Genomic DNA, 54,953 nt, shown 5'->3' with positions numbered 1-54,953 from the left:
TCAGCACAGCCTCGCGCGCGCCGGAGAGGAGGACCGGGGCACGGAAGAAGCCGTGTTCACCGGCGGGGAAATGCTGAAGGGTCAGGGGGGTCGATGCAGCCATGGCGTTGTTCACTCCGAAGATGGCCGTCGCGACACCCGCGGCGGCGAAAGTTTGAATCAGTTCTCTGCGTGTTGTCATCGTGTTGTCCTTTGGGAAAGTCAAAAGAGGTTTTCAGCTGCGTTGCAGCTGGCTGATCAGTGCGCGTGGATCGGCGTAGGCGGCACGGGCATCCACCTGCCAGCGCTTCGCGCCGGACTCGGCGATCAAGGTCGGCACGCCGCGCGCGCCGAACTCCCGCATCAGCGCCTGGCCCCGGCCCACGCGGGCCCGGTCGGCGGCGACCAGCGCCGCGTCTGGTTGCGCAAGCCGCGCGGCCGGCTGCGCGAGCCCCAGCCCTGCCAACAGCTCGGCCAGCGTCGTGAGCGCGGTCACGTCCTTCCCGTCGACGTAGCGCGCGTGCTGAATGGCTTGAAGGGTTTCGAGTTCGCGCGCCGGGTCGGTCAAGGACACCGCGGTCAGCGCCAACATGGCGGGACCGCTGTCGAGGGGCCGCTGGCGATCACCGAGCACCTGCTGGCGATAGCGTTCGGTGAAGCGCTGCCCGGTCAGCTGTCCGATACGCTGGTCGTTGGTCCACGCGAAGGCCGCGAAGCCGTCGTCCATCGACCGCGCACCTCCCCCGGCGAACAGGCCGGTGGGCTGCAGTTCGACGGCGATGCCAGGCTCGCCGGCCAATGCCGACAGCGCGGGCGCGGCGCCGTAGCACCAGCCACACAGCGGGTCGAACAGGTAGTGCAAGGTGATGTCCATGGGCTTGTCTTTCGTAGAGAGTCCATCGTAGGCAGCCCACATTGATTCTTAAATACATACGTGATAAACACACTGTGTGCTTAAAACAAACAGTCAAGGCGAAAGTGGCCCGGACGGCCTGGGCAACCTCCGGCGGCTGGCTTACTTCGTGGCCGTGGTGGAAACCGGGTCGTTCACCGCTGCCGCGGAGCGCCTGGGCATCACCAAGGCAGTGGTGAGCCAACAGGTGGCCCGACTCGAGCGCGAGTTCCGCACCTCGCTGCTGGTGCGCACCACGCGCAAGGTGCAGGCCACGGACGTGGGCCGGGCCTTCTACGAACGGTGCGCGGTGGTCCTGCGCGAGGCGGCGCATGCCTTCGACGGTCTGGCCGAGCGGTCGGCGGAGCCCTCCGGCACGCTGCGGCTCACCGCGCCCATCGACTACGGCGTCGGTGTGGTGGTGCCGGCCATTGCCGCGTTCACGAAGCGCTATCCCGCGTGCAAGGTCGACGCCGTGCTCAGCGACCAGACGCTGGACCTGATGTCCGGCAACATCGAGATGGCCATCCGTGTCGGATGGCTGACCGAGACGAGCGAGCAGGCGCGAAAGATCGGCGCCTTCCGCCAGTTGCTCGTCGCGTCATCGTCCATGGCCGGGCAGCTTGCACGACTCGACACTCCGGCAGACATCGCCGCGCTGCCCTTCGTCGCCAACACCGCCTTGCGCGAGCACTTGCGGTGGACCTTCTCGTCGGACGAGGTCGAGGCCCAGATGGTGCACGTGCAGGCCTCCATCTTTCTGGACGCCACGCTGGCCGTTCGCGAGGCCGTGTGCCAGGGCGCGGGGCTGTCGGTGCTGCCGGACTATGCGGTCGCAGCGGACCTCGCCGCCGGGCGGCTCATCGAGGTGCTGCCGCGCTGGCGCCTGCCTTCCGGCGGCATCCATGCCGTGTTTCCGGCGGCGCGCTTTCGCCCGGCGAAGGTCCGGGCGTTCGTCGATCTGCTGGCGGAGCGGGAAGCGTCGCGACGATCGACGCCCCTCTGAACGCGCGTCTCGGCGGGCGCGGCGTTTACTCGCGTTTCAACCGCTGACTTCCCTGCGCATTGAAAATCCCACTTCGGTGACGCCCGTCTCCGATGTCGCAAGGGTCTGGCCACCGTGCATGCGTGCAATCGCCGCGACGATGGCCAGGCCAAGTCCGTGGTGCTCCGACGAATCCGTACGAGACCGTTCTGCCCGGAAAAATCGTTCGAAGAGATGGGGAAGCATCTCGGCGGGGACCGGGTCGCCGCGATTGGAAACGCTGACCCAGACCTCGTCGGGTCGTGTGTCGATCGTGACCGCGATGGTCGAGCCCGGTGCTGCATACCGGCTCGCATTGCTCAGAAGGTTCGACAGCGCCCGTCGCACCAGCCCGGTGTCGATGCCCAGGCGCGCATCCCCGCGCACGGTCACTTCGAGCCCCGCTTCTTCCAGCTTGGCTTCATGGAAATCCAGCACGCTGCGCACCTGGTCGGCCAGGGCTACAGGGGCCGACCGGCGCGCGGTGGCCCCGCGGTCGGCCTGGGAGAGGAAGAGCATGTCGATCACGATGACGGACACCCGTCTGGCTTCCTCCAGCGCGGAGAACAGGACATTCCTCAACTCGTCGGCGGACCTTGGCCGCGCCAGCTCGACCTCCACCATGCCGATCAGGTTGGCCAGCGGCGTGCGCAGTTCGTGCGCAACGTCTGCGTTGAACGACTCCAGTTGGCGGTAGGCCTGTTCGGCACGATCGAGCACCGCGTTGAACTGCACGACCCAGGGCGTGATCTCGGCGGCATAGGGCGCCGGGTCGATGCGCTGGCCCACGTGTTCGGGGCCCGTGGCTGCCGTCTGTGCTGTCAGCCTTTTCAGGGGACGCAAGCCCCTGCGCACCAGGAGCGCGCCGGTCAGCGAGATCATCGCAGCGCCCAGCGCCACGGCGCCCACCAGGGTCCATGCGAGTCGCGTCAAGAGCCGGGCGTCCTCCTGGACGTCGATCCCGAGTTGGAGATGCATCGCTGCGCCTTCTGGTTGCCTCTTTCCGTCGCTGGGCATCCACAACCAGCGCGCCGAGGCCCGGTGGGGCGTGCTGGCGTAGACGATCTCGTCGTTGCGACGCAGCACCAGACTGATGTCGGGGTGGGTCGAGAAGAAGTCGTCGAGCTTGTGGCGGAGTTCGTTGCGCAGGGGGTCATCCGCGGACTCCTGGATCAGATGCCTGATCAGCTCGGCCTGGCGCTCGAACTCGCTGCTTTGCTTGACCTGAAAACTCCAGGACGTGACGGCATAGATGGCGACGCAGACAAGGCTCAGGCCGATCAGCGCCTGCACCGCGAACCAGCGTGTCAGCGCCCCCTGAATCGAACCGGTGCCTGGCGGCGGATGCTGGGTCGTCCCTGCGGCCGATGCCGTGATCGCAGCCGCGGCATTCCCGTTGCCTCGGGGGTGACTGGCCGCCTCGGTGGCGGTCACGATGGGTCATCCCGACGGCTCTCGAGCACGTACCCCATGCCGCGTACCGTGTGAAGCAGCTTCTCCTTGAAGGGGTCGTCGATCTTGCTGCGCAGCCGTCGGATCGCCACCTCGACCAGGTTGGTGTCGCTGGCGAAGTTCATGTCCCAGACCTGCTCAGCCAACTGGGTGCGCGAAAGTACATTGCCCTGGCGTCGCATGAGCAGCGACAGCAGGGCGAACTCCTTGGCGGTGAGCTCCAGGCGCTGGCCGTCGCGCATGGCCTTGCGCGCGATCATGTCAAGGCTCAGGTCCTTCAACGCGTAGCGCGACACCTCGTGCAGCGTACCGCGGCGAAGAAGGGCCTGGATGCGTGCGAGCAGCTCGGAAAAAGCGAAGGGCTTGGCCAGGTAATCGTCCGCGCCGCTCTGCAGCCCTCGCACCCGATCCTCGACCTCGTCGCGTGCGGTGAGCATCAGCACGGGCATCGCCTTGGATCGGCGCACCGCCTCCAGGACAGCGAAGCCATCGATGCCCGGGAGCATCACGTCCAGCACCAGGAGGTCGTAGTCCCCCTCGATTGCAAGCGTTCGCCCCTGGAGGCCCGTGCGTGCAAGGTCGACCAGAAAGCCGCTCTCACTGAGCCCCTTCACAAGATAGTCACCAAGCTTCTGTTCGTCTTCGATCACCAGGAGTCGCATCGCCCGATGGTAGGGGCGCAGACGCACGCGTTCCATTACTTCTTTGTAATCCTGAAGTCGCCCGAATGAAGGGCTCGCTTTCTAAAGTTCTTTCATGCCGGTCGGCAGGCCAGCATCTCCGGGTCGATGTCGACCCTGGTGAACCAGGCGTTGAACAAAGCAAAGGCACTTCATGAAGAACTTTCAAGTCCTCTCACTCACGCTCACGTTGAGCGTTGTTGCGGCCGTTGCGGCGCCGATGGCGGCGTTCGCAGGGCCCGAGCATTCCGCACCGACCGAAGCTGGCGTCGTGTATCACCCGGATGAGGCCGGGCCGGGCAGGACGCGAGCCGAGGTGGCTGGCGAACTCGCCAGTGCACAGGCGACGCCCGAGTGGGCGAGCATGCTGCGCTGGGGTGTGATGGGGACGCCGGTGGCGGGGACCGGCAAGTCGCGTGAACAAGTGTCGGCCGAGCTGCAAGCCGCACAGAAGCAGCCGGACTGGGATGCGGCATCGCGCCTCGGCACCTCGCTGTCGACGCCCGCCGGCAAGCTGAACACGGTTCAGGCCGACGCTCGGCCCTGAGCGCACCGACTTGAACTTGCGAGGATCCATGTCCCATTCATCGTCGGTCCGTTGGTTGGCTGTCTTTCCTGTGGCCGTGGCGTTTGCCACGGCGGCAACCCTCGGCACCACGGCTGTCGCTCAACCTGTACCCATGCCCGCGCACGATGGTTCAGGCTCGGCCGAGCAACCCACGGCGTCCTCCGTGGCCTTGCGCTACCACTCAGCGCTCGAGGGCTACCGCCCCTTGGCCGACGAGAAGGCCATCCCCTGGAAGGAGGCCAACGATACCGTTTACCGACGCGGCGGATGGCAGGCCTATGCCAAGGAGAGCGCCGGACCCCGCACGGTGGCGCCGGCATCGTCCGCGGGCGGTCACGCGCCAACCGATGCGCAGCCGGGCCACGGGATGCCCATGTCGGCCATGCCCGGCATGGCGGGTGCGCCTGCGACGAAGGACACGCCATGAAGCGGGCGCTGCGTTCGACGGCGGTCGCCGCTGCGGCAGTTTTCCTGGCTGGCTGCGCCTCGGTCGGCATCGACGAGGCCCTGAAGGACACGAACACCCACGCACAGCGCTTTACCGGTGGGAACCTGGCGCTGAGCCGGACGCCGGAACAGCGCGACCGGCGCGCCGAATTGGCCCAGCAACTGCTCGCGACACCGCTGTCCCAGGACGACGCGGTGCAGCTCGCCCTGACCAACAGTCCGGCCGTCCAGGCCTTGATGGCCCAGAGTTGGGTCGACATCGCCGCAGCGAACCAGACCAGCCGCTTGCCCAATCCGATCTTCACGTTCGAGCGCATGCGCCTGAACAGCGAGCTCGAGCTGGGACGCCTGCTGTCCTTCGGGCTGGTGGATCTGATCCTGTTGCCGCAACGGTTGTCGATCTCCAGGAGCCAGGCCCATCAGGCGAAGCTGCAGTTGACGGGCGCTGTGGTCGACCACGTCACGCAGGTCCGGCAGGCCTGGGTCCGCGCGGTCGCCGCCCAGCAGTCGCTGCACTATGCCGAGCAGGTGAACACGTCGGCGCAGGCCAGCGCCGAGCTGGCTCGCCGCATGCAGCGCATCGGCAATTTCAGCAAGCTGCAGCGTGCGCGCCAACAGGTGTTCTACGCCGATGCCACCACGCAACTCGCGTCCGCGCGGCATGCCACCACGGCTGCGCGCGAGGAACTGATCCGTGCGCTGGGTCTGGACGACGCCCAGGCGGCGAAACTTGCCTTGCCCGCACGCCTGCCTGATCTCCCCAAGATTCCCCGCGAGGCCAAGGAGGTCGCGGCCACGGCGACCGAGCAACGGCTGGATGTTCAGCTCGCGCGTGCCCAACTGGACCTTGCAGGCCAATCCCAGGGCATCAGCCTCCTGTCGACCTTCATCGACGTGGAAGCGGGTGCCAGGCGAGACACGGTCTTCGACAACGCCGAAGGCAGCAAGAGCAACCGACGCGGCTTCGAGCTCGACATCCGGCTGCCGCTGTTCGACGGGGGATCCGCCCAGCGTGACGCGCTGAATGCGCAGTCGCTGGCTGCGGCCAACCGTTACGACGCCACGGTGCGCGGTGCCTCCTCGCAACTGCGGGAGGGCTACTCCGCCTACCGCACGGCCTATGACATCGCCAAGCACTACCGCGACGAGATCGTGCCGCTGCGTCAAGCCATGGCCGACGAGAACGTGCTTCGCTACAACGGCATGCTGATCGGCGTCTTCGAACTCCTGGCCGAGGCGCGCGACCAGATCGCCGCCGTCACCAACGCGATCAACGCCCAGCAGCAGTTCTGGCAGGCCGATGCCGCACTTGCCGCGTCGGTCATGGGCAAGCCCACCGCCACGGGCGCCGCGATGGCCAGTTCGGGGAGCGAAGGCGCCTCCACAGGTGCCGCGCACTGAGCCTGCTTCGGCCGTTATCCAACCCATTGAACAACATGACAAACAGACGCAATTTTCTGAGCGGCGCGGGTGCGCTCACGGGCGCCGTTGCCGCAGCCGCGGTGAGCAAGGTCGCGATGGCCGCGCTGCCGGAGCCTGTGCTGCAGACCAAGCCCGACACCATGGCGCCGTTGGTGCCCCCGAGTGGGCGCCCCTACAACCCGGTGGTCACGCTCAACGGGTGGACATTGCCTTGGCGCATGAACAACGGCGTCAAGGAGTTCCACCTCGTGGCCGAGCCGGTGGTGCGCGAAATGGCGCCAGGCTTCAAGGCGAATCTGTGGGGCTACAACGGGCAGTCGCCCGGGCCCACCATCGAAGTGGTGGAGGGCGATCGCGTACGCATCTTCGTGACCAACAAGCTGCCCGAGCACACGAGCGTGCACTGGCACGGCCAGCGCCTGCCCAGCGGCATGGATGGCGTCGCCGGGCTGACCCAGCCGGCGATCCGGCCCGGCAAGACCTTCGTCTATGAATTCGTGGCGCGCCGCCCCGGCACCTTCATGTACCACCCGCATGCGGACGAGATGACGCAGATGGCCATGGGGATGATGGGCTTCTGGGTCACGCACCCGAAGGCCGAACATCCGCTGATCGAGAAGGTCGACCGCGACTTCGTCTTCCTGCTCAACGCGTACGACGTGGAGCCCGGCAGCGCGACGCCCAAGATCATGACGATGGCGGACTTCAACATCTGGTCCTGGAACAGCAGGATCTTCCCGGGCATCGATTCGCTCAACGTCCGGCTCAACGACAAGGTGCGCATTCGCATCGGCAACCTCACGATGACGAATCACCCGATCCATCTGCACGGGCACGAGTTCCTGGTCACGGGGACCGACGGCGGGCCGACGCCGAAGTCCTCGCGTCACTACGAAGTGACGACCGACGTGGCGGTCGGGCAGATGCGCCAGATCGACTTCCTGGCAGACGAGGAGGGGGATTGGGCATTCCATTGCCACAAGAGCCACCACACCATGAACGCGATGGGCCACGACGTGCCCACCATGATCGGGCTGGACCACAAGGACGTGGCCAGGCAGATCTCGTCCCTGGTGCCGGACTACATGGTCATGGGCGAGCGGGGCATGGCCGACATGGCCGAGATGGAAATGCCCGTTCCCGACAACACCGCACGAATGATGACGGGCGAAGGACCGTTCGGATCGGTCGAGATGGGCGGCATGTTCAGCGTGGTCAAGGTGCGCAGAGACCAGAAGGCCGGCGACTACGCCAATCCTGGATGGTTCAAGCATCCGCCCGGCACGGTGGCCTACGAGTTCGACGGTGCGATTCCCGAGCCCGCACGCGGGCGCCATTCGGGCGCTGCGGCCATGCCTGCTCAGAACATGCCTGCAAAAAACATCGAGGTACAGATTCGCAAGCCCGTGGCCGACCACGGAAAACATTGACGGCCCGCATGGCACCCGTTCGCAACCATCCCATTCATCCACCAAGCAAAAGGAAAATCATGAACCACACGATCCGAACAGCCGCTCTCGCGGGTCTCTTCGCCCTCTGGGCCTCTGCCGCATCGGCATCGGGCACGCACGCCGGTGGGCACGACGAGGGTGAGGCCATCGGCAAGCCAGGCGTTGCAGCCAAAGCCAAGCGCACCATCAGCGTGGACATGACGGACGCGATGCGCTTCACGCCCTCCGACATCACGGTCAGCCAGGGTGAAACGATTCGATTCGTCGTGAAGAACGCAGGCCGGGTGAAGCACGAACTCGTGCTGGGTACGCAGAAGGAACTCAAGGAGCACTACGCGGCCATGATGAAAAACCCGGAGATGGAGCACGCCGATCCCAACATGGTGACCCTGGCTGCCGGCCAGACCGGCGAGGTCGTCTGGGAATTCACCAAGGCTGGCAAGGTCGACTTCGCTTGCCTGCAGCCCGGTCACTACGACGCGGGCATGAAGGGCGCCGTCAACGTGACCAAGGCCGCCAAGTAATGCAGGCACGCCCGTCCCGGTCGAGCAGCGGCCGCGACGGAAGAATCAATTCGTTCCATCCAAGGAGTTCCCATGTCGAACATTCACCGCATCCGTTTGGCGGTCGCTGCCGCCTTCCTGTTGTCCGGCGCGGCCATCGCGCAGTCCTCGACGTCCATGGCCGATACGCCAGGCATCAACAAGACGGCGCCAATGGCTCCTGGCGCCGATGCGGCTGCGGCCTCGGAGTTCAGCGAAGGCGAGATTCGCAAGGTCGACAAGGACAACAAGAAGCTCACGATCAAGCACGGTCCACTGAAGAACCTCGACATGCCGGGCATGACGATGGTGTTCGGGGTGGACGACGATGCGGTGCTCGAAAAGCTCGAGGCCGGGGCCAGGGTCAGATTCCAGGCAGAGAAAGTGGACGGCAAGATCATCGCTACCAGGATCGAGGTGCTCCGCTGAACGCGCAAGCGGCCGGCTGGCGGGTTCAATGATCGCGTGTTTGGCCGTGTTGCAACGAGGGGGGCGCACATTGGCTTCTTGATGCACCGATAAGTGTGTCGTCAAGCCAATGCGCTCCGAGCGCATTGCCTACTCGGCGAATACCGCTGCGGTCGAGCCCTGTGAATCGGGTCGATGCGTTCAGCCTTCTTGGGGCGCGGCGGTGGCGTCGTGAAGGGTGGGGTAGTCGGTGTAGCCGCGCTCTTCGCCCTGGTAGAAGGTCGAAGGATCGGCCGCATTCAACGCAGCGCCGTTCCTGAGCCGCTCGACCAGGTCCGGATTGGCCAGGAACGGCGTGCCGAATGCGATCAGATCGGCCGATCCCGAACGAAGTGCCGCGGCGGCACGCTCGGCGTCGTAGCCGCCGTTGGCGATGTACTTGCCGCCGAATCGGCGCTTCAGTTCGGCGAAGTCGAACGGGCCCGTGCCCAGTTGCATGACATGCAGGTACGCCAGCCCATAGGTCCCGAGCATCTCGGCTGCGTGGCCGTAGGTCGCCTGCGGATCGCTGTCTTTCTTGGCGAAGCCGTCGAAGAGGGGCGACAGACGGACGCCGACGCGGTCCGCCCCGAAAACCGGCGTCACCGCTTCGACCAGGTCCTGGATGAAGCGGACGCGGTTTTGCACCGATCCGCCGTAGGCGTCGGTCCGCGCATTGGTGCTGTCGCGCAGGAACTGATCGATCAGGTAGCCATTCGCGCCGTGGAGCTCCACGCCATCGAAGCCGGCCGCCTTGGCGTTTTCGGCGCCTTGGCGAAAGTCGGCGACCACGCCTGGAATCTCGGCCAGCGTCAGCGCCCTCGGCGTCTCGTAGGGTTGGAGCCCCGTGGGGGTGTAGAGCTCGCCATCCGCCTTGATCGCAGACGGCGCCACGGGCAACGCGCCGCTGGCCTGGACCGAGGAATGCGACAGCCGGCCGACGTGCCAGAGTTGCAGGAAGATGCGTCCACCCGCCGCATGCACTGCGTCGGTCACGCGCTTCCAGCCGGCGACCTGGGCCGGGGTGAAGATGCCGGGCGTTCTCGGGTAGCCCTTCGCCTGTGCCGAGACCTGCGAGCCTTCCGAAATGATGAGGCCGGCGCCGGCGCGCTGGCGGTAGTACTCGGCGGTCGTCGACGTGGCAACGTCGCCTTCACCGGCGCGGCTGCGCGTCATCGGTGCCATCACCAGGTGGTTCTTCAATGGCAGCGGACCCAGGTGCGTGGGGGCGAACAAGGGGGCGAGATGGGTGGAGGTCATGGATGCTTTCTGGTGACTGGGGAAGGCGGATCGATCGAGCGTTCGAACTGCGTTCAGTTCGTCTGGCGAGTGCCGGGCAGTCGCCCGCTGTTGCGAAGCGCGGCGCCGATGCGCCGGATCTCCTGTTCGCCCTGTGCAAGGGCGGCTTCGCTCGTGTGCACCGAGTAGTGGCCCATGACCAGGTCGTGCGGATGCTTCACGGCCGAGCCCAGCACGAAGGACGTGTCGCCGTGGGCCACGAAGTCGATGGCCTGCTCCGATTCCTCGAACACGGCGAGTTCACCCGTCGCGACCATGCCGCCCGCGTCGAGCCGACCGGTGTCGACCGCCAGCCAGGCCACCGTGTGACCTTCGGGCGTCGCATAGGTCCAGCGCTCGCCGTCTTTCAGGCGGACGGCCAGGTAGTTCATGTCCGCGGGGGCTGGCACCGGGCTTTTCGCTGCGCCGTAGCGTCCGAGCAGCACGCGCGCCGGGCCTTCCCGGGGGATGTCGGCAGGCGCCAGGTAGAGGCTCTGCGCGGGTGCGTTTTCTTCTGCCGCGGGCAGCGCCACCCAGAGCTGGAAGCCCAGCATGGGCGAGCCCGCGACCGGCGCGCCGGTGTGCCACACGCCGTTGCCCGCGCGCATCCACTCCACGCCGCCGGCGGGCAGCACGCCCTTCTGACCCGTCGTGTCTTCGTAGGCCACGTCGCCTTCGCGCAGGAAGGTCAGCGTGGCGATGCCCGAATGGGGGTGCATGCCGAAGTTCTGCCCCGTCAGCGCCGTGGAGCGGACCAGGTCCAAAAACACGAAGGGCTTGAGGAATTCGCCGAGGTCGCCCGGGCTCATGAGCCGAGTGATCGGTCCGTGCGCGTTACCGCGGGTCCGGTGGACGATGGCACGCGTGTCGATGCGGGTGGCAGTGGTCATGGAGCGATGTCTTCTTCGGTGAATGAGGGACCTCTGGGGTCGATGGAGGAAGAATAGGATCGCCACCATTGAATGACTAGGCGGTGCAATTGGATTGAACTGATCCGTTTTTCAAAGTAATCTGCGCCATGGTGGATCTGAACGACATCGCCCTGTTCGTGCAGGTCGTGCGCAGCGGCAGCTTTGCGGGGGCCGCGCGCCGGCTCGGCGTGCCGTCCAACACGGTGAGCCGGCGCGTCCAGGCGCTCGAAGCGCAACTCGGCACGCGGCTGCTGCAGCGCTCCACCCGCAAGCTCACCCTCACCAGTGCGGGCGAGGCCTTCCAGGAACGCTGCGCCAGCGCGGTGGACGGATTGATCGACGCGGGCCAGGAATTGATGACCGGTCACCACGAGCCCAGCGGCCTGGTGCGTGTCGCGGCGCCCGCCGATTTCTTCGACTTCTTCCGGATGGAATGGGTCGCCGACTTTCTGGCCGCCCATCCGCGGGTCCGCCTGGACTTCGTGCTCAGCGACGCGCGGGCCGACCTGATTGCCGAGCGCATCGACGTCGCGTTCCGCGGCGGCGTGCTGCGGGATTCGGGTTACGTCGGCCGTCAGGTGCTGCGCGACGGCAACGACGTGCTGGTGGCCAGCCCGGCCTACCTGGCTGCCCGCGGCGCACCCGACACGCTGCAGGACCTCAAGAACCATGACTGCGTGAGCTTCGCCCATCCCAGCGGGCACGCGACATGGCGCTTGACGGGGCCCGATGGCGTCGACGAAGAGGTCCAGGTCGCCGCCCGCTTCAGCGGCAACACCGCGCAGGCGCTGCGCCGGGCGACGGTGGCCGGGCTCGGGATCGCACTGCTCCCTCATGCGATCACGGCCTTCGATCTTCAGGCGGGCCGGTTGGTGCCGGTGCTGCCGCACTATCGATGCGTGGGCTACGGCCTGAACGTGCTGTACCCGAGCCGGCGGCATCTGCCGCTGGCCGTGTCGGCGTTCATCGACCTGGTGGTCGAGAAGCTCGGTGCGATGGAGGCATCGACGGTGTCGCCGCGCCCGTGACGGCGTTTCGAACCACCCGCCACGCGGCCTGATCAGGCGGGTTGCGGCATCCCGTCCGGCGGTGCGGCGGCCGGACGCGTCGACGCATCCCCGTCCTCGACGCGCAAGCGCGGCAGGAACTGCGGGTACTCGCGCTGCATGTAGCCGATCACGCCTTCGCGCACCGCGCAGCGCAGGTCGAAGGCGAGCGAGGACGAGGCCGCGGTGCACAGCACGCGTAGCTGCATGCTGCGCTCGGTGGCGTCGGTCACTTGCAGGTTGAAGAAGCGACCGTCCCATTGCGGCGCTGCCTTCACCAGGCGTTCGACCTCTTCACGCAGCGGCGCGAGCGGCATGCCGTAGTCGGCGTAGATGAAGACCGAGCCCAGCAGCTGCGAGCCGGTGCGCGTCCAGTTCTGGAACGGCTTCTCGATGAAGTAGCTCAGCGGCAGGATCAGCCGGCGGTCGTCCCAGATCTTCAGGACGACGAAGGTGCCGGTGATCTCCTCGACGCGGCCCCATTCGCCCTCGACCACCAGCACGTCGTCGATGCGGATCGGCTGCGCCAGCGCGATCTGCAGGCCGGCGATCAGGTTGCTGAAGACCGGCTTGGCGGCCAGACCGGCCACGATGCCGATGACACCGGCCGAAGCCAGCAGGCTGGCGCCGACCTGGCGCGCGCCCGGAAAGGTCATCAGCATCATCGCGGCGCCGGCCACCAGCAGCACGCTGTTGGCCGAGCGCGCCAGCACGCGGGTCTGGGTGAGCACGCGGCGCGCCTGCAGGTTGTCGGCCGCGTCGTAGGGGTGCTTGGCGATCAGGCCGTCGGCGAAGCCGTTGACGGCGCGCACCAGCACCCAGGTCGCCATGGCGATCAGCAGCAGACCGTTGACATGCCGGATGCTGGCGATGAAACGCAGGTCGTCGGGCGCGGCCTGCCACACCGCCTGCAGGGCCAGCAGCGGCAGCAGCGCCTGCGCCGGCCCCTTGATGTTGACGAGCAGGGCATGCAGCACCGGCATGTGGCGTGTCACCCGCTGGAGCACCAGACTGGCCACGCGGTGCAGCAGCAGCGCGAGGAAGACGGCGATCAGTGCGGAGACGAAGGGCGGGAACCACGGGTGGCCGAGCAGCATGTCCTTGGTCATCGTTCAGGGGGTCCTTTCAGGGGGGATTGGCGTCGGGGTCGTCGAGGGACTGCAGGATGCGTGCCGCATCGTCGCGCAGCTGGCTGGAGATGGCCGTGGCGAGGTCGAGCCGACGCAGCAGCCAGGGGCTCACGTCGTTGTCGAACGGGTCCGGCAACGGGATCGGCCCGGCCAGGGCCGTGGCGGGCGGGCTCTCGGGCAGGTCGCTGCCGGCGATCGGGGCGCTGCCGATCGTCGCCTCGATGCGTGCAGCGGTGCGTGCGAGCGGGCCTTCGATGTCGGCCGGCGTGAGCCGGTCGCGCCGCAGCACCAGCATCGACTTGACTGCGCTCAGCTGCGCGAGCAGCTGATAGCTGTGGGCCTGCAGGTGTTCGAGCGGCGCGATGGGCGGGCGCACGGCACGTGGTTCGGACAGCGAGCGCTGCGTCGCCTGCACCAGCGCCGAAAGGCTGTCGAAGGCTTCCTTGCGAGCCAGTCGCCATTCGAGTTCGGGGCTGGTGTCGATCGCGTGCAGCTGGCCGAGGCCGAGCGCGAGCCGCGCGTGCCGTGCCTGCGCCTTCAGCGTGCGCGCCACCAGCGACGGGATCTGGCTGCGTTCCCACGACGGCAGCACGTAGCAGAAGGCCCAGGCCAGGGCCGCGCCGATCAGCGTGTCGGCCACGCGTTCGAACAGCGCGAAGGTGGGTGTCGCGCCGACGTTGAGCATGTGGGCCTGCACCAGGCCCAGCACCGTGGCCGCCACGGCGGTGATCAGGTAGCGCCGCACCGCGAAGCCGTGCGCGATGGCCTGCGCCACCACCGAGGCGACCAGCATGCCCATGGCCGAGGGGTGCGTCGACAGCAGCGCCACCGCGAAGACGCAGCCCAGCAGCGTGCCGGCCACGCGCGCGTTGCGGCGCTCCAGCGTCTGCGACAGGCTGCCGCGCAGCACCACCACGATGGTCAGCAGGATCCAGTAATCGTGCGAGCCCCAGGGCAGCAGCAGCGCGATGCCGTAGCCGGCCCCGATGGCGAGCGACGCGCGAATCGCGTGGCGCAGCGGCGGGGCGTCCCAGCGCCACAGCGTGCGCAGCGGGCGCCAGGACCAATCCGTCGGGCTCACGAACATCTGCCAGTTGGCGCGCACCACGGCCAGGTCGGGCGCCACGTCGCCGCGCGCCATCGCCACCAGGCGCAGCACCTCGTCGTTGATGTGGCCGATGCGGCTGGCCAGGCCACGGGCGAGCATGGCGGCGGTGGGGCCGGACGCGCCGTGCGCATGCGCAGCGTCCGGCGCGAGATGGATCGCCGAGAGCTGCGGGCGTCGGTCGGGCACCGGTTCGGGCGTGCGCCCGAGCAGCAGGGCGTCGGCCAGGGCGGCGGTCTCGTCGGCCAGGGCTTCGAGCACGCGGCGCATCGCCATCAGGGCCGGGGCGTGCGCGGGGTTGGACTGCAGCGCTTCCAGGTCGAGTTCGCTGGCGAGCAGCTGGTCGCGCATCTCCAGCACGATCACCAGCATGCCGGCCAGACGCTGGCGGTAGGCCGTACGCGGCGACTCCAGCACGATGTCGCGCGTGGCCTGCAGCTGGTCGGCCAGCGCAGCCTGTTCGCGCAGCAGGCGGCCCAGCAGCGGCGCGGGCACTTCGCGCACGTCGCCCGACTCCTCGCGCGAGCTGAACTGGCTGGCTTCGGTGCGCATCAGCGCCGCCAGCGACAGCAGCACGTCGGCCATGGCCTGCACGCGGTAGCGGCCGTTGAGCGCGAGGTTGGCAAGCACGGCGTACACCACGTACAGCCCGGCGCCCAGGCCGAAGATCATCGTGCGATACAGCGCCTGGTCCAGCCCGTCGGGCTTGGGCGTGGCCATCGAGAAGATCATCGAGAACATCACCGCGACCGCGATCGGGATGCCGCGCTTGCCCCAGGCCATGGCGGTGAAGGCGAGGAAGGTGGCGGGCACCAGCAGCAGCCCAAGGCGAATGGGCGCGGCGTGCAGCATCTGCACCGCGAAGAACAGCGGCAGGCCGATGAGCGGCGCCGGCAGCATCTGCCAGAACTTGCCGCGGCGCGGGCCCGGGAGGTCGGGCGGCGCGGTGACGATCACGCCGACCGCGGCCGAAGCCGCCGCCAGGGTGCCGAGCCAGGCGTGCACGCCGGCGGAGATGAGGAACAGGCCGAGCGCGACCGACAGGCCGTTGGCGATGTAGTGGCTCAGCCCGACGCGCAGGGCGGCCCGGCTGCGCTGGACGGCGGCGCGCGGCGCCTGCATCAGTGCTCGGCGGCGTCGCCCTCGGCGGGCGGGACGGGAGCGTTGTCGGCCGCCGGGTCGCGGCGGATGCGGGTGAGCTTGCGCGATGCCGGGGCGGCGGCCGGCGCCGGGGCCGCGTCGGCCGCGGATGCGTCGTCGCCCGCGATGGTGCTGCGGGCGTAGATGTCGGCCGATGATGCATCGGCGTTGGGTGCGATCGAGGCCGACACGGCGCGGGCGCGGTCGCTCGCGCGCATCTTGTCGTCGAGACCGGCGAACTTGGAATACTGCGACAGCAGCGGCACCAGCTGGCCGTAGATGCGCGGGGCACCGGCCAGGCATTCGCGCTGGTCGAGGAACTCGGGCTCGCCGGTGAAGTTGCCGATCAGGCCGCCGGCCTCGGTCACCAGCAGCGAGCCGGCCGCCACGTCCCACGGGCTCAGGCCGGTCTCAAAGAAGCCATCGGTGAAGCCGGCGGCCACGTAGGCCAGGTCGAGCGCCGCGGCGCCGGGGCGGCGCAGGCCGGCCAGCTTGGGCATCAGGTCCGACATGATGGCCAGGTACTGCTTGAAGTTGTCGCCGGTGCGGAAGGGGAAGCCGGTCGAGATCAGGCACTCGTGCAGCTTGGTGCGCTTGGAGACGCGGATGCGCCGCTCGTTCATGTAGGCGCCGCGGCCCTTGGTCGCTGTGAAGAGGTCGTTGCGGCTCGGGTCGTAGACGACGGCCTGCTCGACCTTGCCCTTGACCGCCAGCGCGATCGACACGCAGTAGACCGGGAAGCCGTGAATGAAGTTGGTGGTGCCGTCGAGCGGATCGATGATCCAGACGTAGTCGGAGTCCTTGGCGCCGTGCTCGGTGCCGGATTCTTCCGCGAGGATGCCGTGGCCCGGGTACGCGGTCAGCAGCGTCTCGATGATGACGCGCTCGCTGGCGTGGTCGACCTCCGTGACGAAATCGTTCACCTGCTTCTGCGAGATGCGAACGGCTTCGACGTCGAGCGCGGCACGGTTGATGATGGCACCGGCGGCGCGGGCGGCCTTGACGGCCACGTTGAGCATGGGATGGAGGTTGGGCGACGACATGAATTGTGGGAAGAGCGGGCGAGGGCACGGGGCCCCGGGAAATGCGGCCCGGCGATGCGGGCGGCGAACGATGACCTATTTTCCCATAACCCGCCGGGCCGCACCCCGGGGATGTCGAATCCGGGCTGTTCAGGCGCCTTCGACGATGACGAAATCGGCGTCGGCAACGCGCTGCCGAATGGCCTTGGCAAGCCCGTATTCCTCGCTTTGATAGCACGCACTAGCGGTCGCCACATCGGCGAATTCGACCACCACGTTGCGCTCGCGCGCCACGCCTTCCATGCACTCGGCGGCACCGCCGCGCACCAGAAAGCGGGCGCCGAATTTCTCGAAGGCGGGCCACGCCGCCGCCAGATAAGAAGGATATTCCGCCGCGTTGTGCACCGAGACCCGAACGATCCAGTAACCCTTTGCCATGTCGATCCTTCTTTCATTCATTGGTAGAGAGAACGCACGATAGCGCTGGCACATCATTTTGAAAAATGAATAATCGAGATTCAAATCATCTTGAAAAGAGAACATGGATCTCGGCGACCTGCAGATATTCCAGGCGGTGGTCGAAGCCGGCAGCGTGACGCGGGCGGCCGAACATTTGCACCGTGTGCAGTCCAACGTGACCACGCGCATTCGCCAGCTCGAACAGAAGCTGGGTGTCGCCCTGTTCATCCGCGAGGGCAAACGGCTGCACCTGTCGCCGGCGGGCTGGCAACTGTTGCCCTATGCGCAGCAATTGCTGGCGCTGGCAGCGCAGGCGCGCGAAGCGGTGTGCGACGACCGACCACGCGGCCCTCTGGTGCTGGGCGCCATGGAAAGCACCGCCGCCGTGCGCTTGCCGGGGCCGCTGAGCGAGTTCGTCAAGCGCTATCCCGAGGTCAAGCTGACATTGAAGACCGGCAATCCGCAGCAACTCGCTGCCGCCGTGTTGGCTGGGCGCATGGACACCGCCTTCGTGACCGGGCCGATCGCAGAGGGGCCCCTGGAGCGGGTGCCCGTGTTCTCGGAAGAGCTGGTCATCGTCGCCCAGGCCGGGCATGCGCCCATCGGCAAGGCACACCAACCGCTGCCGCCGGTCATCGTGGCTTTCGAACCGGGGTGCCCGCACCGTGCGCGGCTCGAGGCGTGGTACGCACGGCGGGACGGCATGCCCCTGCAGACCATCGAAATCACCTCCTACCACGCCATGCTGGGCTGCGTGGTGGTCGGCATGGGCATTTCACTGCTGCCGCGCGGTGTGCTCGCCACCTTTCCGGACCGGGACCGCCTGAGCCTGCACCCGCTGCCGCGCGGCGAGAACCGCGCTTCGACCGATCTGATCTGGCGCAGCGGGGCGTTGTCGCCCAAGATCACAGCGCTGCTGCAGTTGTTGAAGCCGGCCCGAGCCTTGCGGGCTGAGACCTTGGCGGGCTGAGACAATCCGCGCCCATGCGCACCCGCTTCATCCTGATCCAGACCAGCCACGCCGGCAACGTCGGCGCCGCCGCCCGCGCCATGAAGACCATGGGCTTCGGCGACCTCGTGCTGGTCGCCCCGCGCTGGGCCAACGTGCTGCGGCGCGAAGAGACCATCCAGCGTGCCAGCGGCGCCCTCGACGTGCTGGCCAACGCCCGCATCGTCGACACGCTCGACGAGGCGCTCGACGGCGTCACGCATCTGTGCGCCACCGCCATGATCCCGCGCGACTTCGGCCCGCCGACGCGCACGCCGCGCGAGCACCTCGAGCCGCTGGCCCAAAGCGACCCGCCGCAGCACGTCGGCTTCCTCTTCGGCTCCGAGCGCTTCGGCATGCGCAACGAGGACGTCTACCGCTGCAACGTGGCGCTGAGCATCCCGGCCGATCCGAACTTCGGCTCGCTCAACCTCGGGGCCGCGATCCAACTGATCGCCTACGAATGGCGGCTGGCGCTGGGCGGCTTCCCGGTGACCGAGTCTGTGGCGCCCAAGCAGGCGGCCGACGCCAAGGCCGTGGCCGGCATGCTGGCGCACTGGGAACGCTCGCTGGTGCAGATCGGCTTTCTCGACCCGGAGGCGCCCAAGAAGCTGATGCCGCGGTTGCAGCAACTCCTCAACCGCGCGCAGCCGACGCCCGAAGAGATCCACATCCTGCGCGGCATCGCCAAGGCCATGGCCGACGTGAAGACCCCGCCGTCGGCGCGCCCCGACGGCGGGGCTTAGACTGCGCGCCCGCTGTCCTTATACCGACAACAACCATGCTTTCGCGCCTGCGTTCCGACATCCAGTGCATCCTCGACCGCGACCCTGCGGCCCGGACAAGCTGGGAAGTGATCACCCTGTATCCCGGCTTCCATGCCGTGGTGCTGCACCGCGCGGCGCACTGGTGCTGGACGCACGGGCTCAAGTGGGTCGGCCGCTTCGTCTCGCAGTTCTCGCGCTGGGTCACCGGGATCGAGATCCATCCCGGCGCCAAAGTCGGTGAGCGCGTCTTCTTCGACCACGCGATGGGCGTTGTCGTCGGCGAGACCGCCGAGATCGGCGACGGCTGCACCATCTACCAGGGCGTGACCCTGGGCGGCACCTCGCTCTACAAGGGCACCAAGCGCCATCCGACACTGGGCCGCGACGTGGTCGTGAGCGCCGGCGCCAAGGTGCTGGGCGGCTTCGTGGTGGGCGACGGCGCCAAGATCGGCAGCAACGCGGTGGTCATCAAGCCGGTGCCGGCCGGCGCGACCGCGGTCGGCATCCCGGCGCGCATCATTCCGTCGAAAACCGGTGCCAGTGCCGACGTGACCGGCAGTGATCGCAAGTTCTCGGCCTACGGCATCACGCTGGACGACGATCCGCTGTCGCAGGCGATGCGCGGCCTGATCGACAGCGCCAAGGGGCAGGAGCACCAGATCGCGCTGATCTGGGAAGCGATCGAGAAGCTCTCGTCGAGCACGCCCGACAAGGGCGACTGCATGCCTTGCGACGCGGCGCGCGAGGAATGCTTCGAGGCGGAGAAGCTGACGCAGCTGGTCGGCAAGTGAGCCGACCCGCTGCGGCGGCTCACATGCCGACGTAGTTCGGCCCGCCGCCGCCCTCGGGGGTGACCCACACGATGTTTTGCGTCGGGTCCTTGATGTCGCAGGTCTTGCAGTGCACGCAGTTCTGCGCGTTGATCTGCAGCCGCTCCTTGCCGGCGTTCGCCTCGTCGGGCACGAACTCGTACACGCCGGCCGGGCAGTAGCGCGCCTCGGGGCCGGCGTACTCGGGCAGGTTGATGCGCGTGGGCACCGTCGCGTCCTTCAGCGTCAGGTGCGCCGGCTGGTTCTCTTCGTGGTTGGTGTTGCTGATGAACACGCTGGAGAGCCGGTCGAAGGTGAGCTTGCCGTCGGGCCGGGGGTAGGCGATCTTCTTGCACGCGCTCGCGGGCTTCAGCCGCGCATGGTCCGGCTCTGTGCGGTGGATGGTCCAGGGGATGTGGCCGCGCAGCACGAACTGCTCGATGCCGGTCATCACGGTGCCCACCGTCAGGCCCTTCTTGAACCACTGCTTGAAGTTGCGCGCCTTGTTCAGCTCGGTGTGCAGCCAGCTCTTCTCGAAGGCCTCAGGGTAGGCGGCGAGCTCGTCGTGCTGGCGGCCCGCGGCCACGGCCTCGAAGGCGGCTTCGGCCGCCAGCATGCCGGTCTTGATCGCGGCGTGGCTGCCCTTGATGCGGCTCGCGTTCAGGTAGCCGGCTTCGCAGCCGACCAGCGCGCCGCCCGGGAACACCGTCTTGGGCAGCGACAGCAGGCCGCCGGCCGTGATGGCGCGCGCGCCGTAGCTCAGGCGCTTGGCCGGCTTCAGGCCCTTGTCCTGGCCTTCGAGGTACCAGCGGATGTTCGGGTGCGTCTTGAAGCGCTGGAACTCCTCGAAGGGGCTCATGTGCGGGTTCTGGTAGTCGAGCCCGACCACGTAGCCGATGATGAGCTGGTTATTCTCCGCGTGGTAGACGAAGGAGCCGCCGTAGGTGTCCGAGGGCAGCGGCCAGCCGGCCGTGTGGATGGCCAGGCCCGGCTCGTGGCGGGCCGGGTCGATCTCCCACAGCTCCTTGATGCCGATGCCGTAGCTCTGCGGGTCCTTGCCGTCGTCGAGCTTGTACTTCGCGATCAATTGGCGGCCCAGGTGGCCGCGCGCGCCTTCGGCGAACACCGTGTACTTGCCCAGCAGCTCCATGCCGAGCTGGAAGTTCTCGGTCGGCTCGCCGTCCTTGCCGATGCCGAGGTTGCCGGTGGCCACGCCGCGCACCTTCCCGTCGTCGGTGTAGAGCACTTCGGCGGCCGGGAAGCCGGGGAAGATCTCCACGCCGAGTTCCTCGGCCTGTTGCGCCAGCCACTTCACCACGTTGCCGAGGCTGACGATGTAGTTGCCTTCGTTGTGGAAGTTGTGCGGCAGCAGGAAGTTGGGCGTGCGGGTCGCGCCGGTCTCGCTGAGCATCAGGAAGGTGTCGGCCGTGACCGGCTGGTTCAGCGGCGCGCCCTTGGCCTTCCAGTCGGGGATGAGTTCCGACAGCGCGCGCGGGTCCATGATGGCGCCCGACAGGATGTGCGCGCCGGGCTCCGAGCCCTTCTCGAGCACCACCACCGAAATCTCCTTGTCGTTCTGTGCCGCGAGCTGCTTGAGGCGGATCGCGGTCGACAACCCGGCCGGCCCGCCACCGACGACGACGACGTCGTACTCCATGGATTCGCGCGGGCCGAACTGGGCGAGGATTTCGTCGTGGGTCATGAGGTCTGTTCGATAATGGTTTTTGGACGCATCGGCACGTGAAATGCTGCCGAACAATGAAACATTTTATGCGGCGTCATTCGGCGGCCCCTGTCGTCCAGGGTCGCCAGTGCAAGGGGCAGGCGGTCGCCTTCGCGACTGGCCCCCGCGGGTCCGCCAAGCCATCCTTGCCCCATGAAGATCGAAATCCCCGAGAAGAAGAAGCTGGTCTACGAGATGTCCATCGCCATCCGCTGGGGCGACATGGATGCGATGGGCCACCTCAACAACGGCAGCTATTTCCGTTACATGGAGACGGCGCGGATCGACTGGGTGCGCTCGATCGGCTTCGAACCCGACCCGAGCGGCGAGGGCATGGTCATCGTCAATGCCTTCTGCAACTTCTACCGCCAGCTCGAGTACCCGGGCGACGTGCTGCTGAAGATGTACGCCAGCGACCCTGCACGCACCACCTTCGAGACCTGGGCCACCATGGCACGCGCCGACGCGCCCGAGGTGATCTGCGCGGCCGGCGGTGCGACCACCATCTGGGTCGATTTCCCCAGGCAGAAGGCGATGGCGCTGCCCGAGTGGCTGCGTACGCTGGTCAGCGCCTGAGCGTTCAGCACTGGCCGTGCGACATCGGCGCTCAGTGCGCGCCGACCGACACCATGACCTGCAGCGGGCCGGACTTCTCGAAGAACATCGTCATCTCGTAGCTGCGGCCCCATTGCAGCGGCGCCTTCAGGTTGCGCAGCACCATGTGCGGCTTGTCCTTGCCGAAGTCGAGCTTGTCGGCGGGGGCGATGTCGATGGCCTTGAGCCGCTTGGCGGATGGCGCGTCGCTGCTGCGGAATTCCACCGTCTCGGCGTAGGGCGTGCTGGCGCGCACCAGGCGGTCCTTGCCGCGCACGCTTTCCATCGTGAAGTAGATCGGTGCAGAGGCCAGCTGCCCTTCGGGCGTCGGGTCGGCCCACGGATGGATCAGCGTGAAATCCGCGCCGTAGTACTCGTGCGTCGCGGCAGCGATCGGCGAGAGCGCCAGCGTCAGCAGAAGGGCGCGCCGCAGGGCGGACGCGATGCGGGGGGAGCGTTGGGTCGTTGTCATGGTGTCGGGGGTGAGAGAAGTGGCGTTCGGAAGCTCAGTGCGAGAAGGACATCGAATAGCCCCACGCGTCGAGCCGGTCCGGCATGGCGTTGAAGGCGAGGGTGCTGCGCGTGGCGCCGCGGTTCATCGGCACCTCGTGCAGCAGGTAGCTCGGGAACAGCAGCAGGTCGCCCGCGGCGGGCGTCGGGCCGATCCATCGTTCGGCGTTGAAGGGGCCGGTGGTGCTGCGCGGGTTGGCATTGCTGAACACGTAGTCGCGCCCGCCGAGGCTGCGGATGAAGGCGGTGTTGCTCGCCGGCTCGCAGGCGCTCAGGTAGAGCACGCCCGAGACGAAGCTGTTGGCGTGGTTGTGCACCGCCTGCTGGCCGCCGGACTGCATCACGTTGAGCCACATCTCCTTGATGCGCCAGTGCAGCGCCTCGCCGAAGAGCAGCGTGCCGAATTCGCGCAGCGGTGCATCGAGGCGCTGCGCCACCTCGCGCAGCAGCGGTGCGTCCTGCGGCGACAGCAGGCGGCTGTGCGACAGCGCTTCGGAGCGATGGTTCGCTTCCGAGAGGTCGCCGCCGAGCTGCGCATGCAGTCCGGCGACCAGCGTGGTGTCGATGCAGCCCTCGACGCGCATCACCGGCGTCGGGAAGAGCTCGAAGACCTGCGCGCGGGGTGGAGCGGATGCCATGCGTGCGATCAGCCGGCGATCGCGACGATGCGCGAAATGGTCCAGAAGCTCGCCAGCGCACCGATGCCGTAGAGCGCCGGCCGCTTCACCGCGAGCGCGAAGGCATGGCGCCGCAGCAGCACCGTGAGGCCCCACGCCAGCGCAACCACCATCAGCTGCCCGGCTTCCACGCCGAGGTTGAAGCTCAGCAGCGCGAGCGGGATGTTCTGCTGCGGCAGGCCGATGTCCTTGAGCGCGCCGGCGAAGCCCAGCCCGTGGATCAGCCCGAACAGGAAGGCCACCAGCGCGGGCCAGCGGCGGCTCCAGGTCTGCCGGTCGTTGAGTGCTTCGGCCGCGACCAGCACGATCGACAGCGCGATGGTCGCCTCCACCGGTGGCGAGCGCAGCGTCAGCCAGCCCAGCGCGCTGGCGGCCAGCGTGAAGCTGTGCGCCAAGGTGAACGCCGAGATCGTGCCGATGAGCCGCTTGTTCAGCCCGACCAGGAACAGCAGGCCGATGACGAACAGCAGGTGGTCGATGCCGCTCAAGATGTGCTCGACGCCGAGGAGGCCGTACACCTTGGCGAGCTCCAGCCCGCCGCGCTCGTCGCGCGCACCGCCGAAGAGCTGCACGCTCGGTTGCGAGCCGCTGAGCGTGTGGACGCTCTGCTGGCCGTCACGCCAGTGGATGCGAACGAGCGCCGCCGAGTAGGCCTTGCCCACGCCGTCGATCGACAGGGTGCCCGTCATCGGCCCGGGGCACTGTACGGTTTGCGCGTCGCCCACGCAGCCCTCGGGCCAGGTCGGCGTGAGTTCCTCGGCGACCGGCCGGCTCTTGCCCGGCGCGCCCCAGGACCAGACGAACTGGCCCGCGCCGACCTCACGCATCGTCATCTCGGCGATGCTCATCTCGTGCGCGCCGGCGCCGGCCGCGTGCCAGCCGATGGCCAGCACGAACAGGGTGCGCAGCACAAATCGCCAGACGGTCGTCATGGCTTCGCACCCTCAGTGCGGATCGCGTACTTCTTGCTCATCTCGTGCACCGCGTCCGACGTGCGCTGCGCCATCGTGTCGTCCTTCCAGTCCTGGTGGACCGAGTCCTTCATGTCCTCGAACTTCGCGGTCGCGCCGGGCTTGATCGCCTCGACGCGGACCACGCGCAGGCCGGCGCTGCTCGGCACGGCCTGCCACTCGCCGACCTTGAGCTGGGCCAGCTTGTCGGCGAAATCGCTGCCGTAGCTTTCGACCAGGTTCGTGTGCGGGCGGTCCTTGAAGACGCGCAGGTCGCTCTGCGTGTCGCTCTTCGCGGTGCCGTTCAGGGCGGCGGCGAAGGTCTCCAGCGCCTCGGGCGTGCTGTCGCCGATCACCACCGCTTCCATGAAGTCGTAGCGGGCCGGCGTGTCGTAGCGGTCGCGACGCGCCTCGAACCACGCCCGCAACGTCGGCTCGTCGATGGTCGGCAGGGTGATGCCGCTGCGCGCGATGCTCATGGCCTTGAAGATCACGCGCTCGCGGATGGTGCTGTCGCCGCGGTCCAGGCCGAGCGACAGGCCTTCGCGGTAGAGCACCTCGTTGTCGACCCAGCGGTCGATCAGCTTCTGCATGTCGCCGGGCGACGGCTCGCGCTGCATGCCGGCCACGAAGATCTCGCGCACTTCCTTCTGCACGTCGGCACCCACGACGATGGTCTGCGGGTCTTCGCGGCGGGCGTTGAGCACATGGTCGACGCCGAACAGCAGCAGGCCGAGGAACAGGAAGTGAAGCAGCGGCTCGCGGGCTGCGCGTTTCAGGGCGTTGGAAAGGTCCATGGGTGGGCGATCGGTCGGAAGGGAAAAGGGGTGGGAAGGTGGCGTGCGTTCAGGACGCCGGCGCGGTGGTGCGTGCGGCGTGGGCGCACCGCGCGCCGATGCCGTCGAGCGCGGCGGTGACGGCCTCTGCGCGGGCCGGGTCGCTGCCGCGCAGGGCGTTGGCCATCGCGACCAGGGGCTCGCAGGCAGGGCGGAATTCGGGGCTCTGGCGCAGCAGGCCCATCAGCGGCTTCTGCACGCGCCGCAGCATCTCGCCCGGGTCGGCGACGGGGCGCACGGTGGCACCGAACGCGAGGTAGAGCCGGCGCGCGGCCCAGTAGGCCTGCATGCGATCGGCCTCGGCATCGCGCGGCTGGCGCAGCAGCTCCGTGGCGTGCGGTTGCAGTTCGCCCAGCAGCTGCATCAGCCGCTCGCGCGGGGTCGAGGGCGGGGCATAGGTGGCCCAGGGGGCCTGGTGGACGACCACCGGGCGGTCGTCGGTGTTGGCGGTGGCGCCTCGGGCGAAGCGCGCGAGTGTTGTCGGCCCGGCGAGCACGCTGCCGACCACGGCGAACTCGTCTTCGAGCCGTGCAGCGGCCTGTTGCGACGGGCCGGCAGATTGCGCGAGCCGGGTACGCACGGCTGCGAGGTCGATGGCCGGATCGTCCGGCCGTGCGATCAGCCCCAGCACCGGCGTGTCGAGGCTGTTGCTGGCCATCACCGCGATCGCGTCCGGGTACACGGCCAGGAAGGCCGCGACGATGCTGCGCAGGGTGTCGAGGTCCATCTGGTGCAGTGCCAGCCACTGGCAGAAGACGCCACCGGGTGCCAGGCGCGCGCGCACCGCGGCGAACTGCTCCACCGTGTAGAGCGCACCGGCGCCGCTGCGCGCGGGATGGAACAGGTCGGCCACGATCACGTCGTAGTGCGCGTCGGACGCCTGCACGAAGCGCCGCGCGTCGGCCGACACGGTGTGCAGCGGCTGCAGCGGCACGGGGGCGGCCGGCGACTTCGCGAACAGCGCGGCCGCCGCGATCACCTCGGGCAGCAGCTCCACCGCGTGCACCTGCAAGCCCGGTTCCTGCGCCGCGGCGGCCGCGGTGAAGCCGGTGCCCAGCCCCAGGAAGAGCGCCTGCCGGGGCGGCGTCGTGTGCAGCAGCAGCGGCAGTTGGGCCAGGCGCCACTCGACCAGGCCGCTGGCGCTGCTGCCTTCCTGCGCGCGGTTGTTGATGCGCAGGCGCGCCACGCCATCGGCGTCGGCCACCACGCTCACGGCCGCCATCACGCCGTCGTCGTAGCTCAGCACCCGGCCGCCGTCGGGCACGTCGACGAAACGCAGGCTCGCGCCCCACAGCAGCGTCGCGCCGGCCATCGCGGCGATCGCCACGGTCTGCGGACGCCGCCAACGCACGGGCGATTGCAGCAGCAGGTAGCCCGCGACCATCAGGGCCAGACCGGCCGGCGCACCCAGTGCGGGGATCAGCCACACGCCCACCAGCGCCGGGGCGAGGGCCGCGCCCGCGGTGTTGAGCGCCAGCGCGCGTCCGAGCGGCAGCCCGCCGGACTGCGCTTCGATGCACAGGTGCGTGAACAGCGCGCCCATCACCAGCGTCGGCGCCCCCATGGCCGCCGCGGCCGCCAGCGCTTCACCGGCGAGCGCACCGGCCGCGCCGGGGCCCATCCAGCGTGCGGGCCAGGCGCACAGCGCATCGGCCCCGCCGAGGGCCAGGCCCGACAGCAGCACCGTGGTCGCCAGCGCGAGCAGCAGCCGGTCGCGTAGCTGGCGCGGATCGCCGGCACGATGCGCCAGTCGCTGGTAGATCGCTGCACCCGCGGCCGTGCCGAGCAGGTACATGGCGAGCAGCAGTGCGTAGCTGTAGACGGTGCTCTCGGTCACCTGGCTGAGCACGCGCACCGCGAGCACCTCGTAGCCGATGCCGAGCACGCCGGTGGCCACCAGCAGGGCGGGCACGCGGCGGCCGGCTGTCGATGGCATCGGCCGGTCGGCCACCGTGATCGGTGTCACCGGTGCATTGCGCCACAGCCACCAGGCCAGCACCGCGCACAGCGCATTCGCCGCGGCGCAGAAGAGGGCGGTGCGCAGCAGGCCGACATGGGGCATGAGGACGAACACCGCCAGCAGCAGGCCGAGCACCGCACCGAAGGTGTTGGCCGCATAGAGCCCGCCGAGGCGGCTGCGCGCGGTGCTCAGCTGGCGCTCGAGCGCGGGCAAGGTGGCGCCCATCGCCGCGCTGGCGGGCAGCAGCAGGAGGAACGGAAAGAGAAAGGCGACCGTCCAGTGCCGCAGCACCGACGGTTCGGGGCCGATCAGCCGCGCCGTGGCGTCGATCAGCGAAGGCATGGTCACGGTGAGGGCCAGGCCCCACGCCAGCAACAGCAGCTCGCAGCCGGCGTACCAGCGCCCGGGCCAGCGGCTGCGTGCCAGCGTCCGGCCCAGCATCTGTGCGCCCATGGCGAGGCCGCCGAAGAAGGCGGCCAGCACGGCCAGCACGGCCACGATCTCGTGGCCCATCGCGGCACCGAATTCAGCGGTCCAGACCATCTGCCAGGCGAGCGCGGCCGCACCGGACAGCACCATCAAGAGATGAGCAATGGGGAGTTCCATGCGCGCGCCGTCCCCGCGCGGCGCGGCGGGAATTTCAGGGGGGACGCTGAGCATGACGCTGCGTGCTTCTTCGGACAAAAAGGCACGGCAGACACCTTGTGTCTGCCGTGCCGATGCGGGACGGGCCCGTGTCGCTTACTTGATGCCGGCGACCTTGACGGTGTTCACGACTTCCACGAACACCGGGTTGGCATAGAACCAGAGATCCGACCAGCCGGCGACGTCATAGCTCGAATACTTCGTGCCATTGAGCGTGCGCATGTGCGCCGGGCAGGCCGCGTCGCTGCAGGGGATCTTGCCCGGGAGCGTGCCGTCCGACGGGTTCGAGACGAAGTCGAGCAGCGGGTTGCCGTCGGCATCGGTCTCGAAGGGTGTCGCGGCCGGCAGGTTGGTGCCGCGCAGACGGAAGTACTGCGATGCCTTGGCGGCCGGAACGATGTAGCTCATCATGCGCGTGCCGTCGGCCTGGGCCGTCCAGTTCGTGCTGTTGAACACCTTGGCGACCTTCGCCGTCTTGTTGGTGGCGGCCTTCGAGCCCAGCGCGCCGGCGTAGTTCGCCGTGTCGGCCGGGTCGACCATGCCCGTCACCATCCCGTTGATCACGTCCACGTGGTCGAGCACCGGCGCATTGAGCGGCTGCGTGATGTTGACCTGCTTGAGCGAGGGGTTCGGGAACGAATACGGCGCGTTGTTGGTGCCTTGCGGGTCGCGCAGCACCACCGTCACCACCAGGTCCGTGCCCGGGCGCACCACCAGCTTCTCGCCCATGGTTGCGCAGCCGTTGATGCGCACGTCGCCGTTGGCCGCCGTGGCGTTCTGGCCGGCCTTCTCGTACAGGGCGTTGCCCGCGTTGCGCGGCAGGCCGGGGTTGGCGGCGCAGACCGTGAACGACAGGCGATCGATCAGCTGGCCGTTGGCGACGAAGCTGTTGCCGCTGCGCAGGCCGTCGATGATGCCGCCCGCCGTGAGGTTGTCGCTGCCCTTGCGGACCATCACGTAGTCGCGGGTGTACTCGCCGGGGAAGAAGTCGGAGGTCGTCTCGCGCTGGTCGGCGCCGAAGCTGCCGCGGTTGTGGTAGTCGGAGCTGGCGAAGAAGAACCAGTTGCGGCCTTCGCCCAGCAACGCGTCCCACACGCCGCCGACGGTCGCCGCGTAGACGCCCGAGCCGCCGTAGGTGCCGCCGCCGACGGCACCGGTGCCGTAGCTGCCGCGGTTGCCTTCGGCCTGGTGGCCGGGCATCGACTCGAAGCCGAAGGCGATCTTCGGTGCCGCGTTGTTGAAGTTGCGCAGGTGCTCGATGTTGAAGCCGTTGTTGCCGGTCGGGTTGTAGGCGCCCGCACGCTCCAGGTGGGCCGGGACGAAGTAGCTGGCGGTGGGCGCCTTCTCGTTCATCCACTTGATGCCTTCCACGGTCTTGAGGTGACCGAGGTTGGGCGTGGTGCTGCTGTTGGTGCCGGTGATCTTGCGTGCCGTGGTGTCGAGCAGGTTGTTGTTGTTGCTGCCGCTCACGGTGCAATCCCACTGGTTCTCCGCGCCGCGGCTGGTGTCGCTGTCGCTGCGGTCGAAGCAGTACTCGTACTGCGCCTGCAGGGCGGCATTGCCGCCGGCGGCGGTCGACGGCCAGGGCAGCTGACCCGGCAGCACGTTGGTCGAGACGTGCTCGTGGCCGGGCGCGTTCTGCTCCACGCCGATCCAGATCGGCTTGTTGCGGGCGCGGCTCTCGGCCTCGATCACCGGGTATTGGTATTCCTTGATTTCCTGCCAGCGCCACATCTTCTTGGGCGTGTCGGTGCCGTCACCCTTGACGTCGGCGCGGCCATTGGGCAGCGTCGCTTCCCAGGTCTGGTTCGGGCCCTTGCCCGTGCCGACCGGCTGACCGCCGCTCGGGTAGGTGTTCGGCGGGTACGGACCGGTCGTGCTCGTGGTCAGACCGAGTGCGGGCGCTACCGGCTCGAACGGGTCTTCGGCCAGCGTGCAGTTGCGGGCGCTGCTGCCGCCGTGGTCGGCCTGGACGAACCAGTCGAGGCCGAAAGTCTTGACCGACTTGTCCACCAGCTTCTTCACCGACAGCGCGCCGTCCGAGCAGGTCGTGTGGTTGTGGAAGTCGCCGGCGACGTAGGTGCCGCTGGCCTTGGTGTCCGCACGGTCGGCGGCCCGGGCTGCGCTGAAGGGAAGGGCGGTGATGCTGGCCAGGGCGACCAGCGCCAGTGCCGTGTCGCGCAAAGGGAAAGGAGTCTTCATGAAAAAATGTCCGCGTTCGTTCGTGTGAGGGGGCGGTCGGGCTCAGGTCTGCTTCTGGTCGCCGAGCAGGCGGAACTTGCCGCCGGTGAACGACAGGCGCGAGGTGAAGGTGACCGAGGTCGTGTCGACGTCCGTGTTGGTCAGCGTGGCGGTCAGCGTGCACACGTTGGCGGCGTCGCAGCCATTGATCGTGACGGCCGACAGCTTGACGGCGGGGAAGGACGACAGCTGCGTCGAGAAGAGCAGCAGCGCGGCGGCTTCCTGCGTCAGGGCGTCGCGCACCTGTGCCTTCGAGTAGCCTGCATCGAGAAAGGCGTCGTCGTAGTTGTCCAGGAAGGCCGTGTTGGTCAGGCCGCCGTAGCTGTTGAGGGACGCGAGGCCGGCGCCGAAGTCGGTGGCGAAGGCCGCCTGCCGGGCGGCGTCGTTCGGAGACGCACCGGTCGGCGGGGGCGTGGTGGCGACGTTGTCGTCTCCACCGCCGCCACATGCGGCCAACAAGGCCAGCATGCTGCTGGCGAGCAAGAATCGAAAGCGGTGACCTGGGCGCATGGCGAATGCCTTTTCTCTTGATGGCGTGTTGTTTGAAGGGCGATTTCTTTTCGGGGCGCGAGCGGCGCGGATCCGAGAAGTTCATCCTATTTTTCGACTGTTACAACGCCATGAATTTGCAACGCCTCGGAACTTTTTCTTGGAACTTTCTTCGCCAGCGATCGATCGCGCATCGGACGCGTGCGCTGTGCGCTGCGCCAGGCGGTGTGTGGCATTCTTCGCCCGGCCGCTCCGGCCTGCCCTCTGTCCCTTCCTCACGCGACCATGCAGCGATTCACCATTTCTCTGGACGACGAACTGGCGCAGCAGTTCGACGCACTCATCGCCGGCAAGGGCTACGTCAATCGCTCGGAGGCCGTGCGCGACCTCATTCGTTCGGGCGTCGGCCGCGAGACGCTCGAACATGACGCGGCGGCGGGAAAGGCGGTCTGGTGCGTCGCGACCGTGAGCTATGTCTACGACCGGCACGAACACACCGTCATCTCGCGCCTGCTGGAACTGCAGCACGCACACCATGACCTCGTCGTCACGAGCCTGCGAACGCACCTGGACCACGACCACTGCATGGAAGCCGTCGTGCTGCGCGGGCCCATCGCCGCTGTGCAGACCTGTGCGGAGCTGCTGCTCGCCTTGCGCGGTGTTCGGCACGGCAACATCCACCGCGTGCCGCTGGCCCGATCCAGGCCGCATGCGCACGGTGCGGCCGGCACGCACACGCACCTCAAACCACTGAATTGATCCCGTACGTCTGCAAGAGGGCGTCATGCCGACGTCACTGTTTGTATGAACAATCTGCGCTTTCTCATACAGACAGAGGGACGGGATGAAACGCAGACAGGCACTGGCGCGACCGGTGCTCCTGGGTGTGGCTTTCGCTGCCAGCGCAGCCTGTGCGCAGCAGAGCCATTTGCCCGAGGTCGAGGTGCGTGGCCCGCGCGATGCGGCCATCGGCTCGGCCGACAGCGCCAGCGAAGGTGCCGTCGAACGCGAGTCCTACCAGACGCGACCCAAGCTGCGGCCTGGCGACATCGTCGAAGCGGTGCCCGGCGTCGTGGCGACCCAGCACTCCGGTGACGGCAAGGCCAACCAGTACTTCCTTCGCGGCTTCAACCTCGACCACGGCACCGACTTCGCCGTCAGCGTCGACGGCATGCCGGTCAACATGCCGACGCACGGCCATGGCCAGGGCTTCGCGGACCTCAACTTCCTGATCCCCGAACTGGTCTCGGGCGTGCGCTACCGCAAGGGGCCGTACTTCGCCGACGGCGGCGACTTCTCGCTGGCGGGGAGCGCCACGCTGGACTACTTCGGGGCGCTCGACGCGCCCTTTGCCGAGTTGAGCTTCGGCGCCAACAACTTTCGTCGGCTGCTGGCCGCAGGCTCGCGGACGGTGCAGGACCAGACCTGGCTCGGTGCCATCGAGGTCGAGGGCAACGATGGTCCGTGGGGCGTGGCCGAGAACCTCCAGAAGGTCAATGCGGTGCTGCGCTATGCGCAAGGCTCGCCGACGCGCGGGTTCAGCCTGACCGGCATGGCCTACAAGAGCCGCTGGACCGCCACCGACCAGGTCCCGCAGCGCCTGATCGACAGCGGGGCGCTGTCGCGCTTCGGCTCGCTCAACCCCAGCGACGGCGGCAAGACGGAGCGGGTCAGCCTGTCGGGCAAGTGGTTCGACAAGGGACCGGACGGCGAGACGACGGTCAGCGCCTATGCCATCGACTACCGCTTCAAGCTCTTCTCGGATTTCACCTACTTCCTGAACGACCCGGTGAACGGCGATCAGTTCGAGCAGGTCGACCGCCGCCACATCTTCGGCGCGCAGGCGGCCCGCACCCTGCCGACCCGGTTCGGCGGGCTCGATGGCGTGCTGAGCATGGGCGCCAGCTGGCGGGGCGACCGCATCGGTCAGGTCGGGCTGTATGCGACGCAGGAGCGTGAGCGGCTCGGCACCGTGCGCGACGACAAGGTGTCGCAGGACCTCTTGTCGGTGTACGGCCAGCAACTGGTCTACCTGACCGACCGGCTGCGCGGCTACGTGGGCCTGCGCGGCGATGTGCTGCACTACGACGTGCAGGGGCGCGAGCCGGTCTATGGCGCGGCCAACAGCGGCCGCGGTCACGATGCCTTGGCCAGCCCGAAGGCGGGCCTGGCGTTTGCGCTGACGCCGCAGCAGGAGCTCTACCTGAACGCGGGCGTCGGCTTCCACAGCAACGATGTGCGCGGCGCCACCATCACGACCGACCCGGCCTCGGGCTTGCCGGCGGACCGCGTGCCTGCCCTGGTCAAGGGCACCGGTGCCGAAGTCGGTTGGCGCCTGCAGCCCAGCGAGGACTTCACTGCGACGGTGGCCCTGTGGCAGCTCCAGCTCGATTCCGAACTGGTCTACGTCGGGGATGCCGGTTCGACCGAAGCCGGCCGCGCGAGCCGCCGACGCGGGGTCGAGGCGACCTTGCGCTGGAAGCTCGATCGGGCATGGCGCCTGGAACTCGACGGCGCCTTGTCGCGCGCCCGCTTCCGGGGCGAGGCGCCGGAGGGCGAAGGCAACTACATCGACAACGCGGTCGAGAAGGTGCTGGCCGCCGGCGTCACTTACGTCCAGGGGCCGCTCACGACATCGCTGCGGCTGCGCTACCTCGGTCCGCGCGCGCTGGACACGCTGAACACCGAGCGCTCGAAGTCCTCGACGCTGCTCAATCTCGGGATGCGCTATGCGGTCAACCCGCATCTCACCCTGGGGCTCGACGTGTTCAACCTCGCGGGCAGGAAGGGCAACGACATCGAATACGCCTACGCGTCGTGCACGGCCGGCGAGGTGGCCGGCGGCACCTGTGGCGGCGGCATCGACGACCGCCATGTGCACCCGATGGAGCCTCGCAGCGCCCGGGTCAGTGCGCGCTGGACCTTCTAGGCCGGCTGCAAGGTGATGCGCGCCTCGAAGCCCCGCGCCGCGCCCGGGGGCGGCGACAGCAGCTCGAGCCGCCCGCCGTGCTTCTCGACGATGGTGCCGACGATCGACAGGCCGAGCCCGTAGCCGGCGCGCTCCGCGCTGTGCCGCACATGGCGCAGCTGCAGCGTGCGCAGTTCGACGTCGGTCACGCCCGGTCCGAAATCGCGCACGACGAGGCGGCCGGCGGCGTCGACCTCGATCTCCACCGCGGCGCCCTGCGCGTAACGCAGCGCGTTCTCCACCAGGTTGCGCAAGGCGATCGCGAGCGCATCGACGTCGCCGAGCGCGACCGGCGCGTCGCCACTGTCGGGCACCTTCAGGCCGAGCCGGTCGATCGCGGCCGGGTCCTGCCAGAACTCCTGCGCGACCGTGGCAGCGAGCTGCGTGAGGTCGACGCGCTCGCGGGTGAAGGACGCGCCCGACTCGGCCCGCGAGAGCTGCAGCAGCTTTTCGGTGCGGTGGCTGAGCGTGCGCAACGCGTCGAGCGCGGCCACCACGTCGTCGCGGCGCAGGTCGTGTTCCAGCGCGGTCTGCAGCCGCAGCCTTGCCGCCGCCAGCGGCGTACGCAGTTCGTGCGCGGCGTTGGCGGCCAGGGCGCGTTCGACGTCGAGCGCCTGGGCCAGCCGTTCGAGCAGGCGGTTGACGTGGTCGCCCACGGTCTGCAGCTCGCGCGGCAGGCCGGGCAGGGCGAGGGGCCGCAGGTCGTCGCCGCCGCGCTGGCCGATCTCGGTCGCCATGGTCTGCAGCACCTGCAGCTCATCGCGTGCGATCTTGCGCAGCACCAGGGCCAGCAAGGGCAGTACCGCCCCCAGCGGGATGATGAGCCCGAAGAGCGTGCGGTTGAGCGCTTCGCGCCGCTCGTCCAGCGGGTCGGCCACCTGCAGGTAGAGCTTGCGCGCGGGATGGTGCACCGTGTAGATGCGCCACGCCTCGTCGTTGGCGAAGCCGCTGGCCAGCGGCACGTCGAAGGTGTTGCCGGGCGTCTCGGCCGAGCGCAGCAGCACGCGCCCGCCGGGCTCGACCACTTGGAACATCACCGCCGCGTCGGCGAAGGTCGGCGTCGGGGCGATCAGCAGGCGCCCACCGGCGGCTTCGCCCTGGCGCCGGTCGAGCTCGTCGAGCGCGATGTCGAACATGCGGTGCGACACTTCGACCAGCTCGTTGTCGAAGTTGAAGTTGATCTCGCGGTCGACGTACCAGACCACGCCGATCACGCACAGCAGCCAGACGCCGCCGACCCACAGGATCAGCGTGCGGATGAGCCGGCCGGCCAGCGTCTCGCGCGGCTGGGGCGCCGCCGTCGCGCTCACGGCGCGTCGCCGCCCGCGGCCACCAGGCGGTAGCCCAGCCCGCGCAGCGTCTGGATGTGCTCGCGGCCGAGCTTGCGGCGCAGCCGGCTGATGAACACCTCCAGCGTGTTGCTGTCGGCCTCGTCGTCGAAACCGTAGAGCGCGTCCTGCAGGTTGTCGCGGGTGTGGATGCGGTCGGGGCGCGTCGCCATCACGCGCAGCAGCGCCCATTCCTTCTGCGTCAGCGTCACCGGCACGCCGCGGCTGCGCACCAGTTCGCGGGCGAGGTCGATCTCCAGGTCGCCCAACTGGACCACCGGTGCCGTCGACGTGCTGCGGCGGCGCTCCACCGCACGCAGCCGCGCCAGCAGTTCGCCGGGGTCGTAGGGCTTGATGAGGTAGTCGTCGGCGCCCGCGTCGAGACCGCGGATGCGGTCGGTCACCTGGTCTTTGGCGGTGAGCACGATGACGATGGGGCGGTCCTTCAGCGCGCGCACCTGCGGCAGCAGCGACAGCCCGTCGCCGTCGCCCAGGTGCAGGTCGAGCAGCACGGCGGCGTATTGGGCGCCATGCAGCGCCGCACTCGCCTGCGCGAGGCTGGGCACGGCGTCGACCACGAAGGCCTTGGCCCGCAGGTAGCCGCAGACCGCTTCCGACAGGGCGATGTCGTCTTCGACGAGCAGGACGCGCAAGAAGGTCTCCAAAAAGCAGCGAGTCTAGAGCCTGGGCGACGCGCGGCGCTTCAGGCTGGGTTCATGCGGCGCCGATAGCCTCGGGCGCCATGACTCCTGGGCATCTGGGCGCGCGTTCGCGGCTCCTTCTCTCCGCCGTCCTCGTGCTGCTGCTGGTTCTGCTGTGGGACGTTGTCGGCCTTGATTTGACGATGGCCCGGCTCGCCGGTGGCCCGAACGGCTTCCCGCTGAGCGACGACCCGACGCTGGTGCTCTGGCTGCACGAGATCCCGCGATTTCTCAGCTGGTTCGGGCTGACGTTGCTGGCCGTGGCGATCCGTTGGCCTTTCGCGCTGCTGCGCCGCTTGACGCGGCGCGAGCGAATTCAATTGACGCTGACCGTGCTCGCGTCGGTGATAGCGATCTCGCTGCTCAAAAACAGCAGTCGCACGAGCTGTCCGTGGGATCTGGCCGAATTCGGCGGCACTGCGCGCTACGTGTCGCACTGGGCGTGGGGTGTGAACGACGGCGGCCCAGGCCGCTGCTTCCCGGCCGGCCACGCCTCGGCGGCCTTCGCGTATCTGGGCGGGTGGTTCGTCTTGCGGCGCTCGATGCCGCGCGCCGCCTGGGCTTGGCTCGCCGCGGCGGCCTGCTTCGGACTGGTGCTGGGCCTCGCGCAGCAATGGCGCGGCGCGCACTACATGAGCCACACGCTGTGGACGGCGTGGGTGTGTTGGATCACGGGCTGGGCGGTCGACGTGGTCTTCCATCATCGCCGACGGCCGGCCCCCGATCCGCAGGCAACGCCGAAGCTGAACGAAAGCTGAGCGCTTCGTTCAGGCTGATTTCAGTCCTGCTTTCCAACATCGGAAGATGACCGTTTCTTCCGACGCCGCGGACCGCGTGCACCCGGCCGCCGCCGGCCCTGGCTTTGCCGCCCCCGTCTCCCCGCATTGGCCCGACGCGCTGTTGAAGTTCGACGCGTGGCTGTCGCGCCCCCGCTCCGCCCGGGCGGTGGTGGCGGCGCTTTCCGTCTATCTGCTGCTCGCCGCCAACTGGCCGCTGTGGCTGGAACTCTCGCGCATCGGTGGTGCCCCCAGCGTGTACCTGCGTTGGGTGGGCGTGATGGCGCTGCTCGCCGGCTTCGGCACGGTGGCGGTGCTGTCCCTCACGGCATGGACGCGCGGCATGAAGCCGCTGTGGTTCGCCGTGGTGCTGTTGTCCGCGATCGCGCAGCACTACATGCTGACCTACCACGTCGTGATGGACCCGACGATGGCGGCCAATGCCATGCAGACGGACTTCCACGAGACGCGTGACCTGTTGAGCTGGCGCCTGGTGTTCAACGTGCTGCTGGTCTGCGCGCTACCGGCCTGGGGCCTGCTGCGCGTTCGCCTCCTGCCGATGCGGCCGCTGTCGCAGCTCTGGCGCAACGCGATGCTGTGCGCGGCGGCCCTTGCGGTGGTGGCGGCGAGTGCGGTGGTGACGTCGCGCGAGCTGGCGCCGCTCATGCGCAACCACGTCACGCTGCGCTACATGATGAACCCGCTCGCCAGCCTGTATTCGGCCAGCGCGGTGGTGCTCAAGCCGCTCTTCACGCACAGCCGAAAGCTGATCCCGATCTCGGGCGGCGCGGCGCTGGGCGCCAGCTATGCGGCGCAGCGCAAGCCGCCGCTCTTCGTCGTCGTCGTGGGCGAGACGGCGCGGGCCGATCACTTCGGGCTCAACGGCTACGCGCGCAACACCACGCCCGAACTCGCCGCGCGGCAGGTGATCAGCTGGCCCAACGTGCATTCCTGCGGCACCAACACACTCGCCTCGGTGCCGTGCATGTTTTCGCACCTCGGCAAGGAAGGGTACGAGGGGCGCAAGGACGACTACGAGACCCTGGTCGACGTCGCGCAGGCCGCAGGCCTCGCGGTGCTGTGGATCGACAACCAGGCCGGCTGCAAGGGCGTGTGCGTGCGCGTGCCCACCGTGTCGGCATCCGAGGGGCTCGACGCGGCCACGCGCAGCGCGCTGTGCGACGGCGACGAATGCCTGGACGACGTGATGCTCAAGAACATCGACCAGCGCCTGGCCGCGCTGCCGGCCGAGCGCCGCGATCGCGGCGTGCTGCTGGTGCTGCACCAGATGGGCAGCCACGGACCGTCCTACGCCAAGCGCTCGGCGCCCGACACCAAGCGCTTCATGCCCGAATGCACCACCAACGTGCTGGCCGACTGCAGCCACGGCGAACTGATGAACGCCTACGACAACTCGATCGCGCACACCGACCGCTTCCTGGCGCGCACCATCGACTGGCTGCAGGCACAGTCGCAGCGCTATGACACCGGCATGCTCTACATGAGTGACCATGGCGAGTCGCTCGGCGAGTACGGGCTGTTCCTGCATGGTCTGCCGTACAACATCGCGCCCGATGTGCAGAAGCACGTGCCGATGGTGGCGTGGTTCGGCGATGGCCTGAAGGCGCGCGAGCACCTGTCGGCCGCATGCCTGTCGAAGGGCCGCGACGCTGCGCTGACGCACGACAACCTCTACCACACCGTGCTTGGCGTCATGGACCTGAAGACGCCGACCTACAAGCCGGCGCTCGATGCCTTTGCGGCCTGCCGCGGGCCGGCCGCCTGACCAGCTACTTCTTCTCGCGGGGCACACGCCCCATCATGAAGAACTCGTTGTTGGGCTGCATGCCGGCGAAGCTGGCCATGCGGTTCGACAGGCCGAAGAAGGACGTGATGGCGGCGATGTCCCAGATGTCCTCGTCGTCGAAGCCGTGTACGTGCAGCGCGTCGAAGTCGGCATCGTCGATCTCGTGCGACCGCTCGCTCACCTTCATCGCGAAGTCGAGCATCGCGCGCTGGCGCGGCGTGATGTCGGCCTTGCGGTAGTTCACCGCCACCTGGTCGGCCACCAGCGGCTTCTTCTCGTAGATGCGCAGCAGCGCGCCGTGTGCGACCACGCAGTAGAGGCACTGGTTGGCGGCGCTGGTGACGGTCACGATCATCTCGCGGTCGCCCTTGGTGAGCGAGCCATCTTCCTTGAGCATCAACGCGTCGTGGTACGCGAAGAAGGCGCGCCATTCGGCGGGCCGGCGGGCGAAGGCGAGGAACACGTTGGGCACGAAGCCGGCCTTCTCCTGCACCGCGAGCACGGCGGTCAGGATGTCGTCAGGCAGGTCCTTCAGTTCCGCCATGGGATAGCGCGGCGCTGCCGGTGCGGTGCGAGAGGGCATGGTCTGTCTCCTTGTAGGTAGGTCGTTGGCGGACATCATGCCTCGGCGAAGCCCTTGGCCGATTCGCGCCAAACATTGGCCGACTTCATCGGTGGGAAGTGCTCCCGTCCGATTGCCTCGACGCCGTCGCAGTGCCATGCTGGTCTCATAACAACACGGCGGCCTCGTGCTGCACATCCATCGATGACTGACGTTCCCTCACCGGGTCGGCGCGGATTTCTGCGCCGGTCCATCGCTATCGTTCCCGCGGCCGGCGCCTTGACGGCGACCGGCTTCGTGGCAGGCCAGCAGGTCGCAGCACAAGCCGCTTCGGCCCCCGCGGCAGCGGCTTCGCCGCCGTACACCCCGGTGTACTTCCATGCCGAGGAGTGGGCCTTCATCCAGGCGGCGGTGGCCCGGCTCATTCCCTCCGACGACACCGGCCCCGGCGCCATCGAAGCCGGGGTGCCCGAGTTCATCGACCGGCAGATGGAAGGCGCCTTCGGCCAGGCCGCGACCTGGTACATGCAGGGCCCGTTCGTGCCGAGTTCGCCGCTCTTCGGCTACCAGGGCAAGATGCTGCCGCGCGAGGTCTACCGTGCCGGCATCGCAGCGACCGATGCCTGGTGCAAGCAGCAGAAGGGCGGCAAGCGCTTCGCTGAACTCGATACGGGAACGCAGGACGAGGTGCTCAAGGGTCTCGACGGCGGCACCATCCAGTTCGCCGAGGTTGGTGCCAAGGACTTCTTCACCTTCCTGCTGCAGAACACCAAGGAAGGCTACTTCAGCGACCCGATCCATGGCGGCAACAAGAATGCCGTGGCCTGGAAGATGATCGGTTTCCCCGGCGCCCGCGCCGACTTCCTCGACTGGGTCGACAAGCCCGGCGTCCACTATCCGCTGCCGCCCGTCAGCATCAACGGGCCGCAGGGCTGAGGCGCGCGACATGGCCACCATCAAGAAACCCAGCGTCGACGCGGTGCTGGTCGGCTTCGGCTGGACCGGCGCCATCATGGGCATGGAACTCACCGCCGCGGGCTTGAAAGTGCTGGCGCTGGAGCGCGGCGAGAACCGCGACACCGTGCCCGACTTCGCGTATCCGCGCATCACCGACGAGCTGAGCTACGGCATCCGCGGCAAGCTGTTCCAGAACCTCTCGAAAGAGACCGTCACCATCCGCCACACGCCCGCCGACGTGGCCGTGCCGTACCGGCAACACGGCTCCTTCCTGCTGGGCGATGGCGTCGGTGGCGCCGGTGTGCACTGGAACGGCCACCACTGGCGTGCGCTGCCGGCCGACCTGCAGCTGCGCAGCACCTACGAAGCGCGCTACGGCAAGAAGTTCATCCCCGAAGGCATGTACCTGCAGGACTTCGGCGTCACCTACGACGAGCTCGAGCCGCACTTCGACATGTTCGAGAAGATCTGCGGCACCTCGGGCAAGGCCGGCAACCTCAAGGGCCAGATCCAGGCCGGCGGCAACCCCTTCGAGGGCTGGCGCGCCAACGAATACCCGCTGCCGCCGCTGGCATCGCCCAACAGCGCCGTGCTCTTCGAGAAGGCCGCGCGTGAACTGGGCTACCACCCTTTCCCGCAGGCCGCGGCCAATGCGTCGCGGGCCTACACCAACCCGCACGGCGCACAGCTCGGCCCGTGCAACTTCTGCGGTTTCTGCGAGCGCTACGGCTGCTACATGTATGCCAAGGCGTCGCCGCAGACCACGCTGCTGCCGACGTTGATGAAGCGCTCGAACTTCGAGCTGCGCACCCGTTCGCACGTGCAGCGCGTCAACATGTCGCCCGACGGCAAGCGGGCCACCGGCGTGACCTACATCGACGCGCAGGGCAACGAGGTCGAGCAGCCCGCCGACCTCGTGGTGCTGTGCGCCTACCAGATGCACAACGTGCGCCTGCTGCTGCTGTCGAACATCGGCAAGAAGTACGACCCGGCCACGGGCGAGGGCGTGGTGGGCCGCAGCTATGCGTACCAGTTGAACGGCGGCGCGACGCTGCATTTCGACAAGGACCAGCCGATGAACCCCTTCGTCGGCGCCGGCGCCAGCGGCCATGCGATGGACGACTTCGACGGCGACAACTTCGACCACGGGCCGCTCGGCTTCGTCGGCGGCGCGACCATCAACTGCATCAACACCGGTGGCCGGCCGATCCAGCAGTTGGCCCTGCCGGCCGGCACGCCGACCTGGGGCGCAGCCTGGAAGAAGGCGGCCAAGGAGAACTACGTCTACCAGACCAGCGTCGGCAGCCAGGGCTCGGTGATGGCCTACCGCGACAACTACCTCGACCTCGACCCGACCTACAAGGACGCCTTCGGCCAGCCGCTGCTGCGCATGACCTTCGACTGGAAGGACAACGACATGGCGATGACCGCCTTCATCGGCAGCAAGGTCGAGCAGATCGCCAAGGCCATGGGGCCCAAGCACATCAGCATGGGCTTCAAGAAGAAGGGCGACCACTACGACGTGCGGCCCTACCAGTCGACCCACAACACCGGCGGTGCCGTGATGGGCACCGACCCCAAGACGAGCGCCATCAACCGCTACCTGCAGGTGTGGGACGTGCCCAACGTGTTCGTGATGGGCGCCAGCGCCTTCCCGCAGAACTTCGGCTACAACCCGACCGCCGTGGTGGGCGCGCTGGCGTACTGGTCGGCCAAGGCGATCCGCGAGACCTACCTGAAGAACCCGGGAGCGCTCGCATGAACGCCGCCACGAAGACGCGCCTGCGCGTGACCGGTTTCGGCATCGTCGTCGCGGCGCTCCTGTCGACCTGGGCCTTCGGGCAGAAGGCCAGCCCGGTGACGGGTGGCATGCCTGCGGCACCGGTGGTGGCGACCACCGGTGCGAGCACCGCCGTCTCGTCCGACCCGACCGTCGAACGCGGACGCTACCTGGCACGCGCTGGCGACTGCGTCAGCTGCCACACCGGCCCGTCGAACGTGCCCTTCGCCGGCGGCCTGCCCATGGCCACACCCTTCGGCACCATCGTGTCGAGCAACATCACGCCCGACAAGGGCGCGGGCATCGGCGATTACACCGAGGCCGACTTCGCCCGCGCGCTGCGCGAGGGCGTGCGGCGCGACGGCCAGCATCTGTACCCGGCCATGCCATATCCCTCGTTCGCCCGGCTGAACGACGAGGACATGCATGCGCTGTATGTCTACTTCCAGCAGGGCGTGGCCGCCTCGGCCGACAAGCCGCCGCCGACCGACCTGCCGTGGCCCTTCAGCATGCGCTGGCTCATGATGGGCTGGAACCTGCTGTACCTCGACAAGGGGGTCTACCAGCCCGACAGTGCGCGCAGCGCCGAATGGAACCGGGGTGCCTACCTGGTGCAGGGCCTGGGCCACTGCGGCGATTGCCACACGCCGCGCAGCCTGGCCGGCGGGGTCAAGGCCGCCAACGAACGCCAGGGCGACAGCTACCTGGCCGGCACGCTGATCGACGGCTGGCTTGCGCAGCCGCTGCGCCACACCGAGCGCGGCAGCGCCGCGCAGTGGTCGACCGACGACATGGTGGCCTACCTGCAGACCGGCCGCACCGCACACACCGCGGCCTTCGGCCCGATGGCGCAGGTGGTGCAGAACAGCACGCAGTACATGCGCCGCGAAGACCTGGCGTCGATCGCCACCTACCTGCAGTCGATCGGCACACCACCGGCGACACCGGCGCCGCTGCAGGCGGCCGTGGTGGCCGCGGCCACGGCGCATCCGAGCACGCAGGCGCTGCGCGCCGGCACGGTCGAAGGCGCGGGTGGCATGGTCTACCTCAACAACTGCAATGCGTGCCATCGCTCGAGCGGCGCGGGCGCCGATGGTGTCTTCCCCTCGCTGGCCGGCAACAGCGTGGTGAACGCGAAAGACCCGACCTCGCTGATCCGCATCGTGCTCGCCGGCTCGGCCATGCCCAGCACCGAGTCGCGGCCGTCGGCGCTCGCCATGCCCGGCTTCGGCTGGCGCCTCGGCGACGAGAACGTCGCGGCGCTGCTGAGCTTTGTGCGCAGCAGCTGGGGGAATCGGGGCGAGGCGGTCACGCCGGCGCAGGTGGCGAAGGTGCGCAAGGAGATCGCGCCACGGTGATGCACGGCGCATCACAATGCGCCGCATGGAACTTCTGAAGACCCTGGGCCTGTTCGTGGTCACCGCGGTGGCCGAGATCGTCGGCTGCTACCTGCCGTACCTGTGGCTCAAGCAGGGCCGCTCGGCCTGGCTGTTGGTTCCGGCCGCGCTCGCCCTGGCGCTGTTCGCCTGGCTGCTGTCGCTGCATCCGACCGCCGCCGGGCGCGTGTACGCCGCGTACGGTGGTGTCTATGTCGGCGTGGCCGTCGTCTGGCTCTGGGCCATCGACAAGGTGCAGCCGACGCTGACCGACTGGATCGGCGTCGCGGTGAGTCTGCTGGGCATGTGCATCATCATGGCGGGGCCGCGGCTCGCGCGCTGATCGCCAGGCGGCCCGGCGATCAACGGCATCGACACGAGCCGTCGGCGCAGGCCAGCACGATGCGCTCCTGCCGCGCAAGGGCTTGCGCCCGCTTGCGTCGCAGCGTCAGGGCCTCGAGCTCCTGCCGCTCAGAACAGAAGCCGTCGTACGGCGGTAGTTTTTTGCGATCAGCGCCGCACCCACAAGGCAAAGGCAGGCGAGCATCGCAAGCGCATTTCTGGCCCCCTGCGTGAATGTGGCGACATCGACGCCCGACAGACCCGCACCGCCATTCCCGAGAATCATGCGCTGCGAACTGTAGGGCAGCCCGGCCAGCGCCACGCTCAGTGTGAGGGCGGTTCCCGTCATGATCCCGGTGTTCTGCAGGGTCGAGCGCACACCGTTCGCAATGCCCCGGCGCTGCGGCGCCACGCTTTGCAGAATCGACGCGTTGTTGGGTGTCACGAAGCTCCCGATACCCAGGCCCAGCATCCACAGGCAGGCGGCCAGCGGCCCGGCACCGATGGCTGGCTGCAGCATGCCCGCCAACAGGAGCAGCGCACCTGCGGCGAGCAGCAGACCGCTCACGCAGAGGACGTCGGGCGAGAAGCGCCGCGTCAGGCTGCCGGCGATGGGCGCGGCCATCAGCATCCCCAGCGCGACCGGTGCGATGCGCATGCCAGCCTCCGATGGCGCCAGGCCTGCGCATGCCTGGAGATACAGGGCCACGAGCAGCAACGGCGCGGCCTGCGACATCGACAGGAGCAGGATGCCCGCGTAGGCCGTGCGACGCCCCGAGTCCCTGAACAAGGCCGGGTCGACCAAAGGGCTGGCCGCGCGCTGTTGAATTCTGATGAACACGAGCAGGGCGCCCACCCCGGTGAGCATGAAAGCCCACACCGGCGTGCTTGCCCAGCCGCGCGTTCCGGCCATCGAGAGCGCATAGATCACGCCGCCGAGCCCCGCGAGCGACAGCAAGGCGCCGGCCCGGTCGAAGCGCTCGGCCTTGGACATTGCCGCGCTCTTCGGCAGAACCCGCCACGACCATGCCAGCACGCCAAACCCGATCGGCACATTCAGCATGAAGAGCACACGCCAGCCCCACCACGACACGACAAAGCCGCCGGCCAGCGGTCCCAGGACCTGCGCCAGCGCAGCCACCATCGCGAGCACGCCGAGCGCCAGGCCCACCCGCTTGCGGCCGAATCCATCGCCCACCAAGGCGCTGGCGTTGGCCATGACACCGGCCGCACCCACCGCTTGGCAAATGCGAAAGAGCAGCAGGGCGCCGAAGCTCGTCGCGGCCGCACAGGCCGCACAGGCCACCAGGAAAAGCCCCAGACCCGAAAGAAAGAGCCGACGCCGCCCCCACAGGTCGGCCAGCCTCCCGAAGCTCAGGATGAACACGGTGCTGACCAGCATGTAAGACAGCAGAATCCAGCTCGCCTGCGACGGCGATGCCTGCAGGCTGCGCGCCACCGAGGGCAGCGCGACGTTCAGCGCGCTGAGGTTCAGGAAGCAGAGAAACGCACCGAGGCTCGCAACAACCAGCACCGCCCACGCGGCCCTTTCCTGGTCTTGCGGCGCCGCTTCACTCATCGCTCTTGAAGCCCGATGCCTTGACGATGGGGCGCCAGTACTCGCGGTCTTCATTCATGAGGCGCGTCACCTCGGCGCCGGGCAGCCCGGTTGCGTCGAGCCCGATGCGTTCGAGCTGGCCGCGCACCTGCGGGCTGCGCATGGCGGCCAGGAAGGCTTTCTCGAGCGTCGCGACAACATCCTTCGGCGTGCCCGCCGGCACGAAGGCGGCATAGGACGCGTTGGCGCGATCGAAGGCGTCGTAGCCGGCCTCCTTGACGGTCGGCACATCGGGCAGCCAGCTCAGCCGCTTCGTCCCCGCGACGCCCAGAATGCGCAGCTTGCCCGAGCGGTGCAGCTCCATCTGGCTGGCCAGTGCATCGGCGCCCAGTGGCACATGGTCGCCGATGATGTCCGTCGCCAGCGGCGCGCCGCCCCGGTAGCTGACGGCCGCGAGCGGCACGCCGATGGCCTTCGACAGCTGCCACAGGCTGAAGTGCAGGCCGCCGCCGAGGTTGGTGATGCCGACACTTCCCTGCGCGGGGTTCTTCTTGACCCACGCGACGTATTCGGGAATCGTCTTGTACGGCTGGTTCGCGCCAGTGGAAACGACACTGGGCACGTTGGCCAGATGCGCGACGGGAATGAAGTCTTTGTCGACGTCGTAATTCAGCCGCGCGTAGGTCATCGGAAACAGCACGAAGGGCGGTGTGGCGCCGATGAGGATCGTGTGGCCGTCGGGCCGCGCGGTCTTCACCGCCTCGATGGAAATGCGCGTGGACGCACCGGGGCGGCTCTCCACCAGAACGGGCGCCTTCAGCGAGCCGCGTAATTCCTCCGCGATGGAGCGCGCCAGGTTGTCGAGCGCGCCACCCGGCGGAACACCGATGATGAGGCGCACGGGCGCGTTGTCGGCGTGCGCGCCGGCGCCGGCCAGGGCGATCGACGCGCCGAGCACGAGTGTCTTCAGGAACGAGGTCATGGTGTCTAGCTGCTGGTTGAAAAATCGGCGGGAGAAAAAAGAAGACGTCAGAAGGCCACCACGGGCAGCGGATTCGCCGGCCGGTGCGCGGCTTCGAATGAGGCGGCGGCCTGCAGCAGCGACCCGTCTTCGCGGAAGCGGCCGACCAGCTGCATGCCGATGGGCAGGCCATCGCGGTCCGCGCCGCAGGGCAGGCTGATGGCGGGGTGGCCGGTGAGGTTGAACGGCATGGTCCAGGGGAACCAGTTCGCCCGCACCTCGGCATAGGCCTTGCCGTCGATCTCGATGCTGCCGAACAGGTCCTGGTCGATGGGCAGGGCCGTGCGCGACAGCGTGGGCGTGAAGATGAAGTCGTGCGTCTCCAGCCGCGCCTGCACCTCGCGAAACAACGCGGTCCGCGCGAACATGGCCTGCTGGAAGGCAACGCCATCCACATGCTCGGCCAGCGCCAGCTGCTTGAGCAGCGACGGGCTCATCTGGTCGCCGTGCGCCGCGGCCATGGGCGCGAAGCGGCCGCGCCAGCTGGTGTGGTTGATCACGCGCCACACGGGCTCGACGTCGAAGCCTTCGCCCGACATCGGCTCCAGCTCGGCACCCATCGACGCCAGGGTCGCCAGAGCGGCCTCGAAGGCGGCTGCAACGTCCGCGGCGATCGGCCGCCCCGCGGGCGCGGCGCAGAAAAGAATGCGCTTGCCGCACAGGTCGCCGCCGGCTTGCAGCTCGTCGAAGTAGCGTTGGGCCGGCACGCCCAGAGACCAGGGGTCCGACCCGTGCGCACCGGTCATGGCCTGCAGCATCAGTGCCGTGTCGGCCACGTTGCGCGTGGTGGGCGTCACATAGGTGTAGTTGCCGAACGCGTCCTGCACCTGGCTGTGGGGCACCACGCCCAGGCTCTGCTTCAGGCCGACCACGCCGTTGCACGCGGCGGGAATGCGCGTCGAGCCGCCGCCGTCGGTCGCAATGGCGAGCGGCGCGATGCCCGCCGCCATCGACACGGCCGCGCCGCCGCTGGAGCCGCCGCTCGTGCGCGAGACACTCCACGCGTTGCGGGTGCTGCCGAACAGCGGCGCATCGGTCAGGCACTTGGCGCCGAATTCGGACGAGGTGGTCTTGCCGATGAGGATGGCGCCGGCCTCGCGCATTCGCGCCACGGCCACCGCATCCTTCGTGGGAACATGGTCGCGGTGCAGCAGGGAGCCGTAGGTGGTCCGCACGTTCGCGGTGTCGACGATGTCCTTCACCGTGAAGGGCAGGCCATGCAGCAGGCCCGGGGCCTCGCCTCGCATGAGCGCCTGTTCGGCTTCCTTGGCTTGCTGCAGGGCCTGCTCATGGCACAGCGTGATGAAGCAGTTCAGCTGCGGTTGCAGCGCATCGGCACGGCGCAGCACCTCTTCGACGATCTCCACCGGCGAGAGCTCGCGCTGCGCGACCAGCTTGCGCATGGTTGTTGCAGGCATCTCGCAGATCTCGGACTTGGGGAGATGGACGGGAAAATTTTTCATGCGCAAATGATTGATGCGCCGCCACATGGCGTCCAATACTGTTTTCTTGAAAAGGCATATGCACAGCGTATGGCTACGCCAGACCTCCGAATCCTTCGCTATTTCGTGGCCGTTGCCGAGGAGCGCAGCGTCGGCAAGGCGGCGCGCCGGCTCAACATGGCGCAGCCGCCGCTGTCGGTTCACATCAGGAACCTGGAGGCGGCGGTGGGCGCCCCGCTGTTTCGCCGGACGGCGCTCGGCATGGAAATCACCGATGCGGGTAATGCACTGTTCCGGCGCGCGAAAGAGGCATTGCTGCTGGCCAACGAGGGCTTCGACGCGGCACGCGCCATCGGCTCGGGCAGCCGGGGCCGGCTCACCATCGGCACCATGGTCGTGCTGTCTTACCTGGTGCTGCCGCGGCTGGAAAACGAGTTGCGGCGCAGGCTGCCGGAGGTGGAGATCCAGTACGTGGAGCTGAACGCCGTCAACAACGTCTCGGCCCTTACCAATTCGGATGTGTCGGTGGCGATCTGCATTCCTCCCATTGTGCAGGCGGGCATTGCTGCCGAGCGCATCGGCAGCCAGCCGTTGATGCTCGCGGTGCGCGCCGATTCACCGCTGGCGCGACTGGCCAGCATTCCGCTGGCGCGCCTCTCGGGCCTGCCGCTCATCGGGCTGCCCATGCCCGAGGGCGACGTCGACAAATCGGTCGTCGCGTCGCTGCTGCGGCGGCACGACGTGAGCATGCCGATTGCGCAGCGGGTCGAGACGATGGTGTCGGCATTGGCGCTGGTCCTGGCGGGGAAGGGCGTGGCGATATTGCCTGCCTGCGCGCAGATCGGGCGGCCGCCCGGGGTGGTGTTCAGGGCTTTGCGCCATGTCGATGCGCGGATGGAGATTGCGGCCTCCTGGCGGAGCGATTGGGACAGTCCGCTGATCGAGCCGTTCCTGGCCTGTGCACGAGCGTCCTTGCAAGGACCGACGTAGATTCAAAGAATCCGCTCATCTGGCCGAAGACCTCCTCGCCAGTGGCGAGAGATTCCTTCTGCGAACGTCCAACACACGACATCACTGGGGCACCAGGCCGGCCGCCTTCACCAGCTCGGCATGGATCCGGATCTCCTCGCCGATGACCTGGCCGAGCGGCTTGACGTCGTCGACGGCGGGTTCCATGCCCACTTCGAGCAGCTTGGTCCTGGCGTCGCCTCGGAGCATCGACTTCACCGATTGGTTCAATCGGTCGAGGATGGGCTGCGGTGTCCGGGCCGGCGCCAGCAGCCCGATCCAGGCCGACAGCACGACGTTGTCGACGCCGCCTTCACGCAGTGTCGGAATGTCCGGTGCCGACACGGCGCGCTTCTCGCTCAGCACGCCGATCGGGAACAGCTTGCCGGCCTTGATGTGCGGCAGCGCCTCGGGCAGCGGCGCGAACGCCATGTCGACCACGCCGCCGATCAGGTCGGTGATGGCCGGCGCGCCGCCCTTGTAGGGGACGTGCAGCAGCCGGGTGCCGGTGCGGCTCTCGAACATCAGGCCCGCCAGGTGCTGCGGGCTGCCGTCGCCCGAGGACGCATAGGTCAGCGTGCCCGGCTTGGCCTTGGCGGCCGCCAGCACGTCGGCCGCGGTGGCGAAGCGCGTCTTGTCGCGCACCACCAGCACCATCGCCTGGTTGACTAGCTTGGTGACCGGCGCGAAGTCGGTCTCGGGGCTGTAGGGCAGGGTCTTGAAGATGCTCTTGTTGGTGGTGAGGAAGGAGGCTGGCGACACCATGATCGTGTAGCCGTCCGGCGGCGCCTTCGCCACCACCGGCACACCGATCTGGCCGGACGCGCCGGCCCGGTTGTCGACCACGAAGGGCTGGCCCAGGTCGGTCGATAGCTGCTGGCTGACCATGCGCGCCACCATGTCGACGCTGCCGCCGGCCGGCAGGGCGACGATGACCTTGACGGGGCGGCTGGGGTAGCTGTCTTGCGCCCAGGACGGTGATGCAAGCGCCAGGCTGGCGATGGTGCCGAGGGCCAGGACGAGGGGGCGGGGAGAGAGCATGGGTCGTTCGCTTTCAACAAAGAGATTGATCGGGACGCTTTTCAGCGCTTGGCCAGCATCGCGTCCGGCGCCGCTGCCCCACGCTGCGCGCCGGTCATCAAAAAGTAGCCGTAGGCCGCGGCCATCAGCACGAGAAACAGCAGCGTCAGCATGCCGTTGAACCAGACCATGGCGCCCAGGCAGACCACGCCGAGCCCGAGCGCGATGGCCGGGAACACGGGGTAGAAGGGCGCGCGGTAGGTGCGCTCCAGGGCCGGCTCGGTATGGCGCAGGCGGAACAGCGCGGCCATCGACACCAGGTACATCACGATCGCGCCGAGCACCGCCATGGTCACGATGTTGGCGGTCAGCGTCTGGCCGCCGAAGCTCACCCACTCGTCGCTGAAGATGGCCACGATGCCGATGACGCCGCCGGCCAGCAGCGCGCGGTGCGGCGTGTTGAAGCGCGGGCTGAGCGCGGCGAAGTACGCAGGCAGGTAGCCGGCGCGCGCCAGCGCGAAGATCTGGCGCGAGTAGCCCATGATGATCCCGTGGAACGAGGCCACCAGCCCGAACAGGCCGATCCACACCAGCATGTGCAGCCAGCCGCTGTTCTCGCCCACCACCACCTTCATCGCCTGCGGCAGCGGGTCGTTGATGTTGGCGAGCGTGCGCCAGTCGCCCACGCCACCGGCGAATACCATCACGCCGAAGGCCAGCACCACCAGCGTGACGATGCCGGTGGTGTAGGCGATGGGAATGGTGCGGTGCGGGTCGCGCGCCTCCTCGGCCGCCATGGCCGCACCCTCGATGGCCAGGAAGAACCAGATCGCGAAGGGGATCGACGCGAAGATGCCCGAGATGGCCGCGCCGTTGAGCACGTCGCCGCCGGCCCAGCCGTGGGCCACGAAGTTCGCCATCGACCAGCCCGGCGCGACCACGCCCATGAACACCAGCAGCTCGAAGATGGCCAGCACCGTCACGAAGAGTTCGAAGGCCGCCGCGATACCCACGCCGATCCAGTTGAGGCCGATGAAGAGCACGTAGGCGCCGAGTGCGAACCACTTGGGGTTGACCGCCGGAAACTGCACGTTGAGGTAGGCGCCGATGGCCAGCGCGATGGCCGGCGGCGCGAAGACGAACTCGACCAGCGTGGCGAAACCGGCGACGAAGCCGCCGGTCGGCCCGAAGGCGCGCCGCGCATAGGCGAAGGGCCCGCCCGCGTGCGGGATGGCGGTCGACAGCTCGGTGAAGCTGAAGATGAAGGTGGTGTACATGGTCGCCACCAGCACCGTGGCGACCAGGAAGCCGAGGGTGCCGGCGGTGTTCCAGCCGTAGCTCCAGCCGAAGTATTCGCCGGAGATGACCAGCCCGACGGCGATCCCCCAGAGCTGGAAGGGGCCGAGCACTTTCTTGAGACCTGTCGTCACGGGCTGTTCTCCTGGGTTGGCTACCCAGCACCCCAGTGCAAAAACAGTGCCACGGCGGGCCGTGGCCTGGCGCGGCGCCCGATCAGCCCGCCCGCGTCGCGATCAGCACGGCGTTGGTCCCACCGAAGGCAAACGAGTTGGTGAGCGCATGTCGGAGATGCGGCGCCGGCCGCGCAGCACCCCGCACGAGGTCGAGATGGACGTCGGGGTCGACCTCGCCCCGATCCGCCATGGCGGGAAGCCGGCCATGGGTGAGGGCGCGCAGGGCCACGATCAGTTCCACCACACCGCCGCCGCCCAGCAGGTGGCCGTGGAGCGGTTTGGTCGAGCTGATCGGTACCGCGCACCCGAAGACCGCGGCCACCGAACTCGCCTCGGCCGCGTCGCCGGCCTGGGTGCCGGTGCCGTGCGCATTGATGTAGCCGATGTCCGCGGGCTGCAGGCCGGCGTCGGCCAGGGCGGCGCGCAGGGTGCGCACCTGGCCCGACGGGTCGGGCTGGGTCATGTGGGTGCCGTCGCAGTGGGTCGCATAGCCGGCGAGCGACCATTGCACTGCGGCGCCACGCGCCTGGGCGTGCGCGGTCGATTCGATCACCAGGGCCGCCGCGCCTTCGCCGAGCGCGAAGCCGGTGCGGTTCGCCGCGAACGGGCGGCAACTGGTGCCGGGGTCGTCGCCCGGCGGCGCGGTCACGCGCATCGCGTGCCAGCTCGCCAGCGTCCCGGGCGTGAGCATCGCTTCGTGCCCGCCGACGATGGCGACGTCGATCCAGCCGCCGCGAATCGCCCGCATCGCTTCGCCGATGGCCACCGCGGACGAGGCGCAGGCACAGGCATAGGACAGCGCCGCGCCGCGTGCGCCGAAATGCAGGCCGATCTCGGCCGCCGCGGCGTTCGGCATGGTGGTCAGCACGGTGGTCGGCCGCACGCGCTGCGCATCGGCGTACAGCCCGCGGGCCGTGGCGTCGAAGCTGGCGCTGCCGGCCATGCCGCTGCCCCAGTAGACGCCGAGACGATCGCCGTCGAACGCCTGCGCACCGAGCCCGGAGGCCGAGAAGGCGGCGCGGGCGGCCGCCATCGCCATCGCCGTGCCTCGGTCGAGCGGCAGGCGTGACCGGCTGCGCTCGCTGTCGTCGAAGTCGCACGCCGCCACGCCCATCGTGAAGGGCTCCATGCGCGGCAGTGCCACGGTGTGCGAGCGCACCGCCGAACGCGTGTTGAACAGCGCGTCGTCGAAGGCCTCCAGCGTGCCGCCCAGGGGCGTGATCAGGCCCAGCCCGGTGACGGCGATCTGGCCGGTGCGCGGCGCCGGCCGGCGTGGCGCGACCGCGGCTGCGGCGTAGGGGTCCCTCATGCGTGTGCGGCCAGCGGTGGGAGCATCGTGACGGGCTGGTCCAGCATCTCGTCCACCACGCTGCACAGCTGTTCGAGCGTGATGCCGGCCTCGCGCGGGTCGAGCCGGTCTTCCGGGATGCGAAGCTGGAAGGCGTCCTCCACGGCGAAGACGAACTCCATCAGCGCCAGCGAGTCCAGGCCGAGGTCGACCAGCGTCGTGTCGGGACGGATCTGGTCGGAAGGGATCTTGAAATCGCCTTCGAGGATGGCGGCGATGCTGTTGAAAACGGGGGATGGCATGCGAAGAGACTCCTGCAGGTTCAAAGGCGAGCCGCGCCTTCAGGCGGTGTCGTGCGCGAGCGCCGCGGCGAACGCGGTCGTCGCACGGACGACCTCTTGACGGTCGTTGTCGATGGTGATCATGTGAAAGCTGTTGCCCAGCACCACGGCGCGGAACGAGCCGCAGCGCAGGCCGCGTGCCAGGAGGGCCACGTTTCCGACGCTGGCCACCTCGTCATCGCGGGCGTGCAGCACGAGGGCGCGGGCGCACACGACCTGGTCGAGGCGCGCGCGCACATGGCGCCGCAGGCGGTCGTGCTCGCGAAGATGGCCGATGTCGATCACGGCGCTGCCGGCGCGCGAGATCCGGCGCGCCGCGAGCTCGCGTGCGATCCAGGCGCGCACCCGCTCGTTCTTGACGCCGTAGGGTGGGCATTCCCGGTAGCGCCAGAAGCGGCCGAGGGGGGTGTAGAGCGCCAGCGGCAGCAGCGCATGCAGCCGCGAAATGGCCCAGCCGTCGAAGCGCAGCGGAGTGGACATCAGCACGAGCGCATCCACGCGTGTGCCGCAGCGGATCGCCGTGCCCAGCGCCAGCGTCGCACCGGCGGAGAGGCCGACGAGCATCACGCGCGCATGCGTCGCACGGAGTGCGTCGACTCGGCGTTCGACGGCGTCGATCCAGCACGACCAGGGCGCCGCGGTCTGCACCGTGGCAGCGGGGTCGAAGGCATAGCCGTCGATGCGCGGCGCTTCGACGGTGTAGCCGAGGCTGCGCAGCGGGGTCTCCACGGCACGCAGTTCTTCGGGCGTGCTGCACAGGCCATGCAGCAGCACGATGGCCGTGCGCGCGGTGGCCGAAGGGTCCCCGTGCAGCGCCTCGGACCAGGCATCGCGTGCGCTCATAAGGCAACCTTCGCCCTGCGGGCTGCGGTGCGAGCGCCTTCGGGCGGCCGGGCGGCACTCATGCCACAAACTCGAAAGTCATCGCCGGTTTATCGTTCCCGGGCCCTGACCGAGCGCTGACATGCCGTTTGTGGTGTTAATCGCCTGCCTGATAGCCTTGGCGCATGCGAATTCTGGTGGTCGAAGACGATGAGGTTCTCAGCGACGTGATGGTGCGCAGCCTCACCGACGCGGGCCACCGCATCGACCTGGCATCCAGCCTGGCCGACGCCGATGGCCTGTGGCAGGTCCAGGTCTTCGATGCCGTGCTGCTGGACCTGAACCTGCCGCAGACCTCGGGGTCGGTGCACGCCATGGCCAACGACAGCAGCGGCCTCGTGGCCTTGCGCAAGGCGCGGGCGCGGGGCGATCGCACACCGGTGCTGGTGCTGACCGCACGCAACCGGACCGAGGAGCGCATCGCGGGCCTCGACGCAGGCGCCGACGACTACCTGGGCAAGCCTTTCGATCTCGCGGAGGTCGAGGCGCGCCTGCGGGCGCTGGTACGCCGCGCCAAGGACACCGAGGACTACGTGTCGGTCGCCGAGCTCCACCTCGATCGCAAGCTGCGCCGGTTCAGCATCGGTCGCGACACGCTCGAGCTGCCGGCGCGCGAGTTCGAGGTGCTGGTCGAGTTGATGACGCCGCCCGGCCGGGTGGTGAGCAAGCGGACCCTCTCCGACAAGTTGTCGAGCTTCGACGAGGCGCTGGGCGACAACGCGCTGGAAGCGTTCATTTCGCGCCTGCGCAAGAAGCTCATCGGCAGCGGTGCCGGCATTCGCACGCTGCGCGGCATCGGGTACCTGGTGGAACCCGAGACCTGAACCCCCGCCGGCCCGACTCGGCGCATGGCAATAATGGCTGCTTCCAACTCTGCAAGGAAGCTCTCGTGCGATCCATCTTCAAGGCGACCCTCGTGTCGCTGTGCGCCATCTCCGCCGTTTCGGCCCTGTCTGTCGCCTCGGCCCAGAGCGCCCCGGTCACCACGCCCAGCGGCCTGATCTACCAGTCGCTCAAGGAAGGCAGCGGCACCTCGCCTGCGGCCAGCGACACCGTCAAGGTCCACTACCGCGGCACCTTCCCCGACAGCGGCAAGGAGTTCGACAGCTCCTACAAGCGCGGCGAGCCGATCGAGTTCCCGCTCTCGGGCGTGATCCCGTGCTGGACCGAGGGCGTGCAGAAGATGAAGCCGGGCGGCAAGGCCAAGCTGGTCTGCCCGCCGAACATCGCGTACGGCGCGCGCGGCGCCGGCGGCGTGATCCCGCCGAACGCCACGCTGAACTTCGAGGTCGAGCTGCTCGCCGTCAAGGGGCGCTGAGGCGCTTGAAGGCGCGCTAAGGGGCGGTCAGCACGCGCGGCGCGCGGCCCAGCGTGCCCGTCACCAGTGCGGCGCCCACCACCAGGGCGCTGCCGAGCAGCATGGCGCTCGCGATGCCGCTGCCATCCACCACGAGCCCGCCGAGCAGCGCGCCCGAGGCGATCGCCACCTGGAAGGCGGTCACCAGCATCGCCTGGCCCGCTTCCGGCGCTTCGGGCAGTGCGTTCAGCATCCAGCCGGTGGCGGCCACCGGCACCATCCCGAAGGCGACGCCCCAGGCCAGCACCACCGCAGCGCCGGCCAGCAGCCCGTCACCCACCATCGTGGACATCGCCAGGGAGGCGGCCAGCAGCACGGCCGTGGCCAGCAGGCCGAGCCGCGGGCTGCGCGCCACCAGGTGCCCGCCGATGAAGTTCCCGATGAAGCCGGCAGCGCCGTAGGTCAGCAGCAGGGCGGTCACGAGCACGGGCGACAGGCCGAACACCGCCTGCAGCAAGGGCTTGAGGTAGGTGTAGGCCGCGAAGTGGCCGGCCACCAGCAGCACGATGGCGCCCAGGCCGACGCGCGACAGGCGCCGGGTCAGCGGCAACAGCAGGTCGCGCGGCCGGATGGCGCGTGCGGCCGGCAGCGCCGGCAGCAGCCACAGCTGCATCGCCAGCACCACCACCGTCAACGCCGCCGACACGGCGAAGGCCGAGCGCCAGCCGGCGACGCTGCCCAGCAGCGCCCCGGCCGGCACGCCGAGCACGGTGCCTACCGAGATGCCGGCCAGGATGATCGACATCGCACGGGCCTGCGCCATGGGCGGCACCAGCTGCGTGC

At 68.6% G+C, this 54,953-nt stretch carries 53 protein-coding genes (2 of these 53 running past the window's edge); 23 read left to right on the top strand and 30 right to left on the bottom strand.

The features are described from left to right. Nucleotides 1-181, bottom strand: the start of a protein-coding gene (locus QTH86_RS06455; RefSeq protein WP_286645495.1) for an MBL fold metallo-hydrolase. The gene continues 719 nt to the left of window position 1, outside the view; 181 of the gene's 900 nt are visible here — the first part of the coding sequence; the start codon lies at nucleotides 179-181; its stop codon lies off the left edge, out of view. Nucleotides 182-214: 33 nt separating this feature from the next. After that, nucleotides 215-853, bottom strand: a complete 639-nt coding sequence (locus tag QTH86_RS06450; RefSeq protein WP_286645496.1) for a DsbA family protein — start codon at nucleotides 851-853, stop codon at nucleotides 215-217. Nucleotides 854-929: 76 nt separating this feature from the next. Here QTH86_RS06450 and QTH86_RS06445 point away from each other — a divergent pair, with 76 nt between their 5' ends. Next, entirely contained in the window at nucleotides 930-1,877 is a 948-nt protein-coding gene (locus QTH86_RS06445; protein ID WP_286645497.1) for a LysR family transcriptional regulator, read from the top strand. A gap of 36 nt (nucleotides 1,878-1,913) precedes the next feature. On the opposite strand, the gene QTH86_RS06440 is transcribed toward QTH86_RS06445, so the two are convergent. Both QTH86_RS06440 and QTH86_RS06435 read right to left on the bottom strand, forming a co-directional pair. Further along, nucleotides 1,914-3,329 (bottom strand): heavy metal sensor histidine kinase, encoded by a 1,416-nt coding sequence (locus QTH86_RS06440; protein WP_286645498.1) that lies wholly within the window; start codon nucleotides 3,327-3,329, stop codon nucleotides 1,914-1,916. Then, nucleotides 3,326-4,009, bottom strand: a complete 684-nt coding sequence (locus QTH86_RS06435) for a heavy metal response regulator transcription factor (RefSeq protein ID WP_286646749.1) — start codon at nucleotides 4,007-4,009, stop codon at nucleotides 3,326-3,328. The genes QTH86_RS06440 and QTH86_RS06435 overlap by 4 nt, the downstream gene beginning before the upstream one ends. 172 nt (nucleotides 4,010-4,181) lie before the next feature. On the opposite strand from QTH86_RS06435, the gene QTH86_RS06430 reads away from it, so the two are divergent. The 6 genes from QTH86_RS06430 (at nucleotide 4,182) to QTH86_RS06405 (ending at nucleotide 8,886) form a co-directional block, all read left to right on the top strand. After that, a complete protein-coding gene (locus QTH86_RS06430; protein ID WP_286645499.1) occupies nucleotides 4,182-4,574 on the top strand; it encodes a DUF4148 domain-containing protein in 393 nt (130 codons plus the stop codon). Between the two features lie 133 nt (nucleotides 4,575-4,707). Beyond that, nucleotides 4,708-5,022 carry a hypothetical protein gene (locus QTH86_RS06425; protein WP_286645500.1) on the top strand — a complete coding sequence of 105 codons (315 nt, stop codon included), beginning with the start codon at nucleotides 4,708-4,710 and terminating at the stop codon, nucleotides 5,020-5,022. After that, nucleotides 5,019-6,443: a TolC family protein gene (locus tag QTH86_RS06420; protein ID WP_286645501.1), complete on the top strand. Its 1,425-nt coding sequence runs from the start codon at nucleotides 5,019-5,021 to the stop codon at nucleotides 6,441-6,443. The genes QTH86_RS06425 and QTH86_RS06420 overlap by 4 nt, the downstream gene beginning before the upstream one ends. A 35-nt stretch (nucleotides 6,444-6,478) precedes the next feature. Continuing rightward, on the top strand, nucleotides 6,479-7,894 hold the full coding sequence (locus QTH86_RS06415) for a multicopper oxidase family protein (protein ID WP_286645502.1): 1,416 nt from the start codon (nucleotides 6,479-6,481) through the stop codon (nucleotides 7,892-7,894). Between the two features lie 59 nt (nucleotides 7,895-7,953). After that, on the top strand, nucleotides 7,954-8,439 hold the full coding sequence (locus QTH86_RS06410) for a cupredoxin domain-containing protein (protein ID WP_286645503.1): 486 nt from the start codon (nucleotides 7,954-7,956) through the stop codon (nucleotides 8,437-8,439). 72 nt (nucleotides 8,440-8,511) lie between these two features. Continuing rightward, nucleotides 8,512-8,886 (top strand): copper-binding protein, encoded by a 375-nt coding sequence (locus QTH86_RS06405; protein WP_286645504.1) that lies wholly within the window; start codon nucleotides 8,512-8,514, stop codon nucleotides 8,884-8,886. Between the two features lie 180 nt (nucleotides 8,887-9,066). Here the strand turns inward: QTH86_RS06405 and QTH86_RS06400 are convergent, their stop codons facing one another. Beyond that, on the bottom strand, nucleotides 9,067-10,164 hold the full coding sequence (locus tag QTH86_RS06400) for an alkene reductase (protein ID WP_286645505.1): 1,098 nt from the start codon (nucleotides 10,162-10,164) through the stop codon (nucleotides 9,067-9,069). A 53-nt stretch (nucleotides 10,165-10,217) separates the two neighbouring features. Next, entirely contained in the window at nucleotides 10,218-11,072 is an 855-nt protein-coding gene (locus QTH86_RS06395; RefSeq protein WP_286645506.1) for a pirin family protein, read from the bottom strand. A 128-nt stretch (nucleotides 11,073-11,200) separates the two neighbouring features. Here QTH86_RS06395 and QTH86_RS06390 point away from each other — a divergent pair, with 128 nt between their 5' ends. Continuing rightward, nucleotides 11,201-12,121, top strand: coding sequence for a LysR family transcriptional regulator (locus QTH86_RS06390; protein WP_286645507.1), 921 nt, complete (start codon nucleotides 11,201-11,203; stop codon nucleotides 12,119-12,121). A gap of 32 nt (nucleotides 12,122-12,153) precedes the next feature. On the opposite strand, the gene QTH86_RS06385 is transcribed toward QTH86_RS06390, so the two are convergent. The 4 genes from QTH86_RS06385 to QTH86_RS06370 all read right to left on the bottom strand — a co-directional run bounded on the left by QTH86_RS06385 (nucleotide 12,154) and on the right by QTH86_RS06370 (nucleotide 17,079). Further along, on the bottom strand, nucleotides 12,154-13,248 hold the full coding sequence (locus QTH86_RS06385) for a mechanosensitive ion channel family protein (protein WP_286645508.1): 1,095 nt from the start codon (nucleotides 13,246-13,248) through the stop codon (nucleotides 12,154-12,156). A gap of 16 nt (nucleotides 13,249-13,264) precedes the next feature. Next, nucleotides 13,265-15,496, bottom strand: coding sequence for an FUSC family protein (locus QTH86_RS06380; protein WP_286645509.1), 2,232 nt, complete (start codon nucleotides 15,494-15,496; stop codon nucleotides 13,265-13,267). Continuing rightward, the gene (locus QTH86_RS06375) at nucleotides 15,496-16,557 is read right to left on the bottom strand and encodes an inositol monophosphatase family protein (protein WP_286645510.1); all 1,062 of its coding nucleotides are present in this window, start codon (nucleotides 16,555-16,557) and stop codon (nucleotides 15,496-15,498) included. Before QTH86_RS06375 ends, QTH86_RS06380 begins: the two co-directional genes overlap by 1 nt. A gap of 129 nt (nucleotides 16,558-16,686) precedes the next feature. Continuing rightward, nucleotides 16,687-17,079: a DUF1330 domain-containing protein gene (locus tag QTH86_RS06370; protein ID WP_286645511.1), complete on the bottom strand. Its 393-nt coding sequence runs from the start codon at nucleotides 17,077-17,079 to the stop codon at nucleotides 16,687-16,689. On the opposite strand from QTH86_RS06370, the gene QTH86_RS06365 reads away from it, so the two are divergent. From QTH86_RS06365 to cysE, 3 genes are read left to right on the top strand one after another with little or no spacing between them, the layout of a single operon-like run. Further along, nucleotides 17,078-17,965: a LysR family transcriptional regulator gene (locus tag QTH86_RS06365; protein WP_286645512.1), complete on the top strand. Its 888-nt coding sequence runs from the start codon at nucleotides 17,078-17,080 to the stop codon at nucleotides 17,963-17,965. The genes QTH86_RS06370 and QTH86_RS06365 overlap by 2 nt on opposite strands. A 14-nt stretch (nucleotides 17,966-17,979) precedes the next feature. Further along, entirely contained in the window at nucleotides 17,980-18,729 is a 750-nt protein-coding gene (locus QTH86_RS06360) for an RNA methyltransferase (protein ID WP_286645513.1), read from the top strand. A gap of 35 nt (nucleotides 18,730-18,764) precedes the next feature. After that, nucleotides 18,765-19,541: a serine O-acetyltransferase gene (gene cysE, locus QTH86_RS06355; protein WP_286645514.1), complete on the top strand. Its 777-nt coding sequence runs from the start codon at nucleotides 18,765-18,767 to the stop codon at nucleotides 19,539-19,541. A 19-nt stretch (nucleotides 19,542-19,560) separates the two neighbouring features. On the opposite strand, the gene QTH86_RS06350 is transcribed toward cysE, so the two are convergent. After that, nucleotides 19,561-21,261: an electron transfer flavoprotein-ubiquinone oxidoreductase gene (locus QTH86_RS06350; protein ID WP_286645515.1), complete on the bottom strand. Its 1,701-nt coding sequence runs from the start codon at nucleotides 21,259-21,261 to the stop codon at nucleotides 19,561-19,563. 174 nt (nucleotides 21,262-21,435) lie between these two features. On the opposite strand from QTH86_RS06350, the gene QTH86_RS06345 reads away from it, so the two are divergent. Continuing rightward, nucleotides 21,436-21,858 carry an acyl-CoA thioesterase gene (locus QTH86_RS06345; RefSeq protein WP_286645516.1) on the top strand — a complete coding sequence of 141 codons (423 nt, stop codon included), beginning with the start codon at nucleotides 21,436-21,438 and terminating at the stop codon, nucleotides 21,856-21,858. Nucleotides 21,859-21,889: 31 nt separating this feature from the next. Here the strand turns inward: QTH86_RS06345 and QTH86_RS06340 are convergent, their stop codons facing one another. From QTH86_RS06340 to QTH86_RS06310, 7 genes are all read right to left on the bottom strand, one after another. Then, nucleotides 21,890-22,348 carry a copper chaperone PCu(A)C gene (locus tag QTH86_RS06340; RefSeq protein ID WP_286645517.1) on the bottom strand — a complete coding sequence of 153 codons (459 nt, stop codon included), beginning with the start codon at nucleotides 22,346-22,348 and terminating at the stop codon, nucleotides 21,890-21,892. A 34-nt stretch (nucleotides 22,349-22,382) separates the two neighbouring features. Further along, entirely contained in the window at nucleotides 22,383-23,024 is a 642-nt protein-coding gene (locus QTH86_RS06335) for a TIGR02466 family protein (protein ID WP_286645518.1), read from the bottom strand. 8 nt (nucleotides 23,025-23,032) lie between these two features. Beyond that, nucleotides 23,033-23,995 carry a HupE/UreJ family protein gene (locus QTH86_RS06330; RefSeq protein WP_286645519.1) on the bottom strand — a complete coding sequence of 321 codons (963 nt, stop codon included), beginning with the start codon at nucleotides 23,993-23,995 and terminating at the stop codon, nucleotides 23,033-23,035. After that, on the bottom strand, nucleotides 23,992-24,810 hold the full coding sequence (locus QTH86_RS06325) for a peptidylprolyl isomerase (RefSeq protein ID WP_286645520.1): 819 nt from the start codon (nucleotides 24,808-24,810) through the stop codon (nucleotides 23,992-23,994). Before QTH86_RS06325 ends, QTH86_RS06330 begins: the two co-directional genes overlap by 4 nt. A gap of 49 nt (nucleotides 24,811-24,859) precedes the next feature. Next, entirely contained in the window at nucleotides 24,860-27,415 is a 2,556-nt protein-coding gene (locus tag QTH86_RS06320; RefSeq protein ID WP_286645521.1) for a fused MFS/spermidine synthase, read from the bottom strand. A gap of 135 nt (nucleotides 27,416-27,550) precedes the next feature. Next, nucleotides 27,551-29,656 (bottom strand): PHP domain-containing protein, encoded by a 2,106-nt coding sequence (locus QTH86_RS06315; RefSeq protein WP_286645522.1) that lies wholly within the window; start codon nucleotides 29,654-29,656, stop codon nucleotides 27,551-27,553. A gap of 42 nt (nucleotides 29,657-29,698) precedes the next feature. Next, the gene (locus tag QTH86_RS06310; protein WP_286645523.1) at nucleotides 29,699-30,205 is read right to left on the bottom strand and encodes a hypothetical protein; all 507 of its coding nucleotides are present in this window, start codon (nucleotides 30,203-30,205) and stop codon (nucleotides 29,699-29,701) included. Between the two features lie 264 nt (nucleotides 30,206-30,469). Between QTH86_RS06310 and nikR the strand changes: the two genes are divergently transcribed. Then, nucleotides 30,470-30,943 (top strand): nickel-responsive transcriptional regulator NikR, encoded by a 474-nt coding sequence (gene nikR / locus QTH86_RS06305; RefSeq protein WP_286645524.1) that lies wholly within the window; start codon nucleotides 30,470-30,472, stop codon nucleotides 30,941-30,943. 85 nt (nucleotides 30,944-31,028) lie between these two features. Beyond that, nucleotides 31,029-33,113: a TonB-dependent receptor gene (locus QTH86_RS06300; RefSeq protein ID WP_286645525.1), complete on the top strand. Its 2,085-nt coding sequence runs from the start codon at nucleotides 31,029-31,031 to the stop codon at nucleotides 33,111-33,113. Here the strand turns inward: QTH86_RS06300 and QTH86_RS06295 are convergent. Then, complete coding sequence (locus tag QTH86_RS06295) at nucleotides 33,110-34,462, bottom strand: sensor histidine kinase (RefSeq protein ID WP_286645526.1); 1,353 nt, start codon at nucleotides 34,460-34,462, stop codon at nucleotides 33,110-33,112. The two genes, QTH86_RS06300 and QTH86_RS06295, sit on opposite strands and share 4 nt — an antisense overlap. After that, entirely contained in the window at nucleotides 34,459-35,133 is a 675-nt protein-coding gene (locus QTH86_RS06290; protein WP_286645527.1) for a response regulator, read from the bottom strand. Before QTH86_RS06290 ends, QTH86_RS06295 begins: the two co-directional genes overlap by 4 nt. 89 nt (nucleotides 35,134-35,222) lie before the next feature. Here QTH86_RS06290 and QTH86_RS06285 point away from each other — a divergent pair, with 89 nt between their 5' ends. After that, entirely contained in the window at nucleotides 35,223-35,939 is a 717-nt protein-coding gene (locus QTH86_RS06285) for a phosphatase PAP2 family protein (protein ID WP_444813593.1), read from the top strand. A gap of 46 nt (nucleotides 35,940-35,985) precedes the next feature. Further along, entirely contained in the window at nucleotides 35,986-37,743 is a 1,758-nt protein-coding gene (locus QTH86_RS06280) for a phosphoethanolamine transferase (protein WP_286645529.1), read from the top strand. 4 nt (nucleotides 37,744-37,747) lie between these two features. On the opposite strand, the gene QTH86_RS06275 is transcribed toward QTH86_RS06280, so the two are convergent. Then, a complete protein-coding gene (locus QTH86_RS06275) occupies nucleotides 37,748-38,347 on the bottom strand; it encodes a peroxidase-related enzyme (RefSeq protein WP_286645530.1) in 600 nt (199 codons plus the stop codon). A 183-nt stretch (nucleotides 38,348-38,530) separates the two neighbouring features. On the opposite strand from QTH86_RS06275, the gene QTH86_RS06270 reads away from it, so the two are divergent. Genes QTH86_RS06270 through QTH86_RS06255 form a run of 4 tightly spaced genes read left to right on the top strand, consistent with a single transcriptional unit; the run spans nucleotide 38,531 to nucleotide 42,782 of the window. Continuing rightward, nucleotides 38,531-39,262 carry a gluconate 2-dehydrogenase subunit 3 family protein gene (locus QTH86_RS06270; RefSeq protein WP_286645531.1) on the top strand — a complete coding sequence of 244 codons (732 nt, stop codon included), beginning with the start codon at nucleotides 38,531-38,533 and terminating at the stop codon, nucleotides 39,260-39,262. A gap of 10 nt (nucleotides 39,263-39,272) precedes the next feature. Further along, a complete protein-coding gene (locus QTH86_RS06265) occupies nucleotides 39,273-41,045 on the top strand; it encodes a GMC family oxidoreductase (protein WP_286645532.1) in 1,773 nt (590 codons plus the stop codon). Continuing rightward, nucleotides 41,042-42,421: a c-type cytochrome gene (locus QTH86_RS06260; protein ID WP_286645533.1), complete on the top strand. Its 1,380-nt coding sequence runs from the start codon at nucleotides 41,042-41,044 to the stop codon at nucleotides 42,419-42,421. The genes QTH86_RS06265 and QTH86_RS06260 overlap by 4 nt, the downstream gene beginning before the upstream one ends. Nucleotides 42,422-42,446: 25 nt before the next feature. Then, the gene (locus QTH86_RS06255; RefSeq protein ID WP_286645534.1) at nucleotides 42,447-42,782 is read left to right on the top strand and encodes a YnfA family protein; all 336 of its coding nucleotides are present in this window, start codon (nucleotides 42,447-42,449) and stop codon (nucleotides 42,780-42,782) included. A 105-nt stretch (nucleotides 42,783-42,887) separates the two neighbouring features. On the opposite strand, the gene QTH86_RS06250 is transcribed toward QTH86_RS06255, so the two are convergent. Genes QTH86_RS06250 through QTH86_RS06240 form a run of 3 tightly spaced genes read right to left on the bottom strand, consistent with a single transcriptional unit; the run spans nucleotide 42,888 to nucleotide 46,778 of the window. Further along, entirely contained in the window at nucleotides 42,888-44,360 is a 1,473-nt protein-coding gene (locus QTH86_RS06250) for an MFS transporter (RefSeq protein ID WP_286645535.1), read from the bottom strand. Next, nucleotides 44,353-45,321, bottom strand: a complete 969-nt coding sequence (locus QTH86_RS06245) for a Bug family tripartite tricarboxylate transporter substrate binding protein (protein ID WP_286645536.1) — start codon at nucleotides 45,319-45,321, stop codon at nucleotides 44,353-44,355. Before QTH86_RS06245 ends, QTH86_RS06250 begins: the two co-directional genes overlap by 8 nt. A gap of 47 nt (nucleotides 45,322-45,368) precedes the next feature. Then, nucleotides 45,369-46,778: an amidase gene (locus QTH86_RS06240; protein WP_286649414.1), complete on the bottom strand. Its 1,410-nt coding sequence runs from the start codon at nucleotides 46,776-46,778 to the stop codon at nucleotides 45,369-45,371. A gap of 24 nt (nucleotides 46,779-46,802) precedes the next feature. Here QTH86_RS06240 and QTH86_RS06235 point away from each other — a divergent pair, with 24 nt between their 5' ends. Continuing rightward, nucleotides 46,803-47,792, top strand: coding sequence for a LysR family transcriptional regulator (locus QTH86_RS06235; protein WP_286645538.1), 990 nt, complete (start codon nucleotides 46,803-46,805; stop codon nucleotides 47,790-47,792). 81 nt (nucleotides 47,793-47,873) lie between these two features. On the opposite strand, the gene QTH86_RS06230 is transcribed toward QTH86_RS06235, so the two are convergent. From QTH86_RS06230 to QTH86_RS06210, 5 genes are read right to left on the bottom strand one after another with little or no spacing between them, the layout of a single operon-like run. Beyond that, entirely contained in the window at nucleotides 47,874-48,851 is a 978-nt protein-coding gene (locus QTH86_RS06230) for a Bug family tripartite tricarboxylate transporter substrate binding protein (protein WP_286645539.1), read from the bottom strand. A gap of 41 nt (nucleotides 48,852-48,892) precedes the next feature. Further along, nucleotides 48,893-50,296, bottom strand: a complete 1,404-nt coding sequence (gene eat, locus QTH86_RS06225; RefSeq protein WP_444813792.1) for an ethanolamine permease — start codon at nucleotides 50,294-50,296, stop codon at nucleotides 48,893-48,895. 46 nt (nucleotides 50,297-50,342) lie between these two features. Beyond that, nucleotides 50,343-51,611 (bottom strand): beta-ketoacyl-[acyl-carrier-protein] synthase family protein, encoded by a 1,269-nt coding sequence (locus QTH86_RS06220; protein WP_286645541.1) that lies wholly within the window; start codon nucleotides 51,609-51,611, stop codon nucleotides 50,343-50,345. Further along, entirely contained in the window at nucleotides 51,608-51,892 is a 285-nt protein-coding gene (locus QTH86_RS06215; RefSeq protein ID WP_286645542.1) for an acyl carrier protein, read from the bottom strand. The genes QTH86_RS06220 and QTH86_RS06215 overlap by 4 nt, the downstream gene beginning before the upstream one ends. Before the next feature lie 39 nt (nucleotides 51,893-51,931). Further along, nucleotides 51,932-52,774 carry an alpha/beta hydrolase gene (locus QTH86_RS06210; RefSeq protein ID WP_286645543.1) on the bottom strand — a complete coding sequence of 281 codons (843 nt, stop codon included), beginning with the start codon at nucleotides 52,772-52,774 and terminating at the stop codon, nucleotides 51,932-51,934. A 164-nt stretch (nucleotides 52,775-52,938) separates the two neighbouring features. Between QTH86_RS06210 and QTH86_RS06205 the strand changes: the two genes are divergently transcribed. Beyond that, entirely contained in the window at nucleotides 52,939-53,637 is a 699-nt protein-coding gene (locus tag QTH86_RS06205) for a response regulator transcription factor (protein ID WP_286645544.1), read from the top strand. 92 nt (nucleotides 53,638-53,729) lie between these two features. After that, a complete protein-coding gene (locus QTH86_RS06200; RefSeq protein ID WP_286646750.1) occupies nucleotides 53,730-54,131 on the top strand; it encodes an FKBP-type peptidyl-prolyl cis-trans isomerase in 402 nt (133 codons plus the stop codon). 16 nt (nucleotides 54,132-54,147) lie between these two features. Here the strand turns inward: QTH86_RS06200 and QTH86_RS06195 are convergent, their stop codons facing one another. Then, a protein-coding gene (locus tag QTH86_RS06195) for an MFS transporter (RefSeq protein WP_286645545.1) crosses the window boundary here: on the bottom strand, nucleotides 54,148-54,953 show its 3' portion. 442 nt of this gene lie beyond the right edge of the window; 806 of the gene's 1,248 nt are visible here — the last part of the coding sequence; the start codon falls outside the window, past its right edge; the stop codon is at nucleotides 54,148-54,150.

It is taken from the genome of Variovorax sp. J2L1-78 (assembly GCF_030317205.1).
GTDB lineage: Bacteria > Pseudomonadota > Gammaproteobacteria > Burkholderiales > Burkholderiaceae_C > Variovorax > Variovorax arabinosiphilus.
Note: the sequence above shows the minus strand (reverse complement) of the source record. Positions and strands in the feature narration are given on the sequence as shown.

What these genes read in the sequence shown, in the direction of transcription:
- QTH86_RS06450 (WP_286645496.1), bottom strand. Translation starts at nt 853, where the DNA reads ATGGACATCACCTTGCACTACCTGTTCGACCCGCTGTGTGGCTGGTGC.
- QTH86_RS06435 (WP_286646749.1), bottom strand. Translation starts at nt 4,009, where the DNA reads ATGCGACTCCTGGTGATCGAAGACGAACAGAAGCTTGGTGACTATCTT.
- QTH86_RS06430 (WP_286645499.1), top strand. Translation starts at nt 4,182, where the DNA reads ATGAAGAACTTTCAAGTCCTCTCACTCACGCTCACGTTGAGCGTTGTT.
- QTH86_RS06425 (WP_286645500.1), top strand. Translation starts at nt 4,708, where the DNA reads ATGCCCGCGCACGATGGTTCAGGCTCGGCCGAGCAACCCACGGCGTCC.
- QTH86_RS06420 (WP_286645501.1), top strand. Translation starts at nt 5,019, where the DNA reads ATGAAGCGGGCGCTGCGTTCGACGGCGGTCGCCGCTGCGGCAGTTTTC.
- QTH86_RS06415 (WP_286645502.1), top strand. Translation starts at nt 6,479, where the DNA reads ATGACAAACAGACGCAATTTTCTGAGCGGCGCGGGTGCGCTCACGGGC.
- QTH86_RS06410 (WP_286645503.1), top strand. Translation starts at nt 7,954, where the DNA reads ATGAACCACACGATCCGAACAGCCGCTCTCGCGGGTCTCTTCGCCCTC.
- QTH86_RS06405 (WP_286645504.1), top strand. Translation starts at nt 8,512, where the DNA reads ATGTCGAACATTCACCGCATCCGTTTGGCGGTCGCTGCCGCCTTCCTG.
- QTH86_RS06400 (WP_286645505.1), bottom strand. Translation starts at nt 10,164, where the DNA reads ATGACCTCCACCCATCTCGCCCCCTTGTTCGCCCCCACGCACCTGGGT.
- QTH86_RS06395 (WP_286645506.1), bottom strand. Translation starts at nt 11,072, where the DNA reads ATGACCACTGCCACCCGCATCGACACGCGTGCCATCGTCCACCGGACC.
- QTH86_RS06390 (WP_286645507.1), top strand. Translation starts at nt 11,201, where the DNA reads ATGGTGGATCTGAACGACATCGCCCTGTTCGTGCAGGTCGTGCGCAGC.
- QTH86_RS06385 (WP_286645508.1), bottom strand. Translation starts at nt 13,248, where the DNA reads ATGACCAAGGACATGCTGCTCGGCCACCCGTGGTTCCCGCCCTTCGTC.
- QTH86_RS06380 (WP_286645509.1), bottom strand. Translation starts at nt 15,496, where the DNA reads ATGCAGGCGCCGCGCGCCGCCGTCCAGCGCAGCCGGGCCGCCCTGCGC.
- QTH86_RS06375 (WP_286645510.1), bottom strand. Translation starts at nt 16,557, where the DNA reads ATGTCGTCGCCCAACCTCCATCCCATGCTCAACGTGGCCGTCAAGGCC.
- QTH86_RS06365 (WP_286645512.1), top strand. Translation starts at nt 17,078, where the DNA reads ATGGATCTCGGCGACCTGCAGATATTCCAGGCGGTGGTCGAAGCCGGC.
- QTH86_RS06370 (WP_286645511.1), bottom strand. Translation starts at nt 17,079, where the DNA reads ATGTTCTCTTTTCAAGATGATTTGAATCTCGATTATTCATTTTTCAAA.
- QTH86_RS06360 (WP_286645513.1), top strand. Translation starts at nt 17,980, where the DNA reads ATGCGCACCCGCTTCATCCTGATCCAGACCAGCCACGCCGGCAACGTC.
- cysE (WP_286645514.1), top strand. Translation starts at nt 18,765, where the DNA reads ATGCTTTCGCGCCTGCGTTCCGACATCCAGTGCATCCTCGACCGCGAC.
- QTH86_RS06350 (WP_286645515.1), bottom strand. Translation starts at nt 21,261, where the DNA reads ATGACCCACGACGAAATCCTCGCCCAGTTCGGCCCGCGCGAATCCATG.
- QTH86_RS06345 (WP_286645516.1), top strand. Translation starts at nt 21,436, where the DNA reads ATGAAGATCGAAATCCCCGAGAAGAAGAAGCTGGTCTACGAGATGTCC.
- QTH86_RS06340 (WP_286645517.1), bottom strand. Translation starts at nt 22,348, where the DNA reads ATGACAACGACCCAACGCTCCCCCCGCATCGCGTCCGCCCTGCGGCGC.
- QTH86_RS06335 (WP_286645518.1), bottom strand. Translation starts at nt 23,024, where the DNA reads ATGGCATCCGCTCCACCCCGCGCGCAGGTCTTCGAGCTCTTCCCGACG.
- QTH86_RS06330 (WP_286645519.1), bottom strand. Translation starts at nt 23,995, where the DNA reads ATGACGACCGTCTGGCGATTTGTGCTGCGCACCCTGTTCGTGCTGGCC.
- QTH86_RS06325 (WP_286645520.1), bottom strand. Translation starts at nt 24,810, where the DNA reads ATGGACCTTTCCAACGCCCTGAAACGCGCAGCCCGCGAGCCGCTGCTT.
- QTH86_RS06320 (WP_286645521.1), bottom strand. Translation starts at nt 27,415, where the DNA reads ATGGAACTCCCCATTGCTCATCTCTTGATGGTGCTGTCCGGTGCGGCC.
- QTH86_RS06315 (WP_286645522.1), bottom strand. Translation starts at nt 29,656, where the DNA reads ATGAAGACTCCTTTCCCTTTGCGCGACACGGCACTGGCGCTGGTCGCC.
- QTH86_RS06310 (WP_286645523.1), bottom strand. Translation starts at nt 30,205, where the DNA reads ATGCGCCCAGGTCACCGCTTTCGATTCTTGCTCGCCAGCAGCATGCTG.
- nikR (WP_286645524.1), top strand. Translation starts at nt 30,470, where the DNA reads ATGCAGCGATTCACCATTTCTCTGGACGACGAACTGGCGCAGCAGTTC.
- QTH86_RS06300 (WP_286645525.1), top strand. Translation starts at nt 31,029, where the DNA reads ATGAAACGCAGACAGGCACTGGCGCGACCGGTGCTCCTGGGTGTGGCT.
- QTH86_RS06285 (WP_444813593.1), top strand. Translation starts at nt 35,223, where the DNA reads ATGACTCCTGGGCATCTGGGCGCGCGTTCGCGGCTCCTTCTCTCCGCC.
- QTH86_RS06280 (WP_286645529.1), top strand. Translation starts at nt 35,986, where the DNA reads ATGACCGTTTCTTCCGACGCCGCGGACCGCGTGCACCCGGCCGCCGCC.
- QTH86_RS06275 (WP_286645530.1), bottom strand. Translation starts at nt 38,347, where the DNA reads ATGCCCTCTCGCACCGCACCGGCAGCGCCGCGCTATCCCATGGCGGAA.
- QTH86_RS06270 (WP_286645531.1), top strand. Translation starts at nt 38,531, where the DNA reads ATGACTGACGTTCCCTCACCGGGTCGGCGCGGATTTCTGCGCCGGTCC.
- QTH86_RS06265 (WP_286645532.1), top strand. Translation starts at nt 39,273, where the DNA reads ATGGCCACCATCAAGAAACCCAGCGTCGACGCGGTGCTGGTCGGCTTC.
- QTH86_RS06260 (WP_286645533.1), top strand. Translation starts at nt 41,042, where the DNA reads ATGAACGCCGCCACGAAGACGCGCCTGCGCGTGACCGGTTTCGGCATC.
- QTH86_RS06255 (WP_286645534.1), top strand. Translation starts at nt 42,447, where the DNA reads ATGGAACTTCTGAAGACCCTGGGCCTGTTCGTGGTCACCGCGGTGGCC.
- QTH86_RS06250 (WP_286645535.1), bottom strand. Translation starts at nt 44,360, where the DNA reads ATGAGTGAAGCGGCGCCGCAAGACCAGGAAAGGGCCGCGTGGGCGGTG.
- QTH86_RS06245 (WP_286645536.1), bottom strand. Translation starts at nt 45,321, where the DNA reads ATGACCTCGTTCCTGAAGACACTCGTGCTCGGCGCGTCGATCGCCCTG.
- QTH86_RS06240 (WP_286649414.1), bottom strand. Translation starts at nt 46,778, where the DNA reads ATGCCTGCAACAACCATGCGCAAGCTGGTCGCGCAGCGCGAGCTCTCG.
- QTH86_RS06235 (WP_286645538.1), top strand. Translation starts at nt 46,803, where the DNA reads ATGGACGGGAAAATTTTTCATGCGCAAATGATTGATGCGCCGCCACAT.
- QTH86_RS06230 (WP_286645539.1), bottom strand. Translation starts at nt 48,851, where the DNA reads ATGCTCTCTCCCCGCCCCCTCGTCCTGGCCCTCGGCACCATCGCCAGC.
- QTH86_RS06220 (WP_286645541.1), bottom strand. Translation starts at nt 51,611, where the DNA reads ATGAGGGACCCCTACGCCGCAGCCGCGGTCGCGCCACGCCGGCCGGCG.
- QTH86_RS06215 (WP_286645542.1), bottom strand. Translation starts at nt 51,892, where the DNA reads ATGCCATCCCCCGTTTTCAACAGCATCGCCGCCATCCTCGAAGGCGAT.
- QTH86_RS06210 (WP_286645543.1), bottom strand. Translation starts at nt 52,774, where the DNA reads ATGAGCGCACGCGATGCCTGGTCCGAGGCGCTGCACGGGGACCCTTCG.
- QTH86_RS06205 (WP_286645544.1), top strand. Translation starts at nt 52,939, where the DNA reads ATGCGAATTCTGGTGGTCGAAGACGATGAGGTTCTCAGCGACGTGATG.